43 protein-coding genes are annotated in these 52,852 nt (G+C 63.2%); 13 read left to right on the forward strand and 30 right to left on the reverse strand.

Features of this window, described 5'->3' with window-relative positions:
* Positions 1-122 precede the first annotated feature (122 nt).
* Genes LG661_RS14545 through LG661_RS14555 form a run of 3 tightly spaced genes read right to left on the reverse strand, consistent with a single transcriptional unit; the run spans position 123 to position 2,131 of the window.
* Complete coding sequence (locus LG661_RS14545; RefSeq protein ID WP_230532620.1) at positions 123-515, reverse strand: GFA family protein; 393 nt, start codon at positions 513-515, stop codon at positions 123-125.
* 59 nt (positions 516-574) lie between these two features.
* Entirely contained in the window at positions 575-1,630 is a 1,056-nt protein-coding gene (locus tag LG661_RS14550) for a histone deacetylase family protein (protein ID WP_230532621.1), read from the reverse strand.
* Positions 1,631-1,690: 60 nt separating this feature from the next.
* Positions 1,691-2,131, reverse strand: coding sequence for an OsmC family protein (locus LG661_RS14555; RefSeq protein WP_230532622.1), 441 nt, complete (start codon positions 2,129-2,131; stop codon positions 1,691-1,693).
* A gap of 132 nt (positions 2,132-2,263) precedes the next feature.
* Between LG661_RS14555 and mazG the strand changes: the two genes are divergently transcribed.
* Positions 2,264-3,109 (forward strand): nucleoside triphosphate pyrophosphohydrolase, encoded by an 846-nt coding sequence (mazG, locus tag LG661_RS14560; RefSeq protein WP_230532623.1) that lies wholly within the window; start codon positions 2,264-2,266, stop codon positions 3,107-3,109.
* Here mazG and hflX read toward each other — a convergent pair.
* From hflX to dusB, 7 genes are all read right to left on the reverse strand, one after another.
* Positions 3,104-4,498 carry a GTPase HflX gene (gene hflX, locus LG661_RS14565; protein ID WP_230532624.1) on the reverse strand — a complete coding sequence of 465 codons (1,395 nt, stop codon included), beginning with the start codon at positions 4,496-4,498 and terminating at the stop codon, positions 3,104-3,106. The genes mazG and hflX overlap by 6 nt on opposite strands.
* Before the next feature lies 1 nt (position 4,499).
* A complete protein-coding gene (hfq, locus tag LG661_RS14570) occupies positions 4,500-4,754 on the reverse strand; it encodes an RNA chaperone Hfq (protein ID WP_114188605.1) in 255 nt (84 codons plus the stop codon).
* A 256-nt stretch (positions 4,755-5,010) separates the two neighbouring features.
* Positions 5,011-6,381 (reverse strand): nitrogen assimilation response regulator NtrX, encoded by a 1,371-nt coding sequence (ntrX, locus tag LG661_RS14575; protein ID WP_230532625.1) that lies wholly within the window; start codon positions 6,379-6,381, stop codon positions 5,011-5,013.
* Entirely contained in the window at positions 6,378-8,654 is a 2,277-nt protein-coding gene (locus LG661_RS14580; protein WP_230532626.1) for a sensor histidine kinase NtrY-like, read from the reverse strand. The genes ntrX and LG661_RS14580 overlap by 4 nt, the downstream gene beginning before the upstream one ends.
* A 76-nt stretch (positions 8,655-8,730) precedes the next feature.
* Positions 8,731-10,197: a nitrogen regulation protein NR(I) gene (gene ntrC, locus LG661_RS14585; RefSeq protein ID WP_230532627.1), complete on the reverse strand. Its 1,467-nt coding sequence runs from the start codon at positions 10,195-10,197 to the stop codon at positions 8,731-8,733.
* A 13-nt stretch (positions 10,198-10,210) separates the two neighbouring features.
* Positions 10,211-11,308, reverse strand: coding sequence for a two-component system sensor histidine kinase NtrB (locus tag LG661_RS14590; protein WP_230532660.1), 1,098 nt, complete (start codon positions 11,306-11,308; stop codon positions 10,211-10,213).
* A gap of 2 nt (positions 11,309-11,310) precedes the next feature.
* Positions 11,311-12,330, reverse strand: a complete 1,020-nt coding sequence (dusB, locus tag LG661_RS14595) for a tRNA dihydrouridine synthase DusB (RefSeq protein WP_230532628.1) — start codon at positions 12,328-12,330, stop codon at positions 11,311-11,313.
* A 109-nt stretch (positions 12,331-12,439) separates the two neighbouring features.
* Between dusB and LG661_RS14600 the strand changes: the two genes are divergently transcribed.
* Both LG661_RS14600 and LG661_RS14605 read left to right on the forward strand, forming a co-directional pair.
* Positions 12,440-13,636, forward strand: a complete 1,197-nt coding sequence (locus LG661_RS14600) for a bifunctional 2-C-methyl-D-erythritol 4-phosphate cytidylyltransferase/2-C-methyl-D-erythritol 2,4-cyclodiphosphate synthase (RefSeq protein WP_230532629.1) — start codon at positions 12,440-12,442, stop codon at positions 13,634-13,636.
* Positions 13,633-14,121 carry a CinA family protein gene (locus LG661_RS14605; RefSeq protein WP_230532630.1) on the forward strand — a complete coding sequence of 163 codons (489 nt, stop codon included), beginning with the start codon at positions 13,633-13,635 and terminating at the stop codon, positions 14,119-14,121. Before LG661_RS14600 ends, LG661_RS14605 begins: the two co-directional genes overlap by 4 nt.
* A gap of 2 nt (positions 14,122-14,123) precedes the next feature.
* Here the strand turns inward: LG661_RS14605 and LG661_RS14610 are convergent, their stop codons facing one another.
* The 8 genes from LG661_RS14610 to LG661_RS14645 all read right to left on the reverse strand — a co-directional run bounded on the left by LG661_RS14610 (position 14,124) and on the right by LG661_RS14645 (position 21,736).
* Positions 14,124-14,594, reverse strand: a complete 471-nt coding sequence (locus LG661_RS14610; RefSeq protein ID WP_230532631.1) for a type II toxin-antitoxin system RatA family toxin — start codon at positions 14,592-14,594, stop codon at positions 14,124-14,126.
* A 3-nt stretch (positions 14,595-14,597) separates the two neighbouring features.
* Positions 14,598-15,122: an AAA family ATPase gene (locus tag LG661_RS14615; protein ID WP_230532632.1), complete on the reverse strand. Its 525-nt coding sequence runs from the start codon at positions 15,120-15,122 to the stop codon at positions 14,598-14,600.
* A gap of 15 nt (positions 15,123-15,137) precedes the next feature.
* Positions 15,138-16,097 (reverse strand): lipoyl synthase, encoded by a 960-nt coding sequence (gene lipA / locus LG661_RS14620; protein WP_230532633.1) that lies wholly within the window; start codon positions 16,095-16,097, stop codon positions 15,138-15,140.
* A gap of 174 nt (positions 16,098-16,271) precedes the next feature.
* Positions 16,272-16,922: a bifunctional nicotinamidase/pyrazinamidase gene (pncA, locus tag LG661_RS14625; protein WP_230532634.1), complete on the reverse strand. Its 651-nt coding sequence runs from the start codon at positions 16,920-16,922 to the stop codon at positions 16,272-16,274.
* A gap of 103 nt (positions 16,923-17,025) precedes the next feature.
* A complete protein-coding gene (locus LG661_RS14630) occupies positions 17,026-18,108 on the reverse strand; it encodes a BMP family ABC transporter substrate-binding protein (RefSeq protein WP_230532635.1) in 1,083 nt (360 codons plus the stop codon).
* Between the two features lie 100 nt (positions 18,109-18,208).
* Positions 18,209-19,126: an ABC transporter permease gene (locus LG661_RS14635; RefSeq protein ID WP_230532636.1), complete on the reverse strand. Its 918-nt coding sequence runs from the start codon at positions 19,124-19,126 to the stop codon at positions 18,209-18,211.
* Positions 19,123-20,199, reverse strand: coding sequence for an ABC transporter permease (locus LG661_RS14640; protein WP_230532637.1), 1,077 nt, complete (start codon positions 20,197-20,199; stop codon positions 19,123-19,125). The genes LG661_RS14635 and LG661_RS14640 overlap by 4 nt, the downstream gene beginning before the upstream one ends.
* Positions 20,189-21,736 carry an ABC transporter ATP-binding protein gene (locus LG661_RS14645; protein WP_230532638.1) on the reverse strand — a complete coding sequence of 516 codons (1,548 nt, stop codon included), beginning with the start codon at positions 21,734-21,736 and terminating at the stop codon, positions 20,189-20,191. The genes LG661_RS14640 and LG661_RS14645 overlap by 11 nt, the downstream gene beginning before the upstream one ends.
* 170 nt (positions 21,737-21,906) lie before the next feature.
* Between LG661_RS14645 and LG661_RS14650 the strand changes: the two genes are divergently transcribed.
* Entirely contained in the window at positions 21,907-23,115 is a 1,209-nt protein-coding gene (locus LG661_RS14650) for a UbiH/UbiF family hydroxylase (RefSeq protein ID WP_230532639.1), read from the forward strand.
* On the opposite strand, the gene LG661_RS14655 is transcribed toward LG661_RS14650, so the two are convergent.
* Positions 23,112-24,080: an AEC family transporter gene (locus LG661_RS14655; protein ID WP_230532640.1), complete on the reverse strand. Its 969-nt coding sequence runs from the start codon at positions 24,078-24,080 to the stop codon at positions 23,112-23,114. The genes LG661_RS14650 and LG661_RS14655 overlap by 4 nt on opposite strands.
* Positions 24,081-24,306: 226 nt before the next feature.
* Between LG661_RS14655 and hspQ the strand changes: the two genes are divergently transcribed.
* A complete protein-coding gene (hspQ, locus tag LG661_RS14660; RefSeq protein ID WP_230532641.1) occupies positions 24,307-24,636 on the forward strand; it encodes a heat shock protein HspQ in 330 nt (109 codons plus the stop codon).
* A gap of 58 nt (positions 24,637-24,694) precedes the next feature.
* Here hspQ and LG661_RS14665 read toward each other — a convergent pair whose 3' ends face one another.
* Entirely contained in the window at positions 24,695-25,432 is a 738-nt protein-coding gene (locus LG661_RS14665) for an invasion associated locus B family protein (protein ID WP_230532642.1), read from the reverse strand.
* Between the two features lie 213 nt (positions 25,433-25,645).
* Between LG661_RS14665 and LG661_RS14670 the strand changes: the two genes are divergently transcribed.
* Entirely contained in the window at positions 25,646-27,457 is a 1,812-nt protein-coding gene (locus LG661_RS14670; RefSeq protein WP_230532643.1) for an extracellular solute-binding protein, read from the forward strand.
* Between the two features lie 131 nt (positions 27,458-27,588).
* Positions 27,589-27,933, forward strand: a complete 345-nt coding sequence (locus LG661_RS14675) for a hypothetical protein (RefSeq protein ID WP_230532644.1) — start codon at positions 27,589-27,591, stop codon at positions 27,931-27,933.
* A gap of 4 nt (positions 27,934-27,937) precedes the next feature.
* On the opposite strand, the gene LG661_RS14680 is transcribed toward LG661_RS14675, so the two are convergent.
* The 3 genes from LG661_RS14680 to LG661_RS14690 form a co-directional block, all read right to left on the reverse strand.
* Positions 27,938-28,813, reverse strand: a complete 876-nt coding sequence (locus tag LG661_RS14680; RefSeq protein WP_230532645.1) for a serine hydrolase domain-containing protein — start codon at positions 28,811-28,813, stop codon at positions 27,938-27,940.
* A 13-nt stretch (positions 28,814-28,826) separates the two neighbouring features.
* Entirely contained in the window at positions 28,827-32,348 is a 3,522-nt protein-coding gene (gene mfd / locus LG661_RS14685) for a transcription-repair coupling factor (RefSeq protein WP_230532646.1), read from the reverse strand.
* A 76-nt stretch (positions 32,349-32,424) separates the two neighbouring features.
* Entirely contained in the window at positions 32,425-32,721 is a 297-nt protein-coding gene (locus LG661_RS14690; RefSeq protein WP_230532647.1) for an FAD assembly factor SdhE, read from the reverse strand.
* Between the two features lie 90 nt (positions 32,722-32,811).
* On the opposite strand from LG661_RS14690, the gene recG reads away from it, so the two are divergent.
* Entirely contained in the window at positions 32,812-34,929 is a 2,118-nt protein-coding gene (recG, locus tag LG661_RS14695; protein ID WP_230532648.1) for an ATP-dependent DNA helicase RecG, read from the forward strand.
* 48 nt (positions 34,930-34,977) lie between these two features.
* Here the strand turns inward: recG and glmS are convergent, their stop codons facing one another.
* Both glmS and glmU read right to left on the reverse strand, forming a co-directional pair.
* Positions 34,978-36,804 (reverse strand): glutamine--fructose-6-phosphate transaminase (isomerizing), encoded by a 1,827-nt coding sequence (glmS, locus tag LG661_RS14700; protein WP_230532649.1) that lies wholly within the window; start codon positions 36,802-36,804, stop codon positions 34,978-34,980.
* 109 nt (positions 36,805-36,913) lie between these two features.
* On the reverse strand, positions 36,914-38,299 hold the full coding sequence (gene glmU / locus LG661_RS14705) for a bifunctional UDP-N-acetylglucosamine diphosphorylase/glucosamine-1-phosphate N-acetyltransferase GlmU (RefSeq protein WP_230532650.1): 1,386 nt from the start codon (positions 38,297-38,299) through the stop codon (positions 36,914-36,916).
* A gap of 190 nt (positions 38,300-38,489) precedes the next feature.
* Here glmU and LG661_RS14710 point away from each other — a divergent pair, with 190 nt between their 5' ends.
* Both LG661_RS14710 and mdoH read left to right on the forward strand, forming a co-directional pair.
* A complete protein-coding gene (locus LG661_RS14710) occupies positions 38,490-40,061 on the forward strand; it encodes a glucan biosynthesis protein (RefSeq protein ID WP_230532651.1) in 1,572 nt (523 codons plus the stop codon).
* Positions 40,037-42,229, forward strand: coding sequence for a glucans biosynthesis glucosyltransferase MdoH (mdoH, locus tag LG661_RS14715; RefSeq protein ID WP_268995468.1), 2,193 nt, complete (start codon positions 40,037-40,039; stop codon positions 42,227-42,229). Before LG661_RS14710 ends, mdoH begins: the two co-directional genes overlap by 25 nt.
* Positions 42,230-42,267: 38 nt before the next feature.
* Here the strand turns inward: mdoH and LG661_RS14720 are convergent, their stop codons facing one another.
* Positions 42,268-43,911: a Na/Pi cotransporter family protein gene (locus LG661_RS14720; protein ID WP_230532652.1), complete on the reverse strand. Its 1,644-nt coding sequence runs from the start codon at positions 43,909-43,911 to the stop codon at positions 42,268-42,270.
* 258 nt (positions 43,912-44,169) lie between these two features.
* Here LG661_RS14720 and LG661_RS14725 point away from each other — a divergent pair, with 258 nt between their 5' ends.
* Both LG661_RS14725 and LG661_RS14730 read left to right on the forward strand, forming a co-directional pair.
* Positions 44,170-44,580 carry a hypothetical protein gene (locus LG661_RS14725; protein ID WP_230532653.1) on the forward strand — a complete coding sequence of 137 codons (411 nt, stop codon included), beginning with the start codon at positions 44,170-44,172 and terminating at the stop codon, positions 44,578-44,580.
* Between the two features lie 197 nt (positions 44,581-44,777).
* Entirely contained in the window at positions 44,778-45,128 is a 351-nt protein-coding gene (locus tag LG661_RS14730) for a hypothetical protein (protein ID WP_230532654.1), read from the forward strand.
* 3 nt (positions 45,129-45,131) lie between these two features.
* Here LG661_RS14730 and LG661_RS14735 read toward each other — a convergent pair whose 3' ends face one another.
* The 3 genes from LG661_RS14735 to LG661_RS14745 are packed head-to-tail and all read right to left on the reverse strand — an operon-like array spanning position 45,132 to position 50,097.
* On the reverse strand, positions 45,132-46,172 hold the full coding sequence (locus tag LG661_RS14735) for a histidine kinase dimerization/phosphoacceptor domain -containing protein (protein ID WP_407666719.1): 1,041 nt from the start codon (positions 46,170-46,172) through the stop codon (positions 45,132-45,134).
* 8 nt (positions 46,173-46,180) lie between these two features.
* The gene (locus LG661_RS14740) at positions 46,181-46,612 is read right to left on the reverse strand and encodes a response regulator (RefSeq protein WP_230532656.1); all 432 of its coding nucleotides are present in this window, start codon (positions 46,610-46,612) and stop codon (positions 46,181-46,183) included.
* Positions 46,612-50,097, reverse strand: a complete 3,486-nt coding sequence (locus LG661_RS14745) for a PAS domain S-box protein (RefSeq protein WP_230532657.1) — start codon at positions 50,095-50,097, stop codon at positions 46,612-46,614. Before LG661_RS14745 ends, LG661_RS14740 begins: the two co-directional genes overlap by 1 nt.
* 367 nt (positions 50,098-50,464) lie before the next feature.
* Here LG661_RS14745 and LG661_RS14750 point away from each other — a divergent pair, with 367 nt between their 5' ends.
* On the forward strand, positions 50,465-51,766 hold the full coding sequence (locus LG661_RS14750) for a phospholipase D-like domain-containing protein (RefSeq protein WP_230532658.1): 1,302 nt from the start codon (positions 50,465-50,467) through the stop codon (positions 51,764-51,766).
* On the opposite strand, the gene LG661_RS14755 is transcribed toward LG661_RS14750, so the two are convergent.
* Positions 51,655-52,716, reverse strand: coding sequence for a putative bifunctional lysylphosphatidylglycerol flippase/synthetase (locus tag LG661_RS14755; protein ID WP_230532659.1), 1,062 nt, complete (start codon positions 52,714-52,716; stop codon positions 51,655-51,657). The genes LG661_RS14750 and LG661_RS14755 overlap by 112 nt on opposite strands.
* Between the last annotated feature and the right edge of the window lie 136 nt (positions 52,717-52,852).

Raw genomic sequence — 52,852 nt, forward strand, 5'->3', positions numbered from 1 at the left:
ATACACTGGTGTCATTTCTACTTTGCACGCTGAGTGCCATTTCTACCTTGCAATGACATTATCTATGGGGCTTCGCGTCTCGCCCCCCTCGCAACGGTGCCTTCGCACACCATCTCTGTCACCTACTCCTCAAAGCGGCTCGTGGCTTCACGATTACGCTCGTACCGTCTCATAAGCGGAAACAGCGGCAGCCAAGACTCGCGGCGGACGGTCCAGAGTTCGTAGGTTGGCATCAGTTGGTCAGGGGCGTCCAAGGATCCCAGGCTCACTTCGATTTCGTCCGCGGTGCGTGCGAAAACGGATGAGCCGCAACGGGGACAGAAATGACGCCCGGCATAGTCGCGTGTTTCGCCGTCGATCGTCACCGCATCCTGAGGGAAAATCGCAGAAGCGTGAAATACGGCCCCATGATGCTTGCGGCAGTCGAGACAATGACAAAGGCCGACCCTGTATGGGCGTCCCAAGGCCACAATTCGGACGCTGCCGCACAGGCAACCACCAGTGAATCGGTCCATGCTGCGTCTCCTCAGAAATCCCGCTCGTAGTAAGGTACCGTCGTTCGCCTCGTCCGAACTCACTCGGCCGCATTCGCCCTGAAGGCCTGGATGAAGGTCGGTGCGGCTTCGGCGACAGCGGCCAGCGAATAGCCGCCTTCCTGTACGATCAGGGTCGGTAGGCCGGTCTTGCCCCAGATCTCGCCGATCCGCGCAAAGGCGTCCGACGTGACCTTGAGCTTGGAGAGCGGGTCGTCCTGATGCGCATCCCAGCCCGCCGATAGGACGAGCGCCTCGGCTCCATGGCCCTGGACAGCCAGCGCCAGGCGCTGGTTGGCATCGATGAAGGCTTCGTCGGTCGCGCCCTGCGCCAACGGGAGGTTGATGTTGGCGCCCTCGCCCGGCCCGGCGCCGGTTTCGTCCGCATAGCCGGCGAAATGCGGGTAATAGGCCGAAGGGTCCGTGTGGACCGAGCCGTAGAAAACGTCATCGCGCGTATAAAAGATCGCCTGGGTGCCGTCTCCGTGATGGGTGTCGAAGTCGACGATGGCGACACGGTTGAAATGACGGCGGAACACCTCCGCAGCGATGGCGGCATTGTTGAAGAAGCAGAAGCCCGAGGCACGGTCCGCATAGGCATGGTGGCCAGGCGGTCGGCACAGGGCAAAGGCAGCTCGCTCTCCGGCCAGCACCGCCTCGGCCCCCGCGATGGCGGTCTGTGCCGAGGCGTACGCGGCCCCGTAGGTTCCATCCATGATGGCGCAGGACATGTCGCCGATATACCAGCCCGCGCGTCCGAGAATGCCTGTTGTCCGCGGCATGCCGCGTTCCACGAAAGCGCTGCTGGCCCCCTGGTAAGGATGGACGTTCGGCAGGACTTCCGGACCGTGGTTCGGCAGTTCCATGAAGCGGTCGTAGGCCTCTTCCAGGAACGCGACGTAATGATCGGCATGCACCTTGAGGATGGCGTCCCGGCCGAAATCCTGAGGCTCCGTTCTGGTCAGCCCCAGCGCGGTCAGGGCGTCGACGAGCGTCGTTGCCCGGTTCGGGTTTTCGAACGGCTCGACGATCCGGCCGTGGACCATGTACTGCTTGGGCTGATGGGAGAGCTGGGCTTCTGTGAAGAAGAGCTTCATCATTGTCTCCTGGGCCATGAGCCGGGTCAGGACGGGTGAACTTAGGCTGGCCTGCGCTCTTTAGGTAGTCGCTTCTAGCGCGGAATCCTCATCGACTGCCGTCCAGCTGTGGGTAATCTTGGCCACTGCTCCCAGCATGATCGAGGCGGAGCAATACTTTTCCTTGGACAGCTCGATGGCGCGCTCGACCTTGGCCGGTGCAAGGTCCCTGCCCTTCACACGGTAATCGACATGAATTGCGGTGAAGACCTTCGGGTCTGTCTCGGCCCGCTCGGCGGTGACCTCGACCTCGCAGTCCGTCACGTCCTCGCGGCCTTTGCGCAGGATCTGGACCACGTCGAAGGCCGTGCAGCCTCCCAGCCCGATGAGCAGCATCTCCATCGGGCGGATTCCGACATTGCGCCCGCCATATTCCGGCGCTCCGTCCATGACCACCGCGTGACCGCTGCCGGATTCGCCAACAAACATCATTCCATCGACCAGCTTCACCCGCGCTTTCATGTGCTCTCCATCCTTCTGGGTTCGAATTCTGTAGGCCTTCATAGCCTGATTCCGCAGATTATGGGGCAATTCCCGCTGGCTTGGGTGAGCGGGCCCGGGCTATGAAGCGCCGTGACGACCAGGGAGCCCCTCATGAAGCCTTCTTCCGATATCGCGCGGCTCTTGGAGATCATGGCGGCCCTTCGCACGCCTGACACAGGCTGCCCGTGGGATCTGGAGCAGAACTTCGCGTCCATCGTGCCTTATACGATCGAGGAAGCCTATGAGGTGGCGGATGCCGTCGAGCGCGGCGATCTGGCCGATCTCAAGGACGAACTCGGCGACCTGCTGCTCCAGGTCGTCTTCCATGCCCGGATGGCCGAGGAACAGGGGGCATTCGCCTTCCCGGATGTGGTGGAGGCCATCACGCGCAAGCTCATTCGGCGTCACCCCCATATCTTTGGAAGCGCGAAGGATTTGTCTCCGGCAGAGGTGAAAAGCCTCTGGGACTCGATCAAGCGCGAAGAAAAGCAGGAACGCCGCGCCGCTAGGGAGAAGATGGGTCTCGAGCCGGAAGCGCATGAAGCCGGCTTCCTTGGAGGTATTCCAGCCACCCTACCCGCGCTGACCCGCGCCCAGAAGCTCACCGCCAAGGCCGCTAAGGTCGGCTTCGACTGGCCGGATCCGGTTCAGGTAATCGACAAGATTCACGAGGAACTTGAGGAGGTTAAAGAAGCCTCTTCATCTGGCGAAAGAGATAGGATTGAGGACGAAATCGGGGATCTGCTCTTCTCGGTGACGAACCTCGCCCGCCATTTCGGCATCGATCCTGAACATGCCCTGAGGCGGACAAACGCCAAGTTCGAGCGGCGTTTCGGGGCCGTCGAGCAGGCCCTGAAGACACAAGGCAGAAGTCTTGAGGAAGCATCCCTGGAGGAAATGGAATCGCTGTGGGTCCAGGCCAAGCACGCCGAGCGGGAGCCCGGCGCATCCTCATAGGACCCGGGCCTGCGGGAACCGGTTAAGGAAACGCGGCTCCTTGCCGGAGACCAGCCGGACGTGCAGCACGGAATGTCCGTTCTCCTTCGTCTCGCGGCTCAGGATTTCCGTATTCTCATGGAGCCAAGCAAGCCCCTGCCCGTCCTCCGGAGCCACGTCGACCTCATAGGTCAGGCGTCCGAGGGCCAAATGCTGCTCGATGGTCGAGAGCAGTTCCGGCACACCTTCACCCGTCAGGGCCGAGATGAGGATAGGCCGCCTCTCCTCGCCTGTCCGCTCGGAGGTCGCCGCGAGCCTGTCATGATCCGCAGGCGGAAGGAGATCGGCCTTGTTCCAGACCTCGATGATCCGCCTCGTATCGTCGGGATCGATTCCGAGCTCCCGCAGAACGACGGCGACATCGCCGGCCTGGGCCTCTGTCTCTCCATGGGAGACGTCGCGAACATGGAGCAGGATATCGGCCTCGACCACATCCTCCAGCGTCGCGCGGAAGGCAGCGACGAGCATGGTCGGCAGGTCTGAGATGAACCCGACCGTATCCGACAGGATCGCCTTCTCGCCATGCGGCAGCTCGATGGCGCGGGATGTGGGATCGAGGGTGGCGAACAACATGTTCTCGGCCAGCACCTCGGCCTGGGTCATGCGGTTGAAGAGGGTCGACTTGCCGGCATTAGTGTAGCCGACGAGTGCAATGATCGGATAAGGCACCCTCCTCCGGCTGACCCGGTGCAGATTGCGGGTCTTCACGACGCCTTCGAGGTCTCGCTCGATCCGGTTCATGCGCTCTTGGATCAGCCGCCGGTCCGCCTCGATCTGCGTCTCGCCGGGACCGCCGAGAAAGCCGAAGCCGCCGCGCTGGCGTTCGAGATGGGTCCAGGAGCGCACCAGACGCCCCTTTTGGTAGGACAGATGCGCCAGTTCGACTTGGAGTGTTCCCTCCTTGGTCCGGGCACGTCGGCCGAAGATTTCAAGAATGAGGCCAGTGCGGTCGATGACCTTGGCGCCCCAGGCCTTCTCCAGATTGCGTTGCTGCACGGGGCTGAGCGCGCAGTCCATGACGACTAGGCCGATCTCCTCTGCCCTGATGAAGGCGGCGAGTTCGTCGACCTTGCCGCTGCCGATATAGGTGGCCGGGCGGGGTGACGACAAAGGCGCAATCAAAGATGTGACGATCGTGAGATCGATGGCTCCGGCCAGGCCCGTCGCCTCGTCGAGGCGCGCCTCAGGAGGACGCGGGTTGGCATCCTCGCCATCGCTGGCGACGGAAGCCCGCCGCCTGCGCGTCAGGTAAGGGCCGACGACAAGCGTCCGCGTACCAGCCGCAACCTCTTTCTCAGGTTCGGCCAATTGTGCGAGACGATGTTCCCCCGGAGTTTTCGGTTCCGTCACCTCAGGCCTTTTCGCCAGCCTCGTCGATCTGGTCGAACAATTGGACGGGCTGTCCTGGCATGATGGTGGAAATGGCGTGTTTGTAAACCAGCTGGGAGTGACCATCCCTGCGCAGAAGGACGCAGAAGTTGTCGAACCATGTGACGACTCCCTGCAGCTTGACGCCGTTTACAAGGAAGATCGTGAGGGGAATCTTATTCTTTCGGACGTAGTTGAGAAACGTGTCCTGGAGGTTCTGCGCGCGATCGCCCGCCATTGAAGTTGCCTCGCCAACCCATCGCCGCCGGTCTTGGCTATTGGGCCGCCTGTATATGGTTGTCCGCTTTCGTGCGGTCGCTGACCGGCACGCTTATTACAGGGCGAAGCCCACGGGAAGACAAGGGGGACATGGCTATTCTACCCCCTCCGAGCTGATTTTCCCGTGGATGGAGGAGAGGACCGTTATTCCTATGGATGGGAATCGACGCTTCAACCCGTGGACGAACGCCGCCTCCCTGCTTCGGACTGGCCGTTCAGCCGCCGATTCCCAGGGATTTCAACTTTCTATGGAGGGCCGAGCGCTCCATGCCGATGAATTCCGCCGTGCGTGAGATGTTGCCGCTGAACCGGGCGATCTGTGCTAGCAGGTATTCGCGCTCAAAGATCTCGCGAGCCTCGCGAAGAGGCAGACTCATGAGCTTCTCGCCCCCCGAGCCTCCAGGGGTCGTCGGGACGAGTGCGCCGATCTCGGAGGGTAGCATGTCGGCCGTGACCTCCGCATCCGGATCGCCAGATGTGAGGATCATGAGCCGCTCCACGTTGTTGCGGAGCTGACGTACATTGCCGGGCCAATCATGCGACTGGAGCACCGCCATCGCGTCCTCGGCAATCCGGCGCTTGGGCAGGCCCGTGGTGGACGAGATCTGCTCCATGAAGAACTCGATCAGCTCCGGAACGTCCTCCCGCCGCTCGGCCAGGGACGGCACACGGATCGGAATGACCCCGAGCCTGTGGAAGAGATCCTCGCGGAAGCGCCCGGCCGCGATCTCCGCCGGCAGATCGCGGCTCGAGGAAGAGATGATCCGCACATCCACATGAACCCGGGTGGTGCCGCCCACGCGCTGGAAGTTCTGATCCACCAGAACGCGCAGGATCCGGTTCTGCGTCTCGCGCGGCATGTCCGCGATTTCGTCGATATAGAGTGTCCCGCCGTGGGCCTCTTCGAGAGCGCCGATCCTGCGCCCCCTGCCCTCCTCGCCTTCGGTCCCGAAGAGTTCCGCCTCCATGACCTCTGGCGTGATCGTCGCAGCCGACAGGACCACGAAGGGCCCGTTGGCCCTGGCCGACAGGCCATGGATCGTCCGCGCAGTCAGCTCCTTGCCCGAGCCCGGGGCGCCGGTGATGAGGATGCGCGCGTTCGTCGGCGCAGCCCGCTCGACCGCTTGGCGCAGCTGGTTGATGACGATGGACTTTCCGGCAATGCGGGTCGCCTGCACGGAGCGAGCCCGCAGGTCGCGGACCTCGCGCTTGAGCCGGGAGGCCTCCAGCGCCCGTTCGGCCACGAGAACTAGCCGGTCCGCCTTGAATGGCTTCTCGATGAAGTCGTAGGCTCCCGCCTTGATGGCCGATACGGCCGTCTCGATATTGCCGTGGCCGGAGATCATGACGACAGGCAGATCCGGATGCTGGGCCTTGACGATGTCGAGGACCTGGAGTCCGTCGAGGCGGCTGCCCTGCAGCCAGATATCCAGAAAGACCAGATGCGGACGGCGTGATTCGATCGCGGCCAGAGCCTCGTCCGAGGTGCCCGCCGTGCGTGTGCGGTGCCCTTCATCCTCCAGGATGCCCGCTACGAGTTCACGGATGTCGGCTTCGTCGTCGACGACGAGAATGTCAGCACTCATTGGCTTGCCCTACGTGCGTCGTTGCGGATGGTGGATGCAACGGATGCCTCCTCCAGCGCAACCTGTTTCGTCTTCGGTATCCACATGCGAACCTGCCCGCCCCGTCCGTTCGGATTATCCACCAGCTCCATTCCCCCCCCATGGTCCTCCAGGATCTTCGCGACAATCGGAAGACCAAGGCCAGTGCCGCCTTCGCGGGTCGTCATGTAAGGCTCGAGCAGGCGCTGCCGGCCCTCGACCGGGAAGCCCTTGCCGTTATCGGTCACGGCAATGATCAGGTAGTCGGGATGGGTATTGTCCAGGATCACCGAAATCTCCCCCTGCCCCCGCTCGGCCTCGGGCACCGCCTCGATCGCCTCGGTGGCGTTCTTGACGATGTTCGTAAAGGCCTGTGACAGAAGGCGACGGTCGAACGGCGCGACGACCGCTCCTTGCGGGAGTTGATCGGTGAACCGGATCTCGGAATGGGCGATCCGCATCATGAAGACAACCTGTCGGATTGTCTCGGCAAGATCCTCATTCCCGATGGTCGGCTTCGGCATGCGGGCGAAGGAGGAGAACTCGTCCACCATGCGCTTGATGTCGTCTACCTGCCGCACGATGGTGTCAGTGCACTGGTCGAAGACCTCCCTGTCCGTGGTGATGACCTTGCCGTATTTCCGGCGGATGCGCTCTGCGGAGAGCTGGATCGGGGTGAGCGGATTCTTGATCTCGTGGGCGATACGGCGGGCCACATCCGCCCAGGCGGAGGTTCGTTGAGCCGTGACGAGATCGGTAATGTCGTCGAGCGTGATCACCAGGTCCCGCTCTTTGCTGCGCGCCTGCTCGCTGGTGACGCGGACATTGATGGTCCGCTCCTTGCCGTGTCGCGAGAGTTGAATCTGCTGCTGCATCAGACGCTGTCGGCCCTGGCTCATCTCTTCCACGAGACTGGCGACCTCGGGCAGGATCATCGTGATCGGCCGTCCGAGAAGTTCCTCCCGTGAGGTGCCGAGCAGGGCTTCGGTGGACGGATTGACGATTGTGATCTGGCCTCGGACGTTGATGCCGATGACGCCGGCCGAGACGCCGGCGAGAACCGCTTCGGTGAAGCGGCGGCGGCGGTCGATGAGATCGCTGGCGGCGGTCAGCCCGTCATGCTGGCGGCGTAGCTCCGAGGTCATCTTGTTGAAGGTCTCGCCCAGATGGCCGAGATCCCCCTCACCGCGCCGGATCGGCACCTGGACATAGAAGTTGCCCGTCGCCACCTGGTCGGTCGCATGGATCAGGCGGCGGATCGGCGCGACGAGCCGGTTTGCGAAATTGAGCCCGAACCAGATGGCCGAGAGAAGGACGATCAGAGCGATCAGGGTGAACATCGACGCAAAGGCGACCTGAATGCCCGCCTTCTTCTGATCGAGAGCCTCGTAGAACGCGACGCCGGCCTCCGCTACCGCAGGAAACTCGACCGCGCGGGGATCGACCTCGCGGGCAACATAGAGCACGCGCCCCCCATGCGCCTCCAGCTTCAGGGCGGATCGGAAAATGTTGCCGGTTCGCGGAAAAAGGCAGAGGGCTTCCTGAGTGCTTGCCTCCGCCAGGTCCTCCTGGGTCGGCTGCGGCACGCCTTCCAGGGGCTTCGCCTCGAACTTCTCGACGACTGTGCCGTTAGGCTCCAGGATCATGGCGAGCGGGAAGCCGAGGAAAGTGGCCCGGGAATTCACGAAATCCCGGAAGAGCTTGCGGTCGGCGTCGTACAGGACCTTTGCCCGGTTGAGGTCGGCCGCCATGAGCCGCGTTTCGCGGGCGAGGGATCTGCACTGTGTCTCGCGGTAGGAATGGGCGATGGCCACCGTGTTGGACACCAGTTCCTTCAGGGAGCCCGTGAACCAGGGATCGAGGCCACGCTCAAGGGTCACCGTCGCCACAGCGGCTACGAGGATAGCCGGCAGAACCGCCACGAGGCTGAAGAGGCCGACGATTCTGACATGGAGGCCGGCGGCTGCCGCCCCCGCCCGCCTTTCACGAACCAGCTTGCGCGCCTTCCAGGCGACAATGCCGATCAGGAGGAGAATGAGAACGCCGTTGAGGATGAAGACCCACATGACGACGTTGTGGGTCGGCAGGATCGGCGTCGCGCCTGCCAAAATCAGGAAGGTGGCAAGCGCCGAGGCAAGGGCCGTGAGCACGGCTGCATAGCCGATCCAGGTAAGGCTGCTCTGCGTCGGCTCAGAGGTCTGGCGATGTGAGTGAATGTCCTGGTTGATCAAGACGGGCCCCGCAAGATTGGGCACCGTCGTTTCCAGCACCCTCTAAAGGGTGATGCACCAACACAACACTGTGGTCAAATTATTACAGCGCCGCAGCCTGTCACCTGTTTGTCCGCATAACCGTCAGTTCCAGGTCTCGGACCTTCTTCCGCAGGGTGTTGCGATTGACGCCGAGAAGCTCCGCAGCGCGGATCTGATTGCCCCTCGTTGCCGCCAGCGCCGCCCCGATCAGCGGCCCCTCGATCTCTCGCAAAATCCGGTGATAAAGGCCCGGTGGCGGCAGCGTGTCCCTGAAGCCAGAGAAATATTCCGCCAGATGCCGCTCGACGGCGTCCGACAGTCCCTCGGAAGTCTGCGGAGCGGGAGCCGTCTTGCCGGCAGCAACCGCCGGCTGGGTGGGCAGCAGGGGCTGGGCATCCAGCTCAGCCTCGATGATGGCGCCGGTGATCGTGTCCTGCGGATAGAGCGCCGCGAGCCGGCGCACGAGGTTCTCCAGCTCGCGGACATTGCCGGGCCAGCGATAACGCTTGAGCCGGTCCATGGCCTCGACATCAAGCTGCTTGCGGGAAAGGCCTTCCTTCTCCACCAGGACGAAGAAGTGACGCACGAGGTCGGGAATGTCCTCGACCCTCTCGCGCAGGGGCGGAAGGCGCAGGGGAACGACATTGAGCCTGAAATACAGGTCTTCCCGGAAGAGGCCCTGCTGAATGAGGACGCGGAGATCCTTGTTCGTCGCAGCCACGATGCGGACATTGGTCTTGATCGGCACCCGACCGCCGACGGTCGTGTACTCGCCCTGCTGGAGAACGCGCAGAAGGCGAGTCTGCGCCTCCATAGGCATGTCGCCGATCTCGTCGAGGAAGAGCGTGCCGCCCTCGGCCTGCTCGAAGCGGCCGGTGTTGCGCGCCGTCGCCCCGGTGAACGCCCCTTTCTCGTGACCGAAGAGCTCGGATTCGATCAGTTCTCGCGGAATTGCCGCCATGTTCACGGCGACGAACGGTCCCTGCCGCCGCTTGCCGTAGTCGTGCAAAGCCTTGGCCACCAGCTCCTTACCCGTACCGGACTCGCCCGTGATCATCACGGTGAGATCAGTCGGCATGAGGCGGGCCAGGGCCCGGTAGATCTCCTGCATGGCCTGCGAACGGCCAACGAGGGGAATGTCCTCGTTCTCGGGCGCGGCATTCGCATTGGAAAGAGTGCGGGGACGCGAAAGCGCCCGCCCGACCACGGCGACAAGCTCCTTCAGGTCGAAGGGTTTCGGCAGGTATTCGTAGGCCCCGCGTTCGGAAGCCTTGATCGCCGTCATGAAGGTGTTCTGCGCGCTCATGACGATGATCGGCAGCTCCGGCCGCATCTTCTTGATGCGAGGCAGGAGATCGAAGGCGTTCTCGTCCGGCATCATTACGTCAGTGATGACCAGATCACCCTCCCCCTGAGAGACCCAGCGCCAGAGAATGGCGGCATTGCTCGTGGAGCGGACCTCATAACCCGCCCGCGACAAGGCCTGGTTCAGGACGGTCCGGATGGCGGCATCGTCATCGGCGAGAAGAATCTGTCCGCTGGGCATGGGTCTTTGAGCCTCACAAATCAGCTTCGCGCCCGTCATTGGCGCGGTGCATCGGCAGGAGAATTCGGAAGGTTGTCCGTCTGGGAGCCGGCTCGCACTCGATGATGCCGCCGTGGTCGCCGACGATCTTGGCGACAAGCGCAAGCCCCAGCCCGCTTCCAGAAACCTTCGTGGTGACGAAGGGGTCGAAGAGATCGCTCAACAGGTCGGACGGAATGCCGGGACCATTGTCGCTGATGCTGAGCTCGATGGGCAGACTTAGCCGCTCCTGCGAGCCAGGAACCTGGAGGCGCACCCCGGTCCGGAAAGCGGTCGAGAGCGTGATCTCGCCGTCCATGGCATCGATCCCGATGGCTTCGGCTGCGTTCTTGACGAGGTTCAGGATAACCTGGATCAGCTGATCCCGGCTGCCGAGGACCGGCGGCAGGGACGGATCGTAGTTTTCGACGAAGCGGATGTGGCGGGCAAACCCCGACTGCGCGAGGCGCTTTACGTGATCGAGCACGCCATGGACGTTCACCGGACCTCGCTCGACCGGACGTTCTTCGCCGAAGAGCTCCATGCGCTCGACGAGTTTGACGATGCGATCAGTCTCGTCGCAGATCAGACGCGTCAGGAGCCGGTCGTTCTCATCCGCCGACTGCTCAAGGAGTTGCGCGGCGCCCCTGATTCCGGAAAGCGGGTTCTTGATCTCGTGCGCCAGAAGCGCGCCGAGGGCCGTGATCGATCGGGCGGCTCCGCGATGGGTGAGCTGGCGGTTCATCTTATCGGCGATGGTCCGCTCCTGGAGCATGACGATGACATTCTCGCTGTCGTCACCTAATGGCGTCGCAAAGACGTCGACGATCCGCTCCGGCCCAAGCCGCGGACTGCCGATGTCCACCCGGTGCTCGCTGACGCTGGAGCCCCTCTGCCGGACATCCTCGACCAGCGCCATGACCGGCGAGCCGAAGGGTAGAATGTCGCTGAGCTTCTGACGCTGCATCATGCGCAGGCTCATCTCGAAGAAGGACTCGGCCGCCGCATTGGCGTGAACGACCCGGTGCTCTGGTCCCACCGTGAGAACGGGAAGCGGCAGAGCATTCATGATGAGATCATTGATGCCCATCATCATCAGGCAGCCTCCCGCTTCCGTTCGGTATAGACGTGCCGCAACAGCGCAATGACGGTCTCGGACTCCTCGGATGTTACGAGCCCCGTCCGGACGGTGGGTGGGACATGGAAGCCGGAAGCTGCGGCGACATCCGCATAGGCCGCGAGGTGCTTGCGGGCATGGCGGATGCCGGTCTTCTCGCCATAGAGCGACAGGAGACCTTCGTAGTGCTCAATGGCGAGAGCCGTCATTTCGCTGGGCGTGGGATCGGGCATGACGCTCCCCTGCAGGGCCGCGCCGATCTGACCGACAAGCCACGGCCGGCCGACAGCCGAGCGGCCGATCATGACGGCCACTGCGCCGGAGGCCGAGAGGCAGGCCCTCGCATCGTCGAGAGTGCCGATATCGCCGTTGGCGATCACAGGAATGCTGACGGCCCGGACAACCGGTGCAATAGCGCTCCAGTCAGCTTGGCCTTTGTAGAACTGCTGGCGCGTGCGGCCATGGACCGTCACGGCCTTCACGCCGAGCGTTTCGGCCCGCCGAGCGAGCTCGGGGGCGTTGATCGTGGCTTGATCCCAACCGAGCCGCATCTTCACGGTGACCGGTACATTCGCCGCCTGCACCGTCGCCTGGATGAGGCGGCAGGCATGGTCGAGATCGCGCATCAGGGCGGAGCCGGCATAACCCCCGATCACGCGCTTCGCGGGACAGCCCATGTTGATGTCGATGATGCGTGCCCCCGCCCCTTCCGCGACGCGGGCCGCCTCCGCCATCCAGCGCGGCTCGCAGCCGGCGAGCTGGACTACATGAGGCTCGATTCCCGTCCCCTCCGCTCTGAGCTGCGCCTCTTCCGAGCCCTGGACGAGTTCGTCGGAGGCCACCATTTCGGATACGACGAGGCCTGCCCCTAGACGTTTGGCGATGCGGCGGAAAGCGACATCGGTCACGCCGGAAAGAGGTGCGAGGACGGCAGCAGCGGCGACCTCGACCGAGCCGATGTGAAATCCTGACGCGCCTAATTTTTGATCAATTTTCATTGTGCCTAATGGATAGCCATTTCAGGCCGCAACGCAAGCCCTTCCGAGGCGAGATTTGCCTTCTCCCGGGCTCGCGCTTAGGAGAGCAGGCACAGGAGAGCGTTCCCCAATGTCAGTTGCCGCCCTCATCGTTGCCGCAGGTCGAGGATCCCGAGCCGGCGAAGGGGTTCCCAAGCAGTTCCGCCCCCTGGATGGCAAAACGGTTCTCGCCCGGACGCTCGAAGTTTTCCTCAAGCCCCCCCGTATCGACCGTACGATCGTGGTGATTCACCCGGATGACGAGGAACTGTACCGGGAAGCCATCCACGATATTTCGGGCGAGTTGCTCACAGGTCTTCTACCTCATGCCTATGGCGGCGAAACCCGGCAGGATTCGGTCCGGCATGGGCTTGAGGCTCTGGCCAGCACCGCGCCGGAGATCGTCCTTATCCATGACGCAGCCCGTCCCTTCTCAGGCGCGGACCTCCTCGACCGCGCCATTGAGGCCGGACGGCGCTGGCAGGCGGCCGTTCCGGGTATTGCAGTCACGGACACCATCAAGGTCATCGGTGAAGAGAGCGCGGTCGTCGTTACGCCCGACCGGGCGAGCCTGCGCGCGGTTCAGACACCCCAGGCCTTCGGGTTTGCAGCGCTCCTCAATGCACACCGGAAAGCTGCCCTCTCCCGCCTTAACGACTTTACCGACGACGGAGCCTTGGCCGAGTGGGCCGGGATGCCTGTCCATGTATTCGAGGGCGAGCCCGGCAATATCAAGCTCACCCATGCCGCCGATTTCGATGAGGCCGAGCGGCGGCTGAAAGGTTCTCCCATGGCTTACGTGACCCGTCTCGGCACCGGCTTCGACGTCCATGCCTTCGGCGATGGCGACCATGTATGGCTCGGCGGGATCAGGATTCCTCACGACCGGGGCGTCATCGCCCACTCGGACGGGGACGTGATCCTCCACGCCCTGACGGATGCGATTCTGGGCGCCCTCGCCGACGGCGATATCGGCACTCATTTTCCGCCGAGCGATCCGCAATGGCGCGGCGCGTCCTCTGATCGCTTCCTGGTTCATGCGATCGCTCTCGTGCGCCGCCGCGGCGGCTTGGTCGACCATCTCGACACGACGCTTCTGTGCGAGAAGCCGCGCCTGGGTCCTCATCGCGAGGCCATGCGCCACCGCATCGCGGAGATCTGCGGGCTTCGGATCGATCAGGTTTCGCTCAAAGCGACGACCACGGAAAAGCTCGGCTTCACGGGCCGCAGCGAAGGCCTCGCGGCGCAGGCCGCGGCGACCATCCGCCTGCCGGAGACAAGCCCATGACGCCCGAAATGAAGGACCGCGCGGCCGCCCTTCTGAAGGCCTATGCCGGGAAGGGCCTGAAAATTGCGACTGTCGAGTCCTGCACCGGGGGCCTCGTGGCCGCCCTGCTGACGGAGATCGCCGGGTCATCGGCCGTGGTGGAGCGGGGGTTCATCACCTATTCCAACGAGGCTAAGACCGAGCTCGTCGGCGTCCCGGCCGACCTCATCGTGGCCCATGGCGCCGTCAGTGAGCCGGTGGCGCGGGCAATGGCGGAGGGGGCACTGGCCCACTCCTACGCCGATGTGGCGGTCGGAATCACAGGAATCGCAGGGCCGAGCGGCGCGACGGCATCCAAGCCCGTTGGGCTGGTGCACTTCGGCTTAGCGAAGAAAGGCTCACCGACAATCCACCTGGAGCGCCGCTATGGCGATCTCGGACGCGAGACCGTACGTCGCCGGGCGGTGGAGGATGCGCTCACGCTTCTGGAGCAGGCCGTCCGCTGATCTCAGGCCTGGGCCCGTGACGGCTCGCCATAGACGATATCAGCCCTTTCCTCGAAGGCCTCCGCAAATTTGCGAAAGGCGCGGTCGAAGACGCTGCCCATCAGGATGCCGAGCGCAAAGCTCTTGAACTCGTAGTTGATGTAGAACTCCACCTCGCAGCCGCCGCCCGGCGCATCGCGGAAAGTCCAACGGTTCTCGAGGTACTTGAACGGCCCGTCCACATATTCGACCTGGATCTTCCGGCGCGGGTCGTCGAGGGTCACCCGGCTGGTGAAGCTCTCCCGGATAGCCTTGTAGCCGACCGTCATGTTCGCGACGAGGATCTCGATCCCCTCCCCACTCTGGACCCGGCGTATGATGCGCAGGTCCTCGCAGAGGGGCAGGAATTCGGGATAGCGCTCCACATCCGCGACCAGCGCGAACATCTGGGCCGGCGTGTGCTTCACGATCCGCGTCGTGCGAAAGGTCGGCATGAGCTAGGCGGCCTCCTGGCGGGATGCGAGTTCGGCCTCGAGGGCCGGGATCTCGGAATGGGATCGAACGATAAATGCGCGCTGGTCCGGACGCAGGCGCTGGAGCATGCGAGCGGTCTTGGGCCGCATCTTGTAGGGGTAGGACCAAATCCAGCGCATGAAAGACCAGTCGAACTTCTCGACGCAGTCGGGCCCGAGATCGGCGCGGGTCCGGCCGTAATTCTCCGCGACCCTGCGGACCACGCCGGTCATGCAGCGCCAGCGTGGCATGTCCAGCCATACGATGGCGGTGGCCCGGGGCACACGAATATCGAAGGTGCTCGAATAATTGCCGTCCATGACCCATGCCGGGTGCGCGGCGAGTTCCGCCACCCGCTGCCGCCACTCCTCCCGAGAGGGCATCGCCCAGCCGGGGCCGAAATACTCACGGTCGAGATGAATGAGGGGCAGGCCGAGGCGCTCCGCCAAGCGGCGCGACAGGGTGCTCTTGCCCGCTCCGGGGCTGCCGATAACGAGAATGCGCTGCATGCCCCATCCGGTGGTTCAGCCGATCTTGCCCAAGCGGGCCGCCTTCAGGCGGGCGAAATCCTCGCCCGCATGGTGCGAGGAGCGCGTCAGCGGCGTCGCAGAGACCAGGAGAAAACCCTTGGCATAGGCGGTGGTTTCATAAGCCTTGAACTCGTCCGGCGTCACGAAGCGGATCACCTGGTGGTGCTTCTTCGTCGGCTGGAGGTACTGGCCGATGGTCATGAAATCCACGTCCGCCGAGCGCAGGTCGTCCATAAGCTGGAGCACCTCGTTCCGCTCCTCGCCCAGCCCCACCATGATGCCTGACTTGGTGAAGATGGTCGGGTCCATCTCCTTGACCTGCTGCAGCAGGCGGATGGAGTGGAAATAGCGCGCTCCGGGACGGACCTTCAGGTACTTGGACGGCACGGTTTCTAGATTGTGGTTGAACACGTCGGGCTTGGCGGCCACGACAACCTCAAGCGCGCCAGGCTTCCTCAGGAAGTCGGGGGTGAGAATCTCGATCGTAGTCTTTGGGCTGTGCGCCCGGATGGCTTGAATCACGTCGGCGAAGTGCTGCGCGCCGCCATCAGCAAGGTCGTCGCGGTCGACCGAGGTGATCACCACATGCTCGAGGCCGAGCTTCTCCACCGCCTTGGCGACGTTTTCCGGCTCATTCGGGTCGAGAGCCTCGGGTAGGCCCGTCTTCACGTTGCAGAAGGCGCAGGCCCGTGTGCAGGTGTCGCCCATGATCATGAAGGTGGCGTGCTTCTTTTCCCAGCACTCGCCGATATTCGGGCACCCAGCTTCCTCGCAGACCGTCACGAGCTTGTTCTCGCGCACGATCCGGTTCGTCTCGGCCCATTTGGGCGATCCCGGCGCCTTTACGCGGATCCAGTCGGGCTTTCGCTGCTGAACGGGCTGGTCCGGCCGATGCGCCTTTTCCGGGTGGCGGGGACGGTTGTCCTTGTTCAGGAGGTCGAGAACGACGGCCATGAGGCTGAAATCCTAGCGGCGAAGGGACCTCGTCCCCTCTCGATGTCGAGGCTGATTTAAGGCCTCCCGCGCCCAATCGCAAATGCTCAGATGCGAAGGCCGGGTTGCGTATCCAGGCTAAGCTTAAGCTTTGGCACGCCTCGGTGAAGGAAGGGTCAATTCTGAACCGGGAGGCTAGCTTGCGAGGAGCTGCTCACTTCGGATCGTCCGTACTCCGGCAGCGTTCAGATCGTGCAGTGCGCGAGCAAGGGAGCCGTTGGTGTCGATGGCCCGGGAGGCGTCCTGGATCAGATAGGTCTCGAACCCGGCTGCCTTCGCGTCGAGCGCGGTCCAGGCAACGCAGAAATCGGTGGCGAGTCCGGCGCAGAAGACGCGGCGGAACCCGCGCTCCCTCAGATAGCCCGCCAGCCCTGTCGAAGTCCGTCGGTCCGCCTCCATGAAACCCGAATAGCTGTCGATGGCCGGATTGTATCCCTTCCGGATGAGAAGCTGGGCATGCTGGATGTGAAGATCCCGCGAGATCTCGGCGCCGAGTGTACCCTGAACGCAGTGATCCGGCCATAGCACCTGGGGACCATACGAAAGTTCGACCATCTCGAAGGACTGCTTGCCGGGGTGGCTGGAAGCGAAGGAGGCATGCCCGGCCGGGTGCCAGTCCTGGGTCATCACCACATGGCGGAAGGCCTGCGCCAGACGGTTGATGGGCTCGATCACCGCATCCCCGTCCGGTACGGCGAGTGCGCCGCCGGGAAGGAAGTCGTACTGTACGTCCACGGCGATGAGGACATCACCGGCACCCAGCCCCGCCACGTCCTCTCCAGCCATCCTCTTATCCTCTCCTCAATCCAGCCGTGGATATAGGTCTCCGAACGGAAAGGGCAGCCAATCGCTTGGCCGCCCGATCCATTCTCGAATGAGGTCCGCAGGCTTATTGCGGGATCTTGTCCTCGATGCCCTTCACGTAGAAGTTCATGCCGAGCACCTGCTCATCGGAAAGGGCGCCATTGCCCTTGCACTCGATTTCCTTGCCGTCCTGGCCATAGACCGGACACTTGAACGGGTTGAGCTGGCCGGACCGGATGGCAGCCTCGGTCTCCTGGGCCATCTTCTTCACGTCGTCGGGCATGTTCTTGTAGGGAGTCATGACCACCATGTTGGAGGCCAGTCCGCCCCAGGTGTCCTCCGACTTCCAGGTGCCGTCGAGGACGGCCTTGGTCCGCGCGACGTAGTAGTCAGACCAGTTGTCGACGATGGCCGTGAGCTGGGCCTTCGGAGCGAAGCGCTCCATATCGGAGGCCTGACCGAAGCCGACCTTGCCGCGGGCCTCGGCGGCCTGGATCGGAGCCGGGCTGTCCGTGTGCTGGGCGAGCACGTCGACGCCCTGGTCGAGGAGCGCCTTGGCGGCATCGCCTTCCTTGGCCGGGTCATACCAGGTGTTGGCCCACACGACCTTCAGCTTCACGTTCGGGTTCACCGACTGCGCGCCGAGGAAATACGAATTGATGCCGGCAATCACTTCCGGGATCGGGAAGGCCCCGACATAGCCGATGGTGCCGGTCTTGGTCATCTTTCCGGCGATCTGGCCGATGATGTAGCGGCCCTCGTGGAACTTCGCCGCGTAGGTCGAAAGGTTCGGGGCGCGCTTGAAGCCGGTCGCATGCTCGAACTTCACGTTCGGGTACTTCTTCGCAACCTTGAGGGTCGGCTCCATGAAGCCGAAGGAGGTCGTGAAGATCAGGTCATGGCCCGTGCGTGCGAGCTGCTCGATGGCGCGCTCGGAATCGGCCTCCGGCACACTTTCCACGTAGGTGGTCTCGACCTTGTCACCGAAAGCCTTCTCGATGGCGAGGCGTCCCTGATCGTGCTGGTAGCTCCAGCCATGGTCACCGACCGGGCCAACATAGATGAAGCCGACTTTGACCTTGTCCTTGGGTTGCGCAACAGCGCCGCCGGCTGCAACGGCCAGGGCTGCGGCCCCTGCCAAAACGCCGAAGATGGTCCGTGAAAACATGGGCTCTCCCCTGGTTGATGTTCGGGCTTACGTCGCAGTTCTAAACACTTACCGCAAGAGGCTCACGGCCGCCAACCTGATCACTATTTTGCCAATTTGCCTAACGATCAGGCACGAACGGCGCACCCAAAGATCCCGGTGCGCCGATGGCCCGTCCGTGGCGGAGGGACAGGAGCAGCAGCGCGAGGATCGTGGCGAGATAAGGCACGGCGGATAGGAGCTGGGACGGGACGCCGAACTGGGCGGCTTGCGCGTGGAGTTGGAGCACGGTCGCTGCACCGAAGATGTAGGCTCCGACGAGAACCCAGGCAGGCCGCCAAGCTGCGAAAACGACCAGCGCAAGCGCAATCCATCCGCGGCCCGCGATCATGCCTGGCGACCAGAACCGGGTGTAGACAAGTGCCAGATAGGCTCCTGCCAAGCCGGCGCAGGCCCCTCCAAAAATGATTGCCAGAAAGCGGATTCTCCGCACGGGCAGGCCTAGGGCATGGGCCGAGCCATGGTTCTCGCCGACGGACCGCAGCCTCAGGCCGGAACGGGTCCGTACAAGGTAGAGAGCGACCACGATCGTGAGCGCGATTGACGCATAGACGAAAAGGTCCTGCCCAAAAAAAAGGCGGCCGAAATAGGGAAGATCGCTTAGTCCCGGGACTTCTATGGGGGCCACCGGATCACGACGGGCGCCGACGAAGGGAGCGCCGATGAGACCCGACAATCCCAGCCCGAAAATGGTGAGTGCAAGGCCCGAGCCCACCTGGTTGGCGGCGAAACCTAGAACCACGAGCGCGAAAAGGCTCGCCATCAGGGCCCCGGCCAGAATGCCGGTGAAGACGCCGAGCAGGGTCGAGTCGAAGGTCACGGCGGCTGCGAAGCTGCAGGCCGCACCCATGGCCATCATCCCTTCGACGCCGAGGTTCAGGACGCCCGAGCGCTCCGCCACCAGTTCACCCATGGCGGCGATCAGCAGCGGAGTCGATGCGGTGACGATGGTAAGAAGGATGGCCTCGAAAGTGGTCACTTGCCCCCTCCCCTTGTCACGAAGCGAACGCGGTAGCTCACCAAGGCGTCCGCCGCGAGGACGCACAGCAGCAGGATGCCCTGGAAGGCCTGGGTCAGGTCGAGCGGCAAGCGCAGCAGGATCTGTGCGCTCTCGCCGCCGATGAAGGTGAGCGCCACGACGAGGGCCGCAACCAGAATGCCGATGGGATTGAGCCGTCCCAGGAAGGCAACCGTAATGGCCGTGAAGCCGTATCCGGGAGAAATCGACGGCTGAATCTGCCCGATCTGCCCGGACACCTCGACGATGCCGGCGAGGCCCGCAAGCCCGCCCGAAATGGCGAAGACGGCGAGTGTCGTGCTCCTGGCGCTGAAACCTGCGAACTGCGCGGCCCGGGGAGCATCGCCCGTAAGCTTCAGCCGGTAGCCGAAGAGGGTCCGGCCGAGGATGATGGCGGTAACAAGGATGGCGGTGAGCGCAAAAAGAGCCCCGTAATGGACCCGACCCGTTTCCAAGATGGGCGGCAGGGTCGCCGCCGGGTCGAAGGTGACCGATTGCGGGAAGTTGAAGCCCTTCGGGTCCCGCCAGGGGCCGCGGGCGAGGTAGTCGAGGATCAGCTGCGCCACATAGACCAGCATGAGGCTGGTCAGGATCTCGTTAACGCCGAACCGGGTCTTCAGGAAGGCCGGGATCAGGCCATAAAGGGCGCCGCCGATGATGCCAAGACACAGCATAGCGGGGAGAACCCAGAATCCGGCCTCAGTTCCGTGTGTGGCAAGGGCGAGCCAACTGCCGAAAATGGCGCCCATCACATACTGGCCTTCAGCGCCGATGTTCCAGAGATTGGCCCGGAAACAGTAGGACAGGCCGATGGCAATGAGGGCGAGCGGCGTCGCCTTCACGATGAGTTCCTGCAGCGACCAGGGGTCTGTCAGGGGCTGCGTGACATAAACTTCGAAAGCGGCGATGGGCGAGCGGCCCATCAGCCAGATGACGAGGCCCGCGATCAGGAACGACGTGATGAAGGCGGCGACTGGCGCCAGGGCCCGTGCGACGGGCGAGACATTCGCGCGGGGCGTGAGCTCAAACCGCATGAGCGCCCCCCTGAGCCTGTGCCACGCCCATCATTTCGAGGCCAACGGCCTCCTTGGTCCACTGGGCTGTGGGCTTCAGCGGGCTCATGCGGCCTTGGTGGATGACGGCCATGCGGTCCGCAATTTCGAATAGCTCATCAAGGTCCTGGCTGATGACGACGACGGCGCTGCCTTCGCGGGCCAGGTCGACTAGAGCCTGCCGGATAAGGCGGGCGGCCCCCGCATCGACACCCCAGGTCGGCTGGTCGACCACGAGGAGGCGCGGCCGCCGGATGATCTCGCGCCCGATCACAAATTTCTGCAGGTTGCCGCCGGAGAGCTTGCGCGCCGGTGGATCGTTCTCCGGCGTTCGCACGTCGAAACCCCTGACGATCGATTGGGCGAGCCGTCTGGCGGCATTGAGCAGGATGAAGCCCGAGCGGCTCACTTCCGCAGCCGCATGGGAGATCAGGGTATTCTCGCTCAGGCGGTGGGTCGGCGCGGCCGCATGGCCCAGCCGCTCCTCCGGGACGAAGGCCGCGCCGAGCCTCCGGCGTGCGTCGATGCCCATGTTGCCGCAGGCCTGACCCGCGATGACAACGGCGTCCGCCCTTCCGGCGGTCCGCTCGCCGGAAAGCGCTGCGAACAGCTCGCTCTGTCCATTGCCTGCAACACCGGCAATGCCCACGACTTCGCCCGCATGGGCGACAAGATCGATGTCCGTCAGGGCCTGGCCATGGAGGCCTGCCGGCGGCATGGAGAGATGCGACACGTTCAGCAGCTCGCCATCCGCGCGATGCGGGGCGTCGGCCCGGATTTCCCCGACCTCCGCGCCCACCATCAGTGCTGCGATCTCCTTGGCGCTGCGCTCACGCGGATCAATGGTGGCCACAACCCGCCCCGCCCGCAGGATCGTCGCGCGGCGGCAGAGGCGGCGCACCTCCTCCAGCTTGTGGGAGATGTAGAGAATGGCGCAGCCATCCGCCGCCAGCTTGTCCAGGGTCTCGAACAGTCGCTCGGCCTCCTGAGGGGTCAGGACGGAGGTCGGCTCGTCGAGGATGAGCAGGCGCGGATTCTGGAGAAGACACCGGACGATCTCGATGCGCTGGCGCTCGCCTGCAGAGAGGGTCCAGACCGCCCGGTCCGCGTCGAGGGCAAGGCCGTAGGTCCGGCTGATCTCGCCGAGGCGGCCGCGCACGGAGGACAGGGACCACTCTTCAGACAGGGCAACAGCGATGTTCTCGGCGACCGTCAATTCGTCGAAGAGGGAGAAATGCTGGAAGACCATCCCGAGGCCGAGCGCCCTCGCCTCCACCGGCGATGCAATCGAAACAGGCCGTCCTTCCCAGAGGATCTCGCCTGCGCTCGGCTCTATGACGCCGTAGAGAATTTTGACCAGGGTGGATTTGCCCGCCCCGTTTTCGCCTAGGAGCGCATGGATCTCGCCGGGCTCGATTGCCAGATCGATGCCGTCATTAGCCAGAAGATCGCCGTAGCGCTTGCTGATCCCCCTCAACTCGACGAGAGGCGGCCCCGATGATGAAACGTCTGGCTTCACGCAGTACGACTCTGACTTGAACGTTGAAGACGAATTGGAACGCGGCGTCCTGCGGATCCTCATCCCCCTGTGGAACGATCATAGGGATGCGCGATACAGGTCGGCAATGCCGAATGCATGGTTTATTGTGAGTCTGCAAACCGTCCACAGCCTAACGCTTGAGAAAATCCGTGACCGAGAAACACTATGACATCGCCATCGTCGGTGCGGGAGCCGTGGGCCTGAGCGCTGCCCTTGCGTTCGCCCGCGACGGGTTCCGCACGGCCCTGATCGGCAGTCTTGACGCCCGGCGCGACGGGCGCACGGTTGCCCTTCTCAACGGTTCGGTGCGGTTTCTGGAGGCCCTTGGGGTCTGGCCGTCCCTTGTGCCGGCATCTGCGCCGCTGGAAACCATGCGCATCATTGATGACACAGGGAGCCTTTTCAGGCCGCCACCGGCCTCTTTCGGCGCACGGGAGATCGGCCTCGACGCCTTCGGCTGGAACATCGAGAATGTGACGCTGGTCGAGAAACTGGCGGAGGCTGTCTCCGGCTATCAGGGCCTGACGGTGTTTTCCCAACACGCGAACGGGTTCGAGGCTGGCGAGACCGCCGCCTCCATCACACTGGCGGATGGTACGATCATCAGTGCCGGTCTCGTCATTGCGGCGGACGGGCGGAACTCCAGGCTACGCCAGAGCGCCGGCATCGGTGTTCGGACCTGGTCTTATCCCCAATCGGCGCTCACCGTGATCCTGGCCCATGACCGGGATCACCGCGAGACCTCTACAGAATTTCATACCCGCCATGGACCTTTCACCCTGGTCCCCCTGCCAGGCCGCCGCTCCAGCCTCGTCTGGGTGACGAGTCCCGAGGAGGCGCAGGATTTGGTTTCTCTGGACGACGAGGCGCTTGCCCGCGCCATCGAGAAACAGGCGCATTCGCATCTCGGTGGAATGCGGATCGACAGCCCGCGCGGTGTTGTGCCCATGAGCGGGTTGTCTGTAAACCGCTACTGGTCTCGGCGTCTCGCCCTCGTCGGCGAGGCCGCTCACGTCTTTCCGCCCATTGGAGCGCAGGGTCTGAACCTGGGTTTCCGGGACGTCGCCTCCTTGCGGGACGCAGTGGTCGACGCACACGACGACGGCCGCGAGCCGGGGTCTGACGCAGCCTTCCAGCAGTATCAGAGCGGACGGGATCTCGATGTCCGCATGCGCACGGCGGCCGTAGACGGGCTCAACCGTACCCTTCTGACGGGACTTCTGCCGGCTGATTTCCTGCGGGGAGCCGGCCTTCTGGCGCTGAGCAACATCGCCCCCTTGCGCCGGGCCATCATGCGCGAGGGCGTGCTGCCCCGAGTGGGCGTGCCGAGGCTGATGCAGGACAGGTCGGCGGCTTAAGGAAAGAGGTCGTAGGGCAGAACGCCTGTGCTGATCAGGAAAAGCACACCCGTCAGGGTGAGCATTGAGACGAGGGTTCCGATCAGCACACAGGCCGAGGCGCGCTCGACCCCGACATTGTACTGGGTCGAGATGACAAAAATGTTCAGCGCCGGCGGGAGAGCCGCCATGACAATAGCCGCGTAGGTCCAGGTCTCTCCGAAACCGCCCAGGGCCGACAGCACGATCCAGACCAGCGCCGGATGCAGGATCAGCTTGATGAAGACGAGCGCCGGCACCTCGCCGGGCACGCGCCGCAGGGGGCGTATGGCGACGGTCACGCCCAGCAGGAACAGGGCACAGGGCGCGGCGGCCCCGGCGAGCCAGGTCACGATCTGGGCGGCCGCCGCCGGCAGCTCGAGATGCAGATAGCTGGCGGTGACGCCAAGGGCGGTCGCCACATTGAACGGGTGCGTCGCCACTCGCCAGACGATCCTCCGGATCGTCGCTGGAAGGCTGAGTTTCTCCACTCCCGCGACCGACATCAGAAGCGGCACGAGGGAGAACAGGAGCAGGTTGTCGAAAACGAAGATCAGGACGACCGGCGCGCTTGCGGCCGCGCCTAAAGCGGAGAGAATAAGCGGAGGCCCCATATAGCCGATGTTCGAATAGGACCCGGCGACGCCCTGCATGACAGATTGCGGCAGGTCCTTGGTATGCCGCCAGCCGGCCGAGAACGATAGTGCGAAGGCGCAGAAGGTTGAAAGCGTCGTCGCCGCGACGAATGGCCAGTTCGTCAGCTGGTCCAGGGATTTGTCTGCGATCAGGCGGTAGAACAGGCAGGGCAGCGCCACATAGATCAGGAAGAACTGCATCCAGGCGAGCCCAGCCTCGGGCTGCTTGACGGTCTTGCCACAAAAGAAACCGAGGCCGATCAGACCGAAAAAAGGCGCAAGCAGGTTGAACAGGCCGGTCAACTCGGACATCGAAGGCTCCAGGCGGGGTCCGAGGTCGGTCTCGGCAGCGGATGCGGAGCCTCTTCTGGCAAGGTTCCAACCTTACGACAATCCCAACTTCGGGAAAGCTTGCAGACCGAGAATGCAGAGCTCGGGCACGGGCGCACCCATACCGGCGCTCTCCGGATCGTGACGGGCGGCGGTTTTGACATCCCGATCCGCATCTCTATATGCGGATCAAGGAGTTAAGCGATTCATGAAAGCGAGTTCAGCCAAATTCGCAATCGGCCAGGTTGTCAGGCATCGGGTCTTCGATTTCAGGGGACTGATCTTCGATGTCGATCCCGAATTCGACAACACGGAGGAATGGTGGCTGTCCATTCCCGAAGAGGTGCGGCCCCGCAAGGACCAGCCGTTCTACCATCTCTTCGCCGAAAACGCGGAAACCGAATACATCGCCTACGTGTCCGAGCAGAACCTGCTGCTCGATGATTCGAGCGAGCCCCTGCGCAACCCGATGATCCCCGAATTGTTCGTTCGGGACCCGAGTGGGGGCTACCGGGCCAAGCCGATCCTCTCGCATTGAGGGCAAAAAGAAAACGCCGGGCCAAGAGCCCGGCGTTTCCATTCGGTATTCTGAGGCCCTACGGCTTGGGAGCCACCGGGGCAGCGGGAGCCGCAGCGCCGCCGCTGCTCTGGAGCATCTTCTGGCGCATCTCTTCGCTGCGCTTCTGGAGCTCTTCCTGAAGCTTTCTCTGCTGCTCTTCCAGAACCTTCGGGTCGATCGGAGCACCGTCGAAGGCCTTGGCGAAGCCGGCAGCCGGAACGGCGAAGGTGATCTCGCGGCCCATCTGGTTCTGGACGCTGACGTTCAGATTCGCGCCCTTCTTGAGGGAGGCAATGAAGTCGTCCTTCACCTGAGCCTCGGCGAAGCAGCCGTTGGGCAGGCACATGACGTAACGGCCGGGAGTCGCCTGACCCTGGTCGACGGCGAAGCGCAGGCCCGGCTGCAGGAGCAGGCCGAGCGGCATCACGAAGCGCACTACCTTCTGGGGCTGCTTGCCCTTCACGTCGTAGACGGCCATGGCCAGGACCGGCTGGCCCTGGTCAGACACGAAGTCGCGGGTGGTGTAGCAGATCTCGGTCTGGGTATTCTGATCCTTGCCGCAAACCTTGGTCCATTCCGGCTGTGAAGGCTCGGCCTTCACCTGGACGACCATGGGGCCGGCCGGCTGCTGCGGCTGGGCCTGTTGAGCAGGCTGGGCAGCAGGTTTCTGGGCCGGGGCGGTCTGGGCAAGAACGGGTGCGCTCACCAGAAGGGCCATAGCGGTCGCAAGGCCACGGCTCCCCCCCAGGCTCGCGAGGCGTGTCGCGAATGACATATGTTACTTCCTCTTCACTCGAAAGGCCGGCTTTTGAATGGGCCGTATGGTTCGGCGTTCGCAACCTGCAATGGGATGGTCATTCTTTGCCGATTGAGGCGAAGACATGACATGCGGCGCTCCTTTAACCTTTAACGGGGTAGGTTTCCAGTCGCACGGGGCCACTTTCTTTATAATATTTCCCCAGGAACTGCCATTACGCACCGGTATGCCATGGTTAGCAGGTTTGGACGAATCCTTGTCTTCTTAAGCGCGATCGTCTTCACAGGCGTGGGCCTGAGTGCCGCACCCGTGGCCGAGGCGCTGCGGCATGGCATCGCCATGCATGGGGAGCCCGCCTTGCCGCCCGACTTCGGGCACCTGCCTTATGCCGATCCCGGCGCCCGGAAAGGCGGCCGAATCACCCTCGCCCTCCAGGGCTCCTTCGACAGCCTGAACCCGCTGATCGTGCTTGGCGTCGCCCCGGACGTAGTCCCCCGATACGTGCTCCAGAGCCTGATGATGCGCTCGACCGACGAGCCGTTCACGATGTACGGCCTCGTGGCCCGCTCGGTAGAGATGCCGGATGACCGGAGCTCCATCACCTTCAACCTCGATCCGAGGGCTCGCTTTTCCGACGGCCATCCCCTGACCGCCGAGGACGTCCACTTCACCTTCGAACTCCTGAAAAAGCACGGGAAGCCCTTCTACCGTTCGAGCTTCGGGCAGGTGAAGGCCGTCGAGATCCTCGATCCCCATCGTATCGGCTTCGACCTGTCAGGCTCCAATGACAGGGAACTGCCGCTCATCATCGCTATGATGTCGATTTTCCCAGCTCATGCCACGGATAAGGAGGCCTTCGACAAGACCACCCTCACCCCTCCCATTGGCTCGGGTCCCTACGTCATTACGGAGGTCAAGCCGGGCGAGCGTGTCGTTCTCAAACGCCGCTCCGACTTCTGGGCCGAGGACCTGCCGATCACACGCGGGCTCTATAATTTCGACGAGATCCGGTACGACTTCTACCGCGACGCCAACACCTTGTTTGAGGCCTTCAAGGCCGGACTCTACGACTTCAGGCTTGAAGGCGATCCCAGCCGCTGGGCGACTGGATACGACATTCCATCCGTCCGCGATGGACGCATCGTCCGCGAAACCATGCCGATCCGCATGCCAAAGGGCATGAACGGCTTTGTCTTCAATACCCGCCGTCCGATCTTCAGCGATTCCCGGGTGCGGGAGGCGTTGGGCTATATGTTCGATTTCGAGTGGGTGAACCGCAACCTCTTCTTCGACCTGCTCACCCGTTCCGACAGCTACTTTGCCGGGTCTGACCTCTCGTCTGCCGGCAAACCCGCCGACGAGCGAGAGCGAAAGCTCCTGGCCGCCTTCCCCGGTGCGGTTCGGGAGGACATTCTCGAGGGGCGCTGGTCGCCACCCTCGCCCGACGGATCCGGTCGCGACCGAGACATGGCCCACCGGGCGCTCGAACTTCTCGGCCAGGCGGGCTGGCAGATCGAGAACGGCGTTCTTCGCAAGTCGGAAACTGGGGAGCCTTTCGCTTTCGAGATGCTGGTGAATTCCCGTCAGCAGGAACGGCTTGCCCTGAACCTCGCCCAGTCCCTCTCAAGGATCGGAATCCGGGCCAACGTCCGGCTGGTGGACGATGTGCAGTATTGGCGGCGCCTGGCGGAATTCGACTTCGACATGATCCAGTGGGCCTGGTCTGCGACGGCCTCGCCCGGCAACGAGCAGCGCAACCGCTGGGGCTCGAAGGCTGCACAGCAAAGCGGTTCCTTCAACCGTGCCGGCGTCCAATCCCCAGCCATCGACCGGATGATCGATGCGCTGCTCAAGGCAAGAAGCCGGAAGGATTTCGTCTCCGCAGTGAGGGCGCTGGACCGGATTCTGCTATCCGGACTTTATGTCATTCCGCTGTTCCATGTGGGAGATCAGTGGCTTGCCTATGACAGCAGCGTTCAGAGGCCGGCCGCCACGCCTCTCTTCGGAGCCAATATCGACACGTGGTGGCGTAAGCAGGAGTGAGTCATCCTGCAACATTGCTGCGGCTCCCGTTGCGCTGCCGTTCATGTAGCCGATGAAACAAAAGCCCTGCTTGAGCGTTGAGGTGAGTGTCTCCTCGTCTCGAGTGCCGCGTTTCAACGCAAGGTATTGCCATGAACGGAATGCAGAAGGTTATCGTCGTCGACAACGGCGAGCGCGCCCCTGACTGTGCTCTGTCTGCGGAACTCGCTGGCATGGGCTATGCCAGCGTCACAGCCCCTTACGAGACCGCCGAGGATGTTCTTGCGCTCATTCCGCGCCCGGCGGCCGTCGTGGTTCAGATGCCACGGGAGGCCGACTGGTCGGAGCGGCGGCGGTTCCTGGAGCTTGCAAGCCGCCTGCGCCGAAACCTTGCGGCCAGCCGCACACCCGTGATCATTACGGGCGGCGTGAACGGAGCGGCCACGATGCTCCAGAACCAGCTCGGCGTCCGGGCCGTTGCTGCACCCGAACTCTGATCCGCTACCTGTCCAGGAGCTCGAAAGCTCTTCCTTCCGTCCTAGACTGATCCTCGCTTGTGGCGAAATAGACTGCTGTCCGCGCCGGCTGTGCCGATGATGCCTGATAGACGGCAATGGTGCTGCCCGGCCCGCCTCCTGTGTGGCCTGCCACATGCATTCCACCGGTGGCTTCGCCCGTCATCACGCCCAACCCGTATCCTGGCTTCATCCAGGGCCGATTCCCGATCGGCCCCGGCAAGGTGTAGGGCATCAGCATGTCCTTCAACTGTTCCGGGTGCAGGAGGCTTCCTGCGAGGAAACGGTCGAGGAGGAGCGCCGCATCTTGAACCGGACCGACCAACAGCCCGTGATAGACCCAGCCCGGATGATAGGCCTCTGCGCTGCCCATCTCCACACCGTCGAGATCGGACCTTTCCAGCGCAACGCTCGCCCCCTCGATGCCGAGGGGAAGGAAAACCAGGCGATGCAGGGCAGCGTTCAGGTTGCCGTCGCCCACGGTTTCGATCAACTGCCGCACAAAGAGATAGCCGACATTGGAGTATTCCCACCCCTTGCCCGTCGGGAAGCGCAATCTGTCGATGTCGGTGCGCTTGAGCAGGTCGGGCACGCTCCAGGGATCTTCGTGACGCGCAACCGCCTCGTGATAGCTCTTGAGCCAGCCGTAATCCGCCAGCCCTGAACGGTGCTGGAGCAGGTGCCTCAAGGTGTAGGGCCGGTCCGGCAGCGGCTCATCGAGCGCCAGTACGCCATCGCGGACGAGCACCAGGGCGGCAGCGGCGAGGACGGTCTTTGTAAAGCTCCACCAGGGTACGGCGCGATCCGTTCCACCTGAGTCGATGACGACGCCCTTCTCCACGACGGCCCAGGCTTCGGTCATGCCTCTTCCCCGATCAGGCGGCTTTCTTTTCGGCGATGCGCACGAGGCTGCGCAGGATCGTCGTCGAGGCCTTGATGCGCTCGTCCGGCGTTTCGACGTCGCGAATGAAGACGACCTTCATGTCCGGGCGCACCTTCGCGAAGGAGGCCTGCTCCGTCACGTAGGAAATGAGCCCCGTCGGATTGGCGAAAGCATTGTCGCGGAAGGAGATGATGATGCCCTTCGGCCCACCATCCACCTTCTCCACATTGGCGCGACGGCAGAGCACCTTGATCGCCATGATCTTGAGAAGCTGGTCCACCTCGGACGGCACCGGCCCGAACCGGTCGATGAGTTCCGCCCGGAAGGCGTCGATCTCCTGGTCGGTCTCGAAGGTCGATAGACGGCGATAAAGCCCTAGCCGAAGCTGCAGGTCGGCAATGTAACTCTCGGGGATCATCACCGGCGCGCCGACTGCGATGGTGGGCGACCACTGGTCCTCCGTCGGCTCCTCGATGCCGGCCTTGAGCTGTGCCACGGCCTCCTCCAGCATCTGCTGGTAGAGCTCGTACCCGACTTCCTTGATGTGGCCGGACTGCTCCTCGCCCAACAGATTGCCCGCGCCGCGAATGTCGAGGTCGTGGGAGGCGAGCTGGAAGCCTGCGCCCAAAGTATCGAGAGTCTGCAGAACCTTCAGGCGGCGCTCTGCCTGCACCGTCAGCGACTTGTTGGCCGGTACCGAGAATAGAGCATAGGCTCGGGTTTTGGAGCGTCCGACGCGTCCGCGGAGCTGATAGAGCTGGGACAGGCCGAACATATCGGCTCGGTGGACGATGAGCGTATTGGCGGTGGGAATATCGAGACCCGACTCGACGATGGTGGTCGACAGCAGGATATCGTACTGGCCCTCATAGAAGGCCGTCATGACATCCTCGAGCTGGCCCGCCGCCATCTGGCCGTGCGCCACCGCGACCTTCGCTTCCGGCACCTCCTTGTCGAGGAACGCCTTCACCTCCCCGAGATCATCGAGACGCGGCACCACGTAGAAGGCCTGCCCGCCCCTGTAGCGTTCCCGCAGCAGCGCCTCGCGGATGAGGAGCGGATCGAACGGCGTAATGAAGGTGCGCACCGCCAGGCGGTCTACAGGCGGCGTCGTAATGAGCGAGAGTTCGCGCACGCCGGTCAGAGCCAGCTGCAGGGTGCGCGGGATCGGCGTCGCTGAGAGGGTCAGCACATGGACCTCTGCGCGCAGCTCCTTCAGACGTTCTTTATGGGTCACGCCGAAATGCTGCTCTTCGTCCACGATGATGAGGCCGAGATCCTTGAAAGCGATGGATTTTCCGAGCAGCGCATGGGTGCCCACGACGATATCGACAGTGCCGTCCGTAAGCCCCTCCTTCACCTTCTTCATCTCTGCCGCAGGGACGAAGCGGGAAGCCTGGGCGACATTGAGCGGGAAACCGCGGAAGCGCTCGGAAAAGGTCTTGAAGTGCTGGCGCGCGAGCAGGGTCGTGGGCACGACGACGGCGACCTGCTTGCCGCTCATCGCGGCGACGAAAGCCGCGCGCAGCGCCACCTCTGTCTTGCCGAAGCCCACATCGCCACAGACGAGCCGGTCCATGGGGCGGCCGGAGCCCATATCATCCAGCACCGCCTCGATGGCGTTCAGCTGGTCTTCCGTCTCATCATAGGGGAAGCGGGCGGCGAATTCGTCATAAAGCCCTTCCGGCGGGGCGAGCCGCGGCGCTTCCTTCAGGATGCGGGCGGCGGCGATCTTCATGAGGGCGCCCGCGATTTCGCGGATGCGCTGCTTCATGCGCGCCTTGCGGGCCTGCCAGGCTCCGCCGCCGAGCTTGTCGAGTTGAACCTCGGTTTCCTCCGACCCGTAGCGGGTCAGGAGTTCGATGTTCTCGACAGGCAGGAAGAGGCGGTCGCCGCCGGCATAATGCAGCTCGAGGCAGTCATGGGGAGCGCCCGCCGCCTCGATGGTCTTCAGCCCCTCGAAGCGACCGATGCCGTGGTCCACGTGGACGACGAGATCGCCCGGTGTCAGAGCCGCGACCTCCGTCAGAAAGTCCTGCGGACGCTTGGACTTGCGCTTCTGGCGCACGAGGCGGTCGCCGAGGATGTCCTGCTCGCTGATGACGGCGAGGTCCGCCGCCTCGAAGCCGGATTCCAGGCTCCAGATGCCGACCGGGATTCCGTTTCGTGGATAGGCCATCGCCTCGGAGAGGCGGCTGATCGGCTTGGTCTGCCTCAGGTCGTGATCCTGGAGAACGTGGCATAGGCGCTCCCGTGAGCCTTCCGACCAAGCCCCCAGGATCACCCGGCGCTTGGAGGCCTGAAGATCGCGGATGTGCTTGACCACCGCCTCGAACACGTTTGCGCTCTCGTCGGCGCGCTCCGCGATGAAGTTGCGTCCCCGGCGCGCCTCGCAATCGATGACGAGACGTCCTTCCGTTTCCGGAATGGCGAAAGGCGTCAGGCGCGCAAGAGGAAGATGCGAGGTGCGCTCGGACCATTCGGAGGGCGAGAAATAGAGCGCATCCGGCGGCAGCGGGCGATAAGGCGCAACGCCGGGCTGGTTCTGCCCCATGCCCTCGCGTCGTGCGTCGTAATAGTCCTTTACCTGCGCGAGGCGTTCGGCGGCTGCGTCGTCCGCCAGGGCATCGAACACCACAGGAACCCCTGGAAGGTAATCGAACAGCGTATCGAGATGCTCGTGGAACAGCGGCATCCAGTGCTCGAGCCCCGGATAACGCCGGCCTTCGCTGATCGTCTCATAGAGCCGATCGTCGCGGGTCGGTGCGCCGAAGGCCGCCACGTAGCTCTGCCGGAAGCGCTTGATGCTCTCTGTGGTCAGCTGGACCTCGCTCATGGGAACGAGGTCGAGGGAGCGCAGGGTGCCGACGGTGCGCTGGGTTTCCGGATCGAAGGAGCGGATCGATTCCAGGGCGTCGCCGAAGAAGTCCAGCCGAACCGGGTTCGGCAGGCCTGCGGGATAGAGATCGATGATGCCGCCGCGGACGGCATATTCGCCCGTATCGCGCACCGTTCCCGTACGCAGGAAGCCGTTGCTCTCCAGCCAATGGATGAGCTGGTTCGTATCGACCACATTGCCAGGCGCTGCGGAAAAGGTCTCCGCTGAGATGCGGGCCTTCGGCGGCACGCGCTGAACGAAAGCATTAACGGTGGTCGAGAGAATGCGCGGCTTGTCCTCGGAGGTCTTGGACCGGGCGAGCCGCGCCAGGGTCGTCATGCGCTGCGCGGTGATGGCGGCATTGGGCGATACCCGGTCGTATGGCTGGCAGTCCCAGGCCGGAAACGTCAGGATCTCGATCTCCGGTGCGATGAAACCAAGACCATTGGCGAAGTTCTGCTGGCGCTGCCCGTCGCGGGCGACGTGCACGAGAACCGCTGGCCCCTCCACCTGTCCCGACAGGCCCCGCGCCAGATCGGCGACCGCCATGGCATCGAAACCGTCCGGGACGCTCGACAGCGTCAGGCTTTGACCCTTCTTCAGGGCATCCAAGGCACGGATCAATGCAGGCTTCATGGCTAATGTCGGGTCAATGGAAGAAGAACGCGGACCTCACAGCCCGGTTCGTATGGTGGGAAGCTCTTTCGCGGCGTCAGACGTGAATTGGCGATGTGTGGGAATGAAAGCCCTTCAGGCGCCGGAACAGGGAAGTATCGTAGTTCGAGGGTGTCTCGATCTCACCGGTGATCCAGCCCAGAAGGTCCCGGTCGGGCACTTCGATCAGGCGCTCGAACTCGGTGAGGTCCTCGTCGGACAGGGCCCCGATCTCCGCATCCGCGAATCGGCCCATGATGAGGTCCATCTCCCGCATGCCTCGGTGCCAGGCGCGAAAGAGGATCTGCTTGCGGCGAACGTCGAGATCGGCGCTGCTGCGTGTCGTTCCGCTCATGAAGATGCTCCGGGTCCTGGAAAGTTAGCGTCGCCTCGGGTCGGCTAGGCCGCTATATAACCATCTCCACCCGACTTACCACCCACTTGAATGTCCCTGCGCCCCTCCATCCTCGATCCGCTCTTCGCCCCGGCCGATACCCTGCCTGGCGTCGGCCCCAAGATCGCCCTCCTCCTCGACCGCCTGCTGGGTGAGCCGGGCCGTCCGGCGCGGGTGATGGATCTGCTGTTCCACGTGCCGAGCAGCGGCATTTCCCGGGAGATGAAGGGGGCTATCGCCGACGCGCCTGTCGGGGAGCCTGTCACGCTGTCCGTCACCGTGGTCGCCCACCGCGCGCCTCCTCCGGGACGGCGTGCGCCTTACCGGATCCTGGCGGAGGACGAGACCGGGGACGTTACGCTCATCTTCTTCAACGGGCAGAAGGCCCGGCTCGAAAAGCTCCTGCCCATGGGCGAGCGCCGTTATGTCTCGGGCAAGATCGAGCTTTGGGATGGACGCCGCCAGATGGTCCACCCGGACCGGATCCTGGACGAGCGGGGGCTCGAGAACCTGCCGGCCGTCGAGGCGGTCTATGGGCTGACCGAGGGGCTTTCCTCGCGCATGGTCGGACGGTACATCGGCGCGGCCCTTGAGAAAGTGCCGTCCCTGCCCGAATGGCAGGATCCTGCCTGGCTCGACCGGAACGCCCTGCCAGATCTCCGGCAGGCGCTTTTCGCCCTCCACAGGCCCGACAATGCGGCAGCTCTTTCGGAGGAAGCCCTTGCCAAGTCCGCGCCGCGCCGGCGACTGGCCTACGACGAGCTGCTGGCCTCGCAGCTTGCCCTGGCGCTCGTCAGAAGCCGCATGCGTCGGCTGCCGGGGCGGGTAAATGCGGGAGACGGCCACCTGGTCGAGCAACTGAAAAGCGCCCTGCCCTTCGGACTGACAGGATCCCAGGCCCAAGCAGTGGAGGACATCCGCCGCGATCTGGTGTCGGACAAGAAAATGTTGCGCCTCCTCCAGGGCGATGTCGGCTCGGGCAAGACCGTGGTCGGGCTGCTCGCCATGGCAAGCGCGATCGTGGTGGGCCGGCAGGCGGCCATGATGGCCCCAACAGAGATCCTGGCCCGCCAGCATTATGAGCGCCTCGCCCCCATGGCCGAACAGGCAGGCCTCACCACTGCTCTCCTGACCGGGCGCGAGAAAGGCGCGGCGCGCAAAGCCGTGCTTGCCGGGCTTGCGGATGGCAGCATCCAGATCGCGGTTGGAACGCACGCCCTCTTCCAGGAAGGAGTCGCATTCCAGGATCTCGGCATTGCAGTCGTGGACGAGCAGCACCGTTTCGGCGTCCACCAGCGCCTTGCACTCGGCTCCAAAGGCGAGGCGGTGGACATTCTCGTCATGACCGCAACGCCTATCCCACGCACCCTGGCGCTCACCTATTTCGGCGACATGGACGTGTCCGTGCTGAGCGAAAAGCCGGCGGGCCGCAAACCCATCGCGACGAAGCTGATTTCCATCGAGCGTCTCGACGAGGTGATCGGCGGAATCGGGCGCGCCATCGCCAATGGCGATCAGGTCTATTGGGTCTGTCCTCTCGTGGGGGAATCGGAGACGGTCGACCTCGCCGCCGCCGAGGAGCGTTTCGAGACTCTCAAGAGCCTCTTCGGAGAGCAGGTCGGCCTCGTCCACGGCAAGATGGCCGGCAAGGACAAGGATGCCGCCATGGAGCGGTTCTCGCGCGCCGAGACCAAGATCCTCGTTTCCACGACCGTGATCGAGGTCGGCGTCGACGTCCCGAATGCCACCATCATGGTGGTGGAGCATGCGGAGCGTTTCGGTCTCGCGCAGCTACACCAGTTGCGCGGGCGCATCGGCCGGGGCTCGAAACCCTCGACCTGTCTTCTGATATACAAGGGCCCGCTCGGGCAGGTCGCCCAGGCGCGGCTCGAGATGATGCGGCAGACCGAGGACGGGTTTCGCATCGCGGAGGAGGACCTACGCCTTCGCGGGGAAGGCGAGGTGCTGGGCACCCGCCAGTCCGGCACGCCCGGCTTCAAGCTGGCGCGACTGGAGGTCGATGGTGATCTGCTCGCCGCCGCCCGTGACGACGCCCGCCTGATCGTGGACCGGGACCCGGAGCTTATGACCGAACGCGGGCAGGCCTTGCGGGTGCTGCTCTACCTGTTCGAGCGGGATTCCGCGATCAGACTGCTCAGGGCGGGATAGCTACGTACACCCGGCAGCTTCCCAGCCGCCGGGATGCCAAGAAGAGCGTTACTCCACCGTCACGGATTTCGCGAGGTTGCGCGGCTGGTCCACGTCCTTCCCCATGAAGACCGCCGTGTGATAGGCGAGCAGCTGAACCGGAATGGCGTGGAGGATCGGCGCGACGATCGGATGGACGGACGGCATCACGATGGTCGCCATGGTTTCGAGGCCGGTTTCCTGGGCTCCCCTCTCGTCCGTGATGAGGATGATGCGTCCGCCGCGAGCGGCCACCTCCTGCATGTTCGACACGGTCTTCTCGAAGATGTGGTCGTGGGGCGCGATGACGATGACCGGCATGGTCTCGTCGATCAGCGCGATCGGCCCGTGCTTCAGTTCGCCTGCCGCATAGCCTTCCGCATGGATGTAGGAAATTTCCTTGAGCTTGAGGGCGCCTTCCAGTGCCAGCGGGTAAGCGGTGCCACGCCCGAGATAGAGCACGTCCTTCGCCTTCGAGAGTTCGCGGCACAGAAGCTCGATCTCGTGTTCGCGCTTCATCGCCTCGGACATGATTCTCGGGATCGCGATAAGCGCGTCGACCAGTTCCTTCTCCTCCTCCACACTCAGGGTTCCGCGGGCTCGTCCGGCGGCTATGGCAAGAGAAAGGAGGACCGTGAGCTGGCAGGTGAAGGCCTTGGTGGAGGCGACGCCCACCTCGACGCCTGCGAGCGTCTGCGCGACGACAGCGCTTTCCCGCGCCATGGTGGAGGTCGGAACATTCACCACAGAGAGCGTGTGCTGCTTTTCCGCGGTCGCATACCGAAGCGAGGCCAGGGTGTCGGCCGTCTCGCCCGATTGCGAGACGAACAACGCAAGGCTACCCGGCTCGAGCGGAGCCTCCCGGTACCGGAACTCGGAAGCCACGTCGATCTCGACCGGAATGCGGGCGAGGCGCTCGAACCAGTATTTCGAGATGAGCCCGGCGAGGTAGGCCGTGCCGCAGGCGGAGATGGAAAGCCGCTTCAGATCCTTGAAGTCGAAGGGCAGCTCGAAGGGCAACTCCACGCGGCCTGCGGTGAAATTGACGTAATGGGCGAGCGTGCGCCCCACGACCTCCGGCTGCTCGTGGATCTCCTTCGCCATGAAGTGGCGGTAATTGCCCTTGTCGGCCATGAAGGAGCCGGCGAGAATCTTGTGGCGGGTCCGCTGAACCGGCTTTCCGGCCTCGTCCCGGATATCCGAGCCCTGGCTGCTCAGGATCGCCCAATCGCCATCGTCGAGATAGGCGACCTCGTCCGTGAAGGGGGCGAGCGCAAGAGCGTCGGAGCCCAGATACATCTCGCCGTCGCCATACCCGATGGCCAGCGGCGCACCGTGACGGGCGCCGATGAGGAGATTCTCCTGATCCGCGAAGAGGAAGCCCAGTGCGAAGGCTCCACGCAGCTTGGGCAGGGTCACGGCCACGGCCTCAATGGGCGGGCGCCCCTGGCGCATCTCTTCGGTGACGAGTTGGGCCACGACCTCGGTGTCCGTCTCCGTCTCGAACCGGACGCCCTTGGCCTCGAGGCTCGCCTTCAGCTCGCGGAAATTCTCGATGATGCCGTTATGGACGACCGCGAGCTTCTCGGTGGCATGGGGATGGGCGTTGGTCTCGTTCGGTCTCCCATGGGTAGCCCAACGGGTGTGGCCGATCCCGATGAGGCCCGAGAGCGGCGATTGCGTCAGCTTGGCCTCGAGGTTGCGGAGTTTTCCTTCCGCCCGGCGGCGGTCGAGCCGGCCCTGCTCCAGGGTCGCCACGCCAGCGGAATCGTAGCCCCGGTATTCAAGGCGCTTAAGGGCCTCGACAATTTGCGGCGCGACAGGCGTTTTGCCAATGATACCAACGATTCCACACATGCTGCGGAGCGTCCTTTGTGAAATTCCAACGTGCTTAAGCTTGGACTCTGCTACAGAGGCCGTTCGGAAGGCTCAAATCAACTTGCGTGACGGATTGTGACACCATCCATCACTTCTTCCTTGCGTTCTTGGCGGCGAGCGCCTGTTCCCTAAATCCGACGGCCCAGCCCTCCTTGACGGTCTGCCGGCCGCGCCCGAGGCCAAGCGCATCATCAGGAATGTTCTCGGTGATGACCGAACCGGAGCCGACGAAGGCTCCCTTCCCGATCGTGACTGGCGCGACAAGAGCCGAGTTCGAGCCGACGAAGGCGCCGGCACCGATCTCCGTGCGGTACTTGTTGAAGCCGTCGTAATTGCAGGTGATGGTGCCCGCGCCGATATTCGCCTCTGCCCCGACGCTCGCGTCGCCGAGATAGGTCAGGTGGCTTACCTTGGCTCTGGCCCCAAGATCGGTGTTCTTGATCTCGACGAAATTGCCGACCTTCGCCTTCGGGCCAATGGCAGCCCCCGGACGCAGGCGGGCGAAGGGGCCGATGCCTGCGCCGGCGGCGATCCGCGCCCCTTCCAGATGGCTGAAGCCATGGATCACGACACCTTGCTCGACCACGACCCCGGGCCCGAAGACCACGTGAGGCTCGACCACCACATCCCGCCCGAGCTTGGTGTCATGGCTGAAAAAGACCGTCTCGGGGGCAATAAGCGTCACGCCGGACAGCATTGCAGCCCGGCGCAGGCGGTCCTGCATCATCCGCTCGGCGGCGGCGAGCTGCATCCGGTCGTTGATACCGTGAACCTCCTCCTCCGGCACGACGACAAAGGCGGTCGGGTGGCCAAGCTCGCGGGCGATGGCAACTGCGTCGGTCAGGTAATACTCGCCCTGCGCATTGGCGTTTCCGATCTTCTCCAGAACGGCCCGGGCCGTATCACCACGAAGAGCCATGAGGCCACCGTTGCACAGGGTGATCGCGCGCTCCGTCTCGCTGGCGTCCTTGTGCTCGCGGATAGCGAGGATCCGGTCGCCCTCTGTGATGAAGCGCCCATAGCCGGTCGGGTTCTCCGCCTCGAAGCCCAAGGCCACCACGGCCGCCCCTTCGGAAAGCGGAGCACGCAGTCTGGCGAAGGTTTCGGCGGTGACCAGCGGCGTATCGGCGAAGGCGACGATGACGTCATCCGCCCCCTGCTCCAGGGCCTCCCTGGCGCTCAGGACCGCATGGGCGGTGCCGAGCCTCTCCCGCTGCACGAAGATACGGGCCCCGGCCAGGGTCTTTTGCGTCTCATTTGCCACATCCTCCCGGTCGGAGCCGATTACGACCGCGACATTTGATGCGCCCGCCGCCGTCACGGCCGCCAGGACATGCCCGAGCATAGAGCGGCCGGCGACCTGGTGAAGCACCTTGGGCCGGTCGGACTTCATCCGCGTGCCCTCCCCTGCCGCCAGGACGATGGCCAGGCAGGTTCGGGAGGAGGAGGTCAGGGGAGCCTCTGTGGACGTCATAGGATTTCAATTCCGGTGGCGATTTGGGGTGCTGCTAACCCAAAGTCGGTATTTCGGCAAATCTCCATGCCGGAGTGGCCGATCTGCGATGCAAACTGCCTCGTTTACTTCACAGTTGTGATTGACGATATGTATGGGGATTCCCACATCGTCTGGCTCAACAAGCCTCGTCATATTCAAGAGTATCGCAGTGCCGGTTTCGTCGGGGGACTTTCCCCCCTTTCATCTTCGCCGGCGCGACGTGCTGGCTTATATCGGTTTTTCCGTCGCCGGCCTTGCAGTCGCGCCTGCCGTTCGGGCTCAGACGCCCCAGGCCAACATCCATGGGCGGATGGGGGACAAGCAGCGGTTCGATCCATCGGTCGTGACCGATATCGCCCGGCAGCTCGCCACCAAGCCGTTTGTGCCGCCGCCGAACGATCTTCCGGCCGCGTTCGCAAACCTGAACTACGATCAGTACATCTCGATCAGGTCGCTCCAGAACCCGATCTGGCGCTCGGAGGGGCGCGGAATCGCCGTTGAACCTCTTCATCGCGGTTTTGTGTTCACCAATGCGGTCGACCTCTACCTCGTCGAGGACGGCACAATCCGACGGGTCGGCTATAACCCGGCCCAGTTCGACTTCGGCGACCTCGACCTGCCAAACGGAAACGCGGATATCGGGTTCTCCGGCTTCCGCCTGTATTCCGTCCCTGGAGAAGGCGAGCCATGGGACTTTGCCATCGTCCAGGGCGCGACCTTTTTCCGCGCCATCGCCCGGGGCCAGAATTACGGCGCCATCGCGAGGGCGATCACCTTGCGCCCGGCCGAGGCCAAGGGGGAGGAGTTCCCGATTTTCCGCGCCTTCTGGCTCGAGCGTCCGGCCGTGGGCAGCAACAGCATCACCATCCACGCGGTGATCGACTCCGAATCGGCCACGGGCGCGACCCGGATGACCCTGCGCCCCGGCGACATGACCATCGTCGATCTGGAAACGACGCTCTTTCCTCGCGTCGCCCTGGAGCATGTGGGTCTCGGAGCCATCGCCTCGACCTACTTCTATGGACCCAACGACCGCCCGAGCACCGAGGATATCCGTGTCGGCGTTTACGAATCGTCCGGTCTGCAGATATGGAACGGACAGGGGGAGTGGCTCTGGCGTCCCCTGCACAACCCCGAAACCCTCCAGATTTCCGCGTTCGTCGACAGTTCACCGCGCGGGTTTGGGCTTCTCCAGCGCGACCGCTCCTATGAGGCGTTCCAAGCGGACGAGCAGCGTTACGAACGCCGTCCCAGCCTCTGGATCGAGCCACTGAGCGATTGGGGCCCGGGAAGCGTGCAGCTCCTCGAGATCCCGAGCAATGCCGAGATCAACGACAACATCCTGGCCTACTGGCGCCCCAAGGCTCCCATGGCGGCGGGATCGGAGGTCTCCTTCGCATACCGGCAATACTGGTGCTGGACGGCGCCCGAGCGGCCGCCTCTCGCGACCGTCACCTCGACCCGTGTAGGCCAGGGGTCGAGCGGACGCCTCCGGCGCTTCGCCGTCGATTTCTCGGGCGACATGCTGGGTGATAATTGGCCCGCGGACCTTAAATCAACCCTAACCGTCGGACCGGGGACGTTCCAGAATCTAAGGATCTGGCCCTACCCGGAACGCAAGACGGCGCGCGTCACTTTCGAGCTTGACCCGGGCAACGAAAACGCGTGTGAGATGCGTCTCATCCTCGAAGCAGGCGGGAAACCGATTAGCGAGACATGGCTGTATCGTTGGACACCCTAAGTCCCGGTTCGAACGCGAAGGTCACCCCTCTCGGGCGGGGCGAAGCCTTCATGCCGCCTGAAAAGCACCTTGAGATGCCGACCCAGTCGCTGCGGCGCTGGTCGGCCGATCAGGAGCGCCGGCGCGTCGTGCAACATCCCCGCCTGGGAACCTGGCTCGCCCGACTCTTCGTCTTTGGCGGCGGGCTTCTGCTGACAGCCTACGGCACCTACGAAATGTATCAGGTGGTGTCGGTTAGCCGCACCACGGTGCTCCAGTGGGTGCTGGTGGCGCTCTTTACGATTAATTTTTCGTGGATCGCCGTCGCGTTCACCAGTGCGCTTCTGGGGTTCTTTGCGCTGCTCCGCCGCCGGCAATCGGCTGCCCTACCCTCCTCGTTGTCGGAGCGCACCGCTATCGTCATGCCCGTCTACAACGAGCAGACCGCGCGGACCTATGCGGCCCTGGAGGCCATTTGGGAATCCGTCGAGGCGACGGGGCTCGGTTCATCCTTCGACTACTTTATTCTCTCCGACACGACTCAGCCGGACGCCTGGATCGCCGAGGAGCGGGCCTTCCTCGCCTTGCGGGAGCGGCTCGGACCGAATGCCCGCTTCTATTATCGTCATCGGCCGAAGAACTATCATCGCAAAGCGGGCAACATCGCCGATTTCGTCTCCCGCTGGGGCGGACATTACGAGCATATGCTGGTTCTCGATGCGGACAGCCTGATGACGGGCGAGTGCATCGTACGGCTTGCGGCGGCCATGGAGGCCGATCCGGACGCAGGCATCATCCAGTCGCTTCCGCTCATCATCAACCGCAACACGCTCTTCGCCCGCCTCCAGCAATATGCGGCCCGCGTAACCGGACCGGTGATCGCGATGGGGCTCGCCGTGTGGATGGGGCGCGACGGCAATTACTGGGGCCACAATGCGATTATCCGCACAAAGGCCTTCGCCGCCCATGGCGGTCTGCCGGACCTGAAAGGCAGGCCGCCTTTCGGGGGGCATATCCTGAGCCACGATTTCGTGGAGGCAGCCCTTCTCCGGCGCGCGGGGTGGGACGTCTATATGCTTGCGGACCTGCAAGGGTCCTACGAGGAAAGCCCGCCCTCCCTCATTGATCTGTCGGCCCGCGATCGGCGCTGGTGTCAGGGCAACCTACAGCACATGCGGGTGGTCACCGCCCGTGGTCTGAAGCTACCCACCCGCCAGCATTTCGCCACCGGCATCATGTCCTATCTGGCATCGCCTTTCTGGCTCTTCCAGCTCATTGTCGGTATCGCGCTCGTCCTCCAGACGACTTATATCCGGCCGGAATACTTCGCCAGAGACTTCCGTCTTTATCCCATCTGGCCGCGCTTCGACCCCGAGCGAGCCCTGGCGCTGTTTGCGCTGACCATGGGTATCCTGCTCGCGCCCAAGATCTTCGGCCTGATCCTGATGCTCCTGCGGGGCAGTGACCGCCGTGCCTCCGGCGGCGGGCTTCGCCTGATCGTCTCCTCCCTGATCGAGATGATCCTTTCCGCTCTCCTGGCGCCGATCCTCATGCTGATTCAGTCTGGTTCGGTATTCCAGATCCTGCTGGGACGCGACACCGGCTGGCAGCCCCAACGCCGCGATGACGGCTCGATTCCTTTCAAGGACATCGTGCGTCGCCACCGGGCGCATACGGTTCTCGGCGTCCTTGCCGGACTCTCCGCCTTCATGATTGCAACATCCCTGTTCCTCTGGATGTCGCCCACGATCCTGGGTCTCCTGCTGGCAATTCCCTTGTCCTGGCTCAGCGGTCAGCTCGCGGCTGGCCTCGCCCTGAAACGCATGGGCCTCCTCATGACGCCCGAAGAGCATGAGCCCCCTGCCATTGCCCTGCGCGCCAACGAACTGCAGCTCCGCAACGCCAATCTCGGGTTTGACGACGAGGACAGCCTGAGGGCGATCTATGCCGATGCGGCGCTGAGGGAGCGGCATGTCGAGACGTTGCCTCCCGCCCCGCCCCGCAAGCGCGGCACCATCGAGACGGAGCGGGCCCTGGCGGAGGCCAAGCTTGCAGACGCTGAGTCCCTTGAGGATGCTCTGACTTGGCTGCATCAAAAGGAACGCATGGTCGTGCTGCACGACCGTGCCCTTCTCAACAGGCTCGTGGGCCTGAAGGCAAAACCGGCCGAGGCTCAGGCCGCCGAGTAATCTCCAGTTGGGCTTCAGGCTGCGCCAGCCTTCACGGCTTATGACGTGAGGCGGCTCGGCTTGAGCTGGCCGCTCTGCTCCAGGAGCGAATGGCCCGTCGACGCAATATGAGCCTCGATTCGCTTCAGGTCGCGGACAATGTCGAGCTGGAGGGCGCTGGTGTCACCCATCGCCTTGCCCGAGCGCAGTTGCTCAAGATGCCTCTGCGTGACCGTACGCTCCAGATCGCGGAAGCGCTCTTTCTCTGAGACGAGCCTGCGTGCCGAGCTGATATCCTGGAACATGAGCACGGAAGCCGCGAGCCGCAGGTGCTCGAGCAGCTTGACATGCATGTTGGTGATATCGTCGAGACTGTCTTTCGGCAGGCGCAGATGGTTCTTGATGCGCTTGGCGGCAAGTTCCATCAGGTTTTTGTCGATGATGTCGCCCACATGTTCCAGATTGATGGCGAAGGCCAGGATATCTGACAGGCGCTTGGCCTCCGCCTCATTCAGGGATTCATGGTTGATGGAGCTCAAGTAGCGGCGGATCGCGCTGAAGAGGCGGTCCAGCACGTCGTCCGTACGGCTGACCGCATCAACGCGGCTGATATCGTCCTCCCGAAACAGGTCCTGGGAATTGCGCAGCATCGTTTCGACCGTGTCCACCATCCGCAGGACCTCGCGGGCTGCGTTGGACAGGGCCACGGAAGGTGTATCGAGAGCATCCTTATCCAGATATTGCGGCATGCCGGGATCCGAGGCTCGGACCTTCTCTGGGAAGAGCTTGAGGAGGAGCTTCGCGATCCAGGGCAGCGGCAGGATGAAGACCGCAGCCAGAACGACGTTGAAGATCGTGTGGAAATTGGCAGCGAGGCGCGCCGGATTCGGGTCGATCAGCGCCACGAGGTTCAGGATCGGATCGATCAGCGGCAACGCCACAGCACAACCGATCACGCGCGTCGCAAGGTTTCCAAACGGCACCCGGATCTTGGCCGGATCGCCACCCATTGCCTCAAGGAACGGATTGAACGAGCTGCCCAGGTTGGCTCCTAGCACCATCGCCAGGGCTGCAGGAGCGCCGATGACGCCAACAGACGTCAGGGACATGATCAGCAGCAGCGCTGCGACGCTGGAATGGGCAAGCCAGGCGAACAGAGCCGCAAGCCCTACGAGAATCAGGGGATCGGAGGCGATCGCCCTCAGCACATCCCGGAGCACTACCGAGGATTCGATCTGATGGATGGTCTCGCTCAAGAGATGGAGCGACAACAGCATGAGGCCTAGCCCGATGGCCACGCGCCCGAGATCCTTGACGCGGCTCGATTTGCCCCTTCGGAAGGCGATATAGCCGCCGAAGATCAGGAACGGGAAGATCAGGGTGATGTCGAAGGACAGGACCTGTACGATAAGGGTCGTGCCCACATTGGCCCCGAGCATCACGGCAAGTGCCGGAACGAGATCGACAGCTCCGCCTGCCGTGAATGACGCCACCATCAGGGCCGTGGCCGTGCTGCTCTGGAGCACGGTGGTGACGCCGAGCCCCGCAAGGAAGGCTCTGAAGCGCGTCTTCAGGCCCATGCCGAGAAACCAGCGCAGATCGCTGCCGAAGGCACGCTGCACCCCACTGTTGACCATGTTTATGCCCCACAGAAGCAGGGCAATCTCGCCAAGGAGATGGATCAGGACAGCGGTGGCAGACATTCATTCCTCAAGGTTGGTGTGGGGCGCAAACCTCCTGCTTAGTTCTCTTGGAGCGATCCGGCAATAAGGTTGCCGGCTAATCATACAAAAAGCCAGACAATTTAGTCCTCCAACCGTCGCAGTCTCTCCACGAAACCTTCGAGAAAGCTTGGTGAGCGAGACAGGAGTTAACGAACAGTTAACGCACGTGGTGCCAAAGAGATGTCATTACCCGTCCATGGAGATCAGCAGTCAGATGGGGCTGGGCCGACGCCTCACATGCTGGGGCGCCCTCTCCTGTTCGAGATTGCGGAACTGGACCGCCCTGAGCCTGACGTCGTCTATCGCTGGATCGTGTCCTTTTCCATTGCCGACGCTGCACGCCTCATCTTCGAGCTGAAAGAGAGTTCGGAACGGCTTCCAGCAGGATTTCACGCCGAGGGCAGTTGCTACGAACTTTTGGAGAACGGCGCACCCTGCGAGTTCTGCCGCTGGCACTTCGGCCCGGATACGGCCCGGAACACAATTGTCGCTATTGTGGAAGGCTACGTGCAGAGAAACCTACGGCTCCGGCCTGCCCGCCAGTTTCTCGAACGTGCGGGTAGTGTAAATCCACGTTACACAACAACTTCTCTGTGCTCTCTTTCGTCCTTCGGGCAAGAAATTCTGAATCTCTTCCGGCCGCACTAGGATTTAAGGCACAGTTGAAGATTGGATACACCTGTCGCCGATTTGACTACTCCTTACGCATGTCTCAATCCCCTTAATGACGTCTGCTCTTTTGCAGATACGGGATAGAGGATGGAGGGAACTTTCAAACCTCAACAAAAACACTCTCTCAAATCAAAGCAGAGTACTTAACCCCAAGGGCAGCGAGGACGCGCGAGATGGGTTTGGACGATCCATTTCCTATCGAAAAATGCTCTGGTCGTGTACGAGGCGCGATTCTGGCGGAGTTCCATGGACGCTGCCCGACCATTCGAGAAGTCGCCAGCATCTCCGACGCGCAATGGCTGACCGTGCCGAATATCGGGCCGACTACTCTGGAGGAGTTGCGTAATATCGTGCTGCATCCACCGAATGGGCATGATCCCCAGCCGCAGGCCGGTATGCAGGACAACGAATTACTGTCCAGGCTCAACCGTCTGCAGCGGGAGTTCAATCTCGTCGCAGCCGAAATTCGCTCGCGGCTGAATCCGGAAGCCATAAGGAGGCGTACCCGGAAGCCGTTGGACTGAGCCTCAGACAGTAAAGGACAGTACGGCGCGGGTCCCGGCATGCAGTGGGTCGAACGCGATTTCCGATTGCAGGTTGGATGCCATTGCCCGTACGATCCTGCTGCCGAGCCCGCTTCCCTGCACGGGGCCATCCCCCTTCCAGCCGATACCGTCGTCCTCGACGATCAGGAATACGCGCTCGCTCGAAGCGGACAGTTCCACCCTAATTTCGCCCGATGCGCCCTCCGGATAGGCGTACTTGAATGCATTCGTCACGAGTTCAGTCACGATCACGCCGAGGGAAACGGCCTTGTCCGTGGGAATGGGGACTGCCTGGGCCTTCAGGATGATGCGATGTCCTCGCCCCGCAGCCTGCATGGCGCCTTCGAGCTCCTCGACAAGGCCCTCAAGGTAGGTTTCCATCTCAACGAATCGGACATCGTTGGAGGTGTAAAGGCGCCGGTGAATCTGGGCGATGGCGGCGATGCGGCTCTGCGTCTCCGACAGGGCATCCTGGGCTGCTGGATCGGACGTGATCGCGCGCTGCTGCATCGCGACGAGAGAACCGACGAGTTGCAGGCTGTTCGCCACACGGTGATTGACCTCGCGAAGCAGCATCTCGGCGCGCTCACGCGCCTCGCGCATTTCGCGCTCCGCCTCCTCCTTCTCGCGACGGAGTTTCGCCGCAGCGAGAGCCTGCTCGGCTGCCGTCTTCAGCAGGTCGAGAAAGACCCCGCCCACATCCTTGATGACATAGTCAGCTGCGCCTGCCTTTAGGGCCGCAACAGCGATCCTTCCCTCGTCCGCTCCCGTGACATAGATGACGGGCGGCGGTTCGGCGAATGCCTGGAGTTCGGCCAAAACCTGCAGCCCCTCCTTGCCGGGCATGAAGTGGTCCAGGGCCACGACATCGAACCGATCCGATGCGAGCTGCGCGAGCCCCTCGTCCCCGCTCAAGGCATGACTGACGACAAAGCCATGGCGCGACAGGGTGCGTTCCACAAGACGCCCAAGGCCTGGATCATCGTCGATATAGAGAAGCCGGATCGGCTGGGTCGCGGACACGTCCTCGCTCACGTCGTTTGGGGTATCTGAATGACCGAGAGGAAGAGCCCAAGCTGGCGGATGGCCTGCGAAAACGGTTCGTACTCCACGGGCTTGGTGATGTAGACATTGGCGCCGAGGTCGTAGCAGCGCTGCACCTCACGCTGATCGTCCGTGGTTGTGAGCACCACCACGGGTGCGCGTTTGAGCTTTTCGTCGCCCTTCAGCCGGATCAGGATATCGACGCCGCTCATGTCCGGCAGGTTGAGATCAAGGAGAACCAGGAAAGGGCCGGCATTGCGCACATCCTCGCTGAACAGGTGCTCGATGGCGCTGGTCCCGCTGGCGAAGGTTCTGATCTCATTGCAGACGCCGGCGCGCCGGATGTTCTTCTTGATCAGGCGAGCATGCCCTTCGTCGTCTTCGACCATAATGATGGTCACGGGCTGTTGTTGGGGCATTATGCGGCCTCCGAACTCATACTGACATACTTGGGAAGAGTGACGGTGAAGACTGAGCCTTCCCCCAATTTCGAAGAAACCGTAATTGTTCCGCCGAGCCGTCGCACGAGAGCTCGGACGTGGGCAAGTCCGATGCCTTCTCCCGGCTGATCCTGCGCGCCGGAGCGCCGGAACAGATCGAAGATCCTGTCGAAGTCCTTTGGATCGATGCCCCGGCCATTGTCCTCGACCTCGTAGCGGACAAACGGACCGGCTTCGCTCCCTCGCACGAAGATGCGGCCCGGTCGGTCAGGGCCGAGATACTTGACGGCATTATCGAGGAGATTGCCGAACACCTGCTCTATGGCGAGACGATCGCTGACAAGGTCCGGAACATCCTCGATCATCAGCTCCACACCGCGCTCGCTCAGCTGATGGGCGAGACTCTGGCGTTGTGCCTCAAGCACCTGCCGCATCGAAAGGTTCTCGGGAGCGAGGACGCGTCGCCCCTCTCGCGAGAGCCTGAGAATGGCGTTGATGAGCTTGTCCATCTTCACCGTCGATGTTCGGATGAAGCCTATGGCCTCGGCGAGGTCGGTTTCAACCACGTTTCGGGTCTCGGACGATATGAGCTCGGGATGGCTCTGGGCGACCTTTCGGTAGAAACTCTCGATTTCCGCCTGGGCAGTCTCGAGTTCGCTCGTGAAACCCATGACGTTGACGAGCGGAGCGCGCAGGTCATGGCTGACGATATAGGCGAAGCGCTGGATTTCCTCATTGGCCTCGTCGAGCTCCCCCACCCTCTCCGCAAGAACGGCGGCAAGCCGGCGGGTCTCCGATTCCGTGCGAAGGGCGTGCTCGCGGCTCGCCCTCAACTCCTCCTGGACCTGTTTCAGGTCATGAATATCGGTGCAGGTCCCGAACCAGCGGGTGATCCGGCCCTGCTCATCCCGCACAGGCTGGGCGCGCCCGAGTACCCAGCGGTATTCCCCGGAGCGGTGCCGCAGTCGGTATTCGATATGATACGGCTCGCCTGTCGCGAGGGAATGCAGCCACATGCTCCGGGCCCGGTCTCTGTCGTCTGGATGAAGAATGCCATTCCAAGCCTGCCCATCTGTAGAGCCTTCCGGTGCACCGGTAAATTCGTACCAGCGCTGATTGAAGTAGTCATGGAAGCCGTCCGGCCGGGTAGCCCAGATCAGCTGATCGATGGAATTCGCGATCGCCCGGAACCGCTCCTCGCTTTCCCGCAAGGCGGCTTCGACGCGACGCCGCTCCTCCAGTTCGCGTTGGGCCGCCTGGAACAGGCGGGCATTATCGACCGCAATGGCGGCCTGTGCAGCGATACCCAGCAGCAGCGTCTCGTGCTCGGGCCGGAACACCCCGGGCTCCGCATGCCCGAAGAAAAGTCCGCCGATCACCTCCCCAGAGCGCGAGGTTACGGGCACCGCCAGATAGCTGCGGACCGGCAGGTGGCCCTCGGGCATTCCGTTATAGGGCCCGCTCCTACCATAGCGAGGATCCTGCAGGATATCATCGGAGCGTATGACCCCCTCTCCCCGGAAGGTCGGCTGGAAGACGGCTGTCGCCCGCGGCATCGGGAACCGGGAAAATGCCTCCCGCGGCACGCCCGACAGCGAATAGAGCATGTAGCTCTCTCCTCTGTCGTTGAGCGTGTTGTAGAAGAAAGCCCCGAATTGGGCGCCGGTCAGCTCAACCCCGGCATCGGTCACCGCCTGCACAATCCGGTCGAGATCGAGTTCGGCGGCAATGGAGGCGCCTGTGCGGTTGAGAACCGCGAGATTGCGCGTTTCGGTGCGCAGCGCCTCCTCGGCCCGGCGCGTCTCGGTAATGTCGACATTCACACCGATCATCCCAAGAAATTCACCACTGGGCCCGAAGCGAGGCTGCGCATTTGTCTGGACGATCCGGTACTCCCCGTCGGAGCGCCGGAACCGGGCCTCGACAGTGAAGCCCGTCTGAGTCTGCATGGCGTGGCTGAGCGCATCGTAGAGCACTGCTTGATCATCCGGGTAGATGGTCGTGCCCCAGTCGAAGCCGGCCACATCCTCAGACTCGACGCCCCAGAATTCGCGTTGAGCCCGGTTAAGGTAGACGCACTTTCCGTTCTGGTCGCCCATCCACAGCATGACAGGAGCGCGCTCGGCCACCAGTCGGAAGCGCTCCTCACTCTCACGCAAAGCTTCCTCGGTTGTCTTCCGGTCCGTGATGTCGATGACGACACCGACGGCCTTGGTTGGGGCGCCCTCCGAATTGAGCTGCAGCTCGGCCCTCAGCAGGAGCCACCGGATCGAGCCGTCCGGCCAGACGTAGCGGAATTCCTGCTCGATATACCGCTCACCGCGAGCGACTGCCTTCTGGGCGGCCGTCAACAGACGATCTCGCTCCCCCGGATAGTACCCCGCCCGGATCTCCGCGGTGCTGGGTTGGGAAGCCGCCGGAAAACCGAGCAGCTGGTTCAGTTCCGGCGAGCTAACGATGGTATCCGTGGCCGCATCGATTTCCCAGGTGGCCATGCGTCCGGCCTCAACCGCGAGACGGAGGCGGGCCTCGCTAGCCCGGAAAGCCTCTACAGCGCGCCTTTGCTCGGTCACGTCGTGGCCCTGGACAAAGATTCCGGACACCGTTCCATCGTTCGCCCGGATCGGCTGGTAGACAAAATCGACGTAGTGCTCGTCCGAAGCGGATTCCTGTTCCTGCCCGAGAAGAATACGGATGCCCCGACCGACGAAGGGCTGACCGGAGCTGTAGACGCGGTCGAGCAGTTCGATAAAGCCTTGTCCAACCACCTCCGGCAGTGCCTCCCGGACAGTCTTGCCGATGATATCTTGACGGCCGACCAGCCGGAAATAGGCGGCATTGGCCATGGTGAAGACATGTTGCGGGCCACTAAGGGCGGCCATGAAGCCGGGCGCCTGTTCGAAAAGTCCTCTTAGGTGTTCCTGCTCCTCCTTCAGAGCCTCGTTCGCCTCCTGAACGGCCTTGGCCCGGCGCAGCACGTCGGTTTCGATCAAGGCGACATGACCGGAGGGATACGAGCTTTGAGCCAGAACACGCAGACGCTGCAGCTCGGTGACATCGACCGTATGCTGAAGAATGAAGACGAACTCCCCGGATCTATTGAAAAGCGGCGTGTGGGTAGTGCTCCAATAGCGCTCCTCAAAGCCCTGCCCTCCGGGCAGAGGGATATCGTATTGAATGAGAGGCAGATGATCGCTCGTCTTTTCTCGGACGACCCGCTCGAGCGATGCCCGCAACTTCCGGTAGCTGGCAGAGTCCGGATCGCTCGGAAAAGCGTCAAACATGTTGCGTCCGACAAGCTCAGAACGCTCCCTCATAGTCGCCCGGAGATAGGCGTCGTTCATTCCGACGATGACGAAGAACGGGTCCAGAAGGACATATGGATTGGGTGATGAGCTAAAGAGGGCTTCAAAGTCTATGATCTTCAATGCTTTACGCCGACCGCCAGCCGGCCCCTCTCTCACGTGGAAGGTATAGCTTGCCGATAATTAGGTCACTCTGGACCCGCCGCCATGGCCTGTGCATAAGGAGGCTAAGATGTAGCACAAGTGCCACAGCTCCTCCGAGCCGGAACATGAGGCATTGTTGCGGAGTTGGCAGGTGCAGCCAGCTTGACCCATGACCGACTTGTCCTTCATCGCCGGCGATACGAGCCCTGGGCCGCACTGCCCAAGCAATTCCGATCCGACGGACCGGCTTCGCTTGCCTATCATCCGACCGGGCCTGAACTGCTGGCGGATTTCACAGGCCGACAGGGCGGCTGTTCTCATCGATGGGGCGGAGTACTTCGCTAGATTGGAAGCCGCTCTGCGGTCTGCACAGGACTCGATCATGATTATCGGGTGGGATTTTGACGGCAGCATCCGCCTTCGCCCGGATGAGGACCCCGAGATATCGCCTCCCTTGGGACCGCTCCTCCGCTCGCTCGTCGAGGAGCGGCCTCACCTCGAAATCCGCATTCTCGTCTGGAGTATCGCTGTGGTGCATGCTCCCGGAGCCACTAGGCCGCTCATCTTTGGCGCCGATTGGCAGAACCATCCGCGCGTTCACGTCAAGCTCGACACCCATCACCCGATTTACGCCGCCCACCATCAGAAAATTGTCTGTATCGACGATACGCTGGCCTTCGTGGGCGGCATGGACCTGACGGTGGAGCGCTGGGATACCCCACACCACGCGGCAGCCGCCCCTCTCAGGCGTAGGGACAACGGCAGCCCCTATGAGCCCGTTCACGATGTTCAGATGGTCGTTGACGGGCTGGCGGCACGCGCCATTGCCGAACTGGCCTGGACCCGCTGGAAAGCTGCTACCGGAGAAGAGCGTCTGCCGGTGGAATCCTCTGCCAGCGCACCCTGGCCCTGCGATCTGACACCGGACTTTGCTCCGGTCCCGATCGGGATCGCCCGCACGTTCCCTGCCTGGGGCGATCAGCGGGCCGTCAGAGAGGTCGCCGCCCTGACCGCCGACGCGCTCGCCGCAGCACGGCGGTCCATCTACATCGAGGCCCAATACATGACGACGAATTTCGTGGGGGATATCCTGGCGCGGCACCTCGCCGATCCCGGTGGTCCGGAAATCATCGTCCTGATGACCCTCGAGTCGCATGGCATGGTCGAGCAACTCGTCATGGGCAGCAATCGCGACCGGCTGATCCGCCGGCTCAGGATGGAGGACCGCTTCGACAGGCTACGTGTCTATTATCCGGTCGTCCCGCGGTCGGATGGCGGCGAATGTCAGGTTCTGATCCATTCCAAGGTTATTATCGTGGACGATACGTTCCTGCGGGTCGGCTCCTCGAACCTCAACAACCGCTCGATGGGACTCGACACTGAATGCGACCTCGCCATTGAGGGAGAGGACGACCGAACGCGCCGCGCCATTCTGAAACTGCGGGACAGGCTGTTGGCCGAGCATCTCGACGCAAGCCCAGAAAGGGTTGCGGAGATCATCGCGGAAGAGGACGGCTCCCTCATTCACGCGATCGAGCGCCTAAACAACCATCCGCGCGGCCTGCGCACTTTTCAAGCCATGTCCGACGATGGGCCGACGCAGCCGGCCTTCGGGACGCGCCTCCTTGACCCACAGGAACCCTTCGAGCCGTTCTGGTTCCTGCGACGGGACCACCGTAAATAGTTCACGCCTTCGCGCCTTCTCCGTCCAGAGCCGGGTGAGCTTGGCCTCTCCCCCCGGTAGACCAGTTCGGACGTCAGGAGCAGAAGACTGCCGAGCACAAGGGGGAAGAGGAAGTAGACGAAGCGGAACACGAGCAGAGGGCCGATCAGGTCCTGCTGCGGCAGCAGGTACATGACCACGCTCTCGATAACTCCGAGGCCTCCCGGCACGTGGCTGACGAGGGCCGTAGCATTGGCGATGACATAGACGGACGCCACGCCGCCATAAGGAACATCCGCCACCGCCGCGAGCGTCTGGTGCAGGCAGGCCGCCACGAAGGCGAAATTGAATGAGCCGATAACCACCTGCCCTATAGCAAGCCGCAAAGGCGGAGGCTCAAGCGTCCAGCGCCGGATCCGGAGCGGCCTGTTTACGAATGCAGCCATGAGAAGATAGAGCGCTGGCAGCGCAAGGCAGAGGCTGCCCAGTGTAAGGATCACAGGCCGCGTGAGGCCTGTGATCTCCTGGGCGAGACCGGAGCGGAACAGGAGCGCCGTCCCTCCGAGAACCATGAGGCCGAGCCCCACGGTGATCCCGCAGAACACGATCAACTTGGCAACTTGCCCGGCCCCCAAACCCCAACGGCTGTAGAAACGGTAGCGCACCGCGCCGCTGCTCAAGGCTGCGAACCCGATATTGTGGCCGAGTGACAGGGCCGTGAAAGACGCCAGGGCAGCCTTGCGGTAGGCCAGAGGATTGCCGACATAGTGCAAGGCCAGATAGTCGAAGCCGGTCAGGCAGAGATAGCTCGCAGCGGCGAAGCCAACGGCGCCGAGAAGGTTCGAGACCGGGACAGCCATCACGGCCTGGACAAGCTGGTCGAAGTTGTAGCCGCTCAGGGTGCGATAGAGCAGAAATCCTGCGAGTCCGATGACCGCAACGGCGATCATTGATCTCCAGATCTTCCGCATGAACGCTCCTCTTTCGCCGACCGCGTCAGGTTGCCAGGGCCGTCAGAGGGATAAACGCCCGAACGTGGCCGTCGGTCCCAGCGGCGGCCTGCTCAGTGCCTGTTTGAGAATGTCGCAGAGGGTCGGATTGGGGTAA

Origin of the sequence: Microvirga roseola, assembly GCF_020866965.1 — a bacterium.
In the GTDB taxonomy this organism is placed as follows: domain Bacteria; phylum Pseudomonadota; class Alphaproteobacteria; order Rhizobiales; family Beijerinckiaceae; genus Microvirga; species Microvirga roseola.

Excerpts from the sequence above, each read along its gene's own strand:
- LG661_RS14605 (WP_230532630.1), top strand. The coding sequence starts at position 13,633 with ATGACGCCCGAAATGAAGGACCGCGCGGCCGCCCTTCTGAAGGCCTAT.
- dusB (WP_230532628.1), bottom strand. The coding sequence starts at position 12,330 with ATGAAAATTGATCAAAAATTAGGCGCGTCAGGATTTCACATCGGCTCG.
- LG661_RS14755 (WP_230532659.1), bottom strand. The coding sequence starts at position 52,716 with ATGCGGAAGATCTGGAGATCAATGATCGCCGTTGCGGTCATCGGACTC.
- glmS (WP_230532649.1), bottom strand. The coding sequence starts at position 36,804 with ATGTGTGGAATCGTTGGTATCATTGGCAAAACGCCTGTCGCGCCGCAA.
- LG661_RS14750 (WP_230532658.1), top strand. The coding sequence starts at position 50,465 with ATGATTATCGGGTGGGATTTTGACGGCAGCATCCGCCTTCGCCCGGAT.
- glmU (WP_230532650.1), bottom strand. The coding sequence starts at position 38,299 with ATGACGTCCACAGAGGCTCCCCTGACCTCCTCCTCCCGAACCTGCCTG.
- LG661_RS14670 (WP_230532643.1), top strand. The coding sequence starts at position 25,646 with ATGGTTAGCAGGTTTGGACGAATCCTTGTCTTCTTAAGCGCGATCGTC.
- LG661_RS14725 (WP_230532653.1), top strand. The coding sequence starts at position 44,170 with ATGCTGGGGCGCCCTCTCCTGTTCGAGATTGCGGAACTGGACCGCCCT.
- LG661_RS14665 (WP_230532642.1), bottom strand. The coding sequence starts at position 25,432 with ATGTCATTCGCGACACGCCTCGCGAGCCTGGGGGGGAGCCGTGGCCTT.
- LG661_RS14730 (WP_230532654.1), top strand. The coding sequence starts at position 44,778 with ATGGGTTTGGACGATCCATTTCCTATCGAAAAATGCTCTGGTCGTGTA.
- recG (WP_230532648.1), top strand. The coding sequence starts at position 32,812 with ATGTCCCTGCGCCCCTCCATCCTCGATCCGCTCTTCGCCCCGGCCGAT.
- hspQ (WP_230532641.1), top strand. The coding sequence starts at position 24,307 with ATGAAAGCGAGTTCAGCCAAATTCGCAATCGGCCAGGTTGTCAGGCAT.
- LG661_RS14550 (WP_230532621.1), bottom strand. The coding sequence starts at position 1,630 with ATGAAGCTCTTCTTCACAGAAGCCCAGCTCTCCCATCAGCCCAAGCAG.
- mdoH (WP_268995468.1), top strand. The coding sequence starts at position 40,037 with ATGGCTGTATCGTTGGACACCCTAAGTCCCGGTTCGAACGCGAAGGTC.
- ntrC (WP_230532627.1), bottom strand. The coding sequence starts at position 10,197 with ATGCCCAGCGGACAGATTCTTCTCGCCGATGACGATGCCGCCATCCGG.
- LG661_RS14690 (WP_230532647.1), bottom strand. The coding sequence starts at position 32,721 with ATGAGCGGAACGACACGCAGCAGCGCCGATCTCGACGTTCGCCGCAAG.
- LG661_RS14655 (WP_230532640.1), bottom strand. The coding sequence starts at position 24,080 with ATGTCCGAGTTGACCGGCCTGTTCAACCTGCTTGCGCCTTTTTTCGGT.
- lipA (WP_230532633.1), bottom strand. The coding sequence starts at position 16,097 with ATGGCCGTCGTTCTCGACCTCCTGAACAAGGACAACCGTCCCCGCCAC.
- LG661_RS14675 (WP_230532644.1), top strand. The coding sequence starts at position 27,589 with ATGAACGGAATGCAGAAGGTTATCGTCGTCGACAACGGCGAGCGCGCC.
- LG661_RS14590 (WP_230532660.1), bottom strand. The coding sequence starts at position 11,308 with ATGATGGGCATCAATGATCTCATCATGAATGCTCTGCCGCTTCCCGTT.
- LG661_RS14600 (WP_230532629.1), top strand. The coding sequence starts at position 12,440 with ATGTCAGTTGCCGCCCTCATCGTTGCCGCAGGTCGAGGATCCCGAGCC.
- LG661_RS14640 (WP_230532637.1), bottom strand. The coding sequence starts at position 20,199 with ATGCGGTTTGAGCTCACGCCCCGCGCGAATGTCTCGCCCGTCGCACGG.
- LG661_RS14680 (WP_230532645.1), bottom strand. The coding sequence starts at position 28,813 with ATGACCGAAGCCTGGGCCGTCGTGGAGAAGGGCGTCGTCATCGACTCA.
- ntrX (WP_230532625.1), bottom strand. The coding sequence starts at position 6,381 with ATGAGTGCTGACATTCTCGTCGTCGACGACGAAGCCGACATCCGTGAA.
- mazG (WP_230532623.1), top strand. The coding sequence starts at position 2,264 with ATGAAGCCTTCTTCCGATATCGCGCGGCTCTTGGAGATCATGGCGGCC.
- LG661_RS14545 (WP_230532620.1), bottom strand. The coding sequence starts at position 515 with ATGGACCGATTCACTGGTGGTTGCCTGTGCGGCAGCGTCCGAATTGTG.
- pncA (WP_230532634.1), bottom strand. The coding sequence starts at position 16,922 with ATGGCTGGAGAGGACGTGGCGGGGCTGGGTGCCGGTGATGTCCTCATC.
- LG661_RS14615 (WP_230532632.1), bottom strand. The coding sequence starts at position 15,122 with ATGCAGCGCATTCTCGTTATCGGCAGCCCCGGAGCGGGCAAGAGCACC.
- LG661_RS14740 (WP_230532656.1), bottom strand. The coding sequence starts at position 46,612 with ATGCCCCAACAACAGCCCGTGACCATCATTATGGTCGAAGACGACGAA.
- mfd (WP_230532646.1), bottom strand. The coding sequence starts at position 32,348 with ATGAAGCCTGCATTGATCCGTGCCTTGGATGCCCTGAAGAAGGGTCAA.
- LG661_RS14555 (WP_230532622.1), bottom strand. The coding sequence starts at position 2,131 with ATGAAAGCGCGGGTGAAGCTGGTCGATGGAATGATGTTTGTTGGCGAA.
- LG661_RS14630 (WP_230532635.1), bottom strand. The coding sequence starts at position 18,108 with ATGTTTTCACGGACCATCTTCGGCGTTTTGGCAGGGGCCGCAGCCCTG.
- hfq (WP_114188605.1), bottom strand. The coding sequence starts at position 4,754 with ATGGCGGGCGATCGCGCGCAGAACCTCCAGGACACGTTTCTCAACTAC.
- LG661_RS14720 (WP_230532652.1), bottom strand. The coding sequence starts at position 43,911 with ATGTCTGCCACCGCTGTCCTGATCCATCTCCTTGGCGAGATTGCCCTG.
- LG661_RS14610 (WP_230532631.1), bottom strand. The coding sequence starts at position 14,594 with ATGCCGACCTTTCGCACGACGCGGATCGTGAAGCACACGCCGGCCCAG.